The organism is Corynebacterium ureicelerivorans (genome assembly GCF_000747315.1).
GTDB lineage: Bacteria > Actinomycetota > Actinomycetes > Mycobacteriales > Mycobacteriaceae > Corynebacterium > Corynebacterium mucifaciens.
Window position 1 is genome coordinate 1,696,311 of record NZ_CP009215.1, and the last position, 56,032, is coordinate 1,752,342.

General features: G+C 67.0%; 55 protein-coding genes and 1 pseudogene (2 of these 56 only partly in view). 19 read left to right on the plus strand and 37 right to left on the minus strand.

The features are described from left to right. A protein-coding gene (locus tag CUREI_RS08360; protein ID WP_051952295.1) for an ArsR/SmtB family transcription factor crosses the window boundary here: on the plus strand, positions 1-143 show its end. Its footprint begins 340 nt before the window's first position; only the last 143 of its 483 coding nucleotides appear in the window; its start codon lies off the left edge, out of view; it ends in the stop codon at positions 141-143. Between the two features lie 15 nt (positions 144-158). Next, positions 159-599, plus strand: a complete 441-nt coding sequence (locus CUREI_RS08365; RefSeq protein ID WP_051952296.1) for a Fur family transcriptional regulator — start codon at positions 159-161, stop codon at positions 597-599. Here CUREI_RS08365 and CUREI_RS08370 read toward each other — a convergent pair whose 3' ends face one another. Genes CUREI_RS08370 through era form a run of 3 tightly spaced genes read right to left on the minus strand, consistent with a single transcriptional unit; the run spans position 600 to position 3,041 of the window. Beyond that, complete coding sequence (locus tag CUREI_RS08370; protein WP_038612669.1) at positions 600-1,325, minus strand: isoprenyl transferase; 726 nt, start codon at positions 1,323-1,325, stop codon at positions 600-602. It abuts the gene before it with no gap. An 8-nt stretch (positions 1,326-1,333) separates the two neighbouring features. After that, positions 1,334-2,059: a DNA repair protein RecO gene (recO, locus tag CUREI_RS08375; protein ID WP_038612672.1), complete on the minus strand. Its 726-nt coding sequence runs from the start codon at positions 2,057-2,059 to the stop codon at positions 1,334-1,336. Next, positions 2,049-3,041 carry a GTPase Era gene (gene era / locus CUREI_RS08380; protein ID WP_038612675.1) on the minus strand — a complete coding sequence of 331 codons (993 nt, stop codon included), beginning with the start codon at positions 3,039-3,041 and terminating at the stop codon, positions 2,049-2,051. The genes recO and era overlap by 11 nt, the downstream gene beginning before the upstream one ends. Positions 3,042-3,158: 117 nt before the next feature. Between era and CUREI_RS08385 the strand changes: the two genes are divergently transcribed. Next, entirely contained in the window at positions 3,159-4,196 is a 1,038-nt protein-coding gene (locus CUREI_RS08385) for an HNH endonuclease signature motif containing protein (protein WP_038612678.1), read from the plus strand. Positions 4,197-4,254: 58 nt separating this feature from the next. Here the strand turns inward: CUREI_RS08385 and pdxY are convergent, their stop codons facing one another. The 11 genes from pdxY to CUREI_RS08440 form a co-directional block, all read right to left on the minus strand. After that, positions 4,255-5,127 (minus strand): pyridoxal kinase PdxY, encoded by an 873-nt coding sequence (gene pdxY, locus CUREI_RS08390; protein ID WP_038612681.1) that lies wholly within the window; start codon positions 5,125-5,127, stop codon positions 4,255-4,257. A 10-nt stretch (positions 5,128-5,137) separates the two neighbouring features. Continuing rightward, positions 5,138-6,202, minus strand: coding sequence for a 2,3-butanediol dehydrogenase (locus CUREI_RS08395; protein ID WP_038612684.1), 1,065 nt, complete (start codon positions 6,200-6,202; stop codon positions 5,138-5,140). A 57-nt stretch (positions 6,203-6,259) separates the two neighbouring features. Then, on the minus strand, positions 6,260-7,567 hold the full coding sequence (locus tag CUREI_RS08400) for a hemolysin family protein (RefSeq protein ID WP_407919144.1): 1,308 nt from the start codon (positions 7,565-7,567) through the stop codon (positions 6,260-6,262). 8 nt (positions 7,568-7,575) lie between these two features. After that, on the minus strand, positions 7,576-8,160 hold the full coding sequence (gene ybeY, locus CUREI_RS08405) for an rRNA maturation RNase YbeY (protein WP_038612690.1): 585 nt from the start codon (positions 8,158-8,160) through the stop codon (positions 7,576-7,578). Further along, on the minus strand, positions 8,157-9,179 hold the full coding sequence (locus tag CUREI_RS08410) for a PhoH family protein (protein ID WP_038612693.1): 1,023 nt from the start codon (positions 9,177-9,179) through the stop codon (positions 8,157-8,159). The genes ybeY and CUREI_RS08410 overlap by 4 nt, the downstream gene beginning before the upstream one ends. Positions 9,180-9,190: 11 nt before the next feature. Next, complete coding sequence (locus CUREI_RS08415; protein ID WP_038612696.1) at positions 9,191-9,925, minus strand: 16S rRNA (uracil(1498)-N(3))-methyltransferase; 735 nt, start codon at positions 9,923-9,925, stop codon at positions 9,191-9,193. Continuing rightward, complete coding sequence (gene dnaJ / locus CUREI_RS08420) at positions 9,922-11,043, minus strand: molecular chaperone DnaJ (protein WP_038612698.1); 1,122 nt, start codon at positions 11,041-11,043, stop codon at positions 9,922-9,924. Before dnaJ ends, CUREI_RS08415 begins: the two co-directional genes overlap by 4 nt. Positions 11,044-11,053: 10 nt before the next feature. Further along, positions 11,054-12,067, minus strand: coding sequence for a heat-inducible transcriptional repressor HrcA (hrcA, locus tag CUREI_RS08425; protein WP_038612700.1), 1,014 nt, complete (start codon positions 12,065-12,067; stop codon positions 11,054-11,056). 9 nt (positions 12,068-12,076) lie between these two features. Then, positions 12,077-13,195, minus strand: coding sequence for a radical SAM family heme chaperone HemW (gene hemW, locus CUREI_RS08430; RefSeq protein WP_038612702.1), 1,119 nt, complete (start codon positions 13,193-13,195; stop codon positions 12,077-12,079). Positions 13,196-13,205: 10 nt separating this feature from the next. Further along, positions 13,206-13,874, minus strand: coding sequence for a hypothetical protein (locus tag CUREI_RS08435; protein WP_038612704.1), 669 nt, complete (start codon positions 13,872-13,874; stop codon positions 13,206-13,208). A gap of 109 nt (positions 13,875-13,983) precedes the next feature. After that, positions 13,984-15,822, minus strand: coding sequence for an AMP-dependent synthetase/ligase (locus CUREI_RS08440; RefSeq protein ID WP_038614286.1), 1,839 nt, complete (start codon positions 15,820-15,822; stop codon positions 13,984-13,986). Between the two features lie 53 nt (positions 15,823-15,875). On the opposite strand from CUREI_RS08440, the gene malQ reads away from it, so the two are divergent. Next, positions 15,876-18,011: a 4-alpha-glucanotransferase gene (malQ, locus tag CUREI_RS08445; protein WP_038612706.1), complete on the plus strand. Its 2,136-nt coding sequence runs from the start codon at positions 15,876-15,878 to the stop codon at positions 18,009-18,011. Here malQ and CUREI_RS12505 read toward each other — a convergent pair. From CUREI_RS12505 to CUREI_RS08455, 3 genes are read right to left on the minus strand one after another with little or no spacing between them, the layout of a single operon-like run. After that, a complete protein-coding gene (locus CUREI_RS12505) occupies positions 18,008-18,148 on the minus strand; it encodes a hypothetical protein (protein WP_038612708.1) in 141 nt (46 codons plus the stop codon). The genes malQ and CUREI_RS12505 overlap by 4 nt on opposite strands. Positions 18,149-18,172: 24 nt before the next feature. Continuing rightward, positions 18,173-18,310 carry a hypothetical protein gene (locus CUREI_RS12455; protein ID WP_158407455.1) on the minus strand — a complete coding sequence of 46 codons (138 nt, stop codon included), beginning with the start codon at positions 18,308-18,310 and terminating at the stop codon, positions 18,173-18,175. Beyond that, positions 18,307-20,295 (minus strand): M3 family metallopeptidase, encoded by a 1,989-nt coding sequence (locus CUREI_RS08455; RefSeq protein WP_051952297.1) that lies wholly within the window; start codon positions 20,293-20,295, stop codon positions 18,307-18,309. The genes CUREI_RS12455 and CUREI_RS08455 overlap by 4 nt, the downstream gene beginning before the upstream one ends. Before the next feature lie 31 nt (positions 20,296-20,326). Between CUREI_RS08455 and CUREI_RS08460 the strand changes: the two genes are divergently transcribed. After that, entirely contained in the window at positions 20,327-21,109 is a 783-nt protein-coding gene (locus CUREI_RS08460) for a carboxylesterase family protein (RefSeq protein WP_158407456.1), read from the plus strand. On the opposite strand, the gene CUREI_RS08465 is transcribed toward CUREI_RS08460, so the two are convergent. After that, on the minus strand, positions 21,106-21,705 hold the full coding sequence (locus CUREI_RS08465; protein WP_038612710.1) for a hypothetical protein: 600 nt from the start codon (positions 21,703-21,705) through the stop codon (positions 21,106-21,108). The genes CUREI_RS08460 and CUREI_RS08465 overlap by 4 nt on opposite strands. A gap of 72 nt (positions 21,706-21,777) precedes the next feature. On the opposite strand from CUREI_RS08465, the gene CUREI_RS08470 reads away from it, so the two are divergent. From CUREI_RS08470 to CUREI_RS08510, 9 genes are all read left to right on the plus strand, one after another. Continuing rightward, positions 21,778-23,643, plus strand: coding sequence for an ABC transporter ATP-binding protein (locus tag CUREI_RS08470; RefSeq protein WP_038612712.1), 1,866 nt, complete (start codon positions 21,778-21,780; stop codon positions 23,641-23,643). A gap of 49 nt (positions 23,644-23,692) precedes the next feature. After that, complete coding sequence (locus tag CUREI_RS08475; RefSeq protein ID WP_038612714.1) at positions 23,693-24,814, plus strand: MalY/PatB family protein; 1,122 nt, start codon at positions 23,693-23,695, stop codon at positions 24,812-24,814. 87 nt (positions 24,815-24,901) lie between these two features. After that, positions 24,902-26,347 (plus strand): branched-chain amino acid transport system II carrier protein, encoded by a 1,446-nt coding sequence (gene brnQ, locus CUREI_RS08480; RefSeq protein WP_038612716.1) that lies wholly within the window; start codon positions 24,902-24,904, stop codon positions 26,345-26,347. Between the two features lie 47 nt (positions 26,348-26,394). Continuing rightward, positions 26,395-27,378: an LLM class flavin-dependent oxidoreductase gene (locus tag CUREI_RS08485; RefSeq protein WP_038612718.1), complete on the plus strand. Its 984-nt coding sequence runs from the start codon at positions 26,395-26,397 to the stop codon at positions 27,376-27,378. 58 nt (positions 27,379-27,436) lie between these two features. After that, positions 27,437-28,864, plus strand: coding sequence for an ABC transporter substrate-binding protein (locus CUREI_RS08490; RefSeq protein WP_069202895.1), 1,428 nt, complete (start codon positions 27,437-27,439; stop codon positions 28,862-28,864). After that, positions 28,861-29,784: an ABC transporter permease gene (locus CUREI_RS08495; RefSeq protein WP_038612720.1), complete on the plus strand. Its 924-nt coding sequence runs from the start codon at positions 28,861-28,863 to the stop codon at positions 29,782-29,784. Before CUREI_RS08490 ends, CUREI_RS08495 begins: the two co-directional genes overlap by 4 nt. Next, on the plus strand, positions 29,781-30,560 hold the full coding sequence (locus CUREI_RS08500; RefSeq protein ID WP_038612722.1) for an ABC transporter permease: 780 nt from the start codon (positions 29,781-29,783) through the stop codon (positions 30,558-30,560). Before CUREI_RS08495 ends, CUREI_RS08500 begins: the two co-directional genes overlap by 4 nt. Next, entirely contained in the window at positions 30,547-31,878 is a 1,332-nt protein-coding gene (locus CUREI_RS08505) for an ATP-binding cassette domain-containing protein (protein ID WP_038612724.1), read from the plus strand. The genes CUREI_RS08500 and CUREI_RS08505 overlap by 14 nt, the downstream gene beginning before the upstream one ends. A gap of 18 nt (positions 31,879-31,896) precedes the next feature. Then, complete coding sequence (locus CUREI_RS08510; protein ID WP_038612726.1) at positions 31,897-32,793, plus strand: ribokinase; 897 nt, start codon at positions 31,897-31,899, stop codon at positions 32,791-32,793. Here CUREI_RS08510 and CUREI_RS08515 read toward each other — a convergent pair. Then, entirely contained in the window at positions 32,790-33,968 is a 1,179-nt protein-coding gene (locus CUREI_RS08515; RefSeq protein WP_051952299.1) for an alpha/beta fold hydrolase, read from the minus strand. The two genes, CUREI_RS08510 and CUREI_RS08515, sit on opposite strands and share 4 nt — an antisense overlap. A gap of 562 nt (positions 33,969-34,530) precedes the next feature. Here CUREI_RS08515 and CUREI_RS12295 point away from each other — a divergent pair. Then, positions 34,531-34,998, plus strand: a complete 468-nt coding sequence (locus CUREI_RS12295; RefSeq protein WP_144242444.1) for a hypothetical protein — start codon at positions 34,531-34,533, stop codon at positions 34,996-34,998. A 93-nt stretch (positions 34,999-35,091) separates the two neighbouring features. On the opposite strand, the gene CUREI_RS08525 is transcribed toward CUREI_RS12295, so the two are convergent. From CUREI_RS08525 to lepA, 3 genes are all read right to left on the minus strand, one after another. Beyond that, the gene (locus tag CUREI_RS08525) at positions 35,092-36,111 is read right to left on the minus strand and encodes an IS3 family transposase (RefSeq protein ID WP_236627281.1); all 1,020 of its coding nucleotides are present in this window, start codon (positions 36,109-36,111) and stop codon (positions 35,092-35,094) included. Continuing rightward, entirely contained in the window at positions 36,108-37,025 is a 918-nt protein-coding gene (locus tag CUREI_RS08530) for a hypothetical protein (RefSeq protein WP_038609203.1), read from the minus strand. Before CUREI_RS08530 ends, CUREI_RS08525 begins: the two co-directional genes overlap by 4 nt. An 89-nt stretch (positions 37,026-37,114) precedes the next feature. Beyond that, the gene (gene lepA / locus CUREI_RS08535; RefSeq protein WP_038612732.1) at positions 37,115-38,989 is read right to left on the minus strand and encodes a translation elongation factor 4; all 1,875 of its coding nucleotides are present in this window, start codon (positions 38,987-38,989) and stop codon (positions 37,115-37,117) included. Between the two features lie 45 nt (positions 38,990-39,034). Here lepA and CUREI_RS12650 point away from each other — a divergent pair, with 45 nt between their 5' ends. The 3 genes from CUREI_RS12650 to rpsT all read left to right on the plus strand — a co-directional run bounded on the left by CUREI_RS12650 (position 39,035) and on the right by rpsT (position 40,902). Further along, on the plus strand, positions 39,035-39,913 hold the full coding sequence (locus tag CUREI_RS12650; protein ID WP_038612734.1) for a CPBP family intramembrane glutamic endopeptidase: 879 nt from the start codon (positions 39,035-39,037) through the stop codon (positions 39,911-39,913). Between the two features lie 32 nt (positions 39,914-39,945). Further along, positions 39,946-40,452, plus strand: a complete 507-nt coding sequence (locus CUREI_RS12655; protein ID WP_051952301.1) for a type II toxin-antitoxin system PemK/MazF family toxin — start codon at positions 39,946-39,948, stop codon at positions 40,450-40,452. Positions 40,453-40,638: 186 nt separating this feature from the next. After that, complete coding sequence (gene rpsT, locus CUREI_RS08550; protein ID WP_038612735.1) at positions 40,639-40,902, plus strand: 30S ribosomal protein S20; 264 nt, start codon at positions 40,639-40,641, stop codon at positions 40,900-40,902. Between the two features lie 73 nt (positions 40,903-40,975). On the opposite strand, the gene CUREI_RS08555 is transcribed toward rpsT, so the two are convergent. The 11 genes from CUREI_RS08555 to proB form a co-directional block, all read right to left on the minus strand. Continuing rightward, positions 40,976-41,623 carry a LysE family translocator gene (locus CUREI_RS08555; protein WP_038612737.1) on the minus strand — a complete coding sequence of 216 codons (648 nt, stop codon included), beginning with the start codon at positions 41,621-41,623 and terminating at the stop codon, positions 40,976-40,978. Beyond that, a complete protein-coding gene (gene holA, locus CUREI_RS08560; protein ID WP_038612739.1) occupies positions 41,620-42,555 on the minus strand; it encodes a DNA polymerase III subunit delta in 936 nt (311 codons plus the stop codon). Before holA ends, CUREI_RS08555 begins: the two co-directional genes overlap by 4 nt. A 1-nt stretch (position 42,556) precedes the next feature. Then, complete coding sequence (locus CUREI_RS08565) at positions 42,557-44,128, minus strand: ComEC/Rec2 family competence protein (protein WP_038612741.1); 1,572 nt, start codon at positions 44,126-44,128, stop codon at positions 42,557-42,559. A 2-nt stretch (positions 44,129-44,130) separates the two neighbouring features. Continuing rightward, positions 44,131-44,772, minus strand: coding sequence for a ComEA family DNA-binding protein (locus CUREI_RS08570; RefSeq protein WP_038612742.1), 642 nt, complete (start codon positions 44,770-44,772; stop codon positions 44,131-44,133). Between the two features lie 102 nt (positions 44,773-44,874). Further along, on the minus strand, positions 44,875-45,675 hold the full coding sequence (locus tag CUREI_RS08575; RefSeq protein WP_038612744.1) for a DegV family protein: 801 nt from the start codon (positions 45,673-45,675) through the stop codon (positions 44,875-44,877). After that, complete coding sequence (locus CUREI_RS08580) at positions 45,676-46,308, minus strand: histidine phosphatase family protein (protein WP_038612746.1); 633 nt, start codon at positions 46,306-46,308, stop codon at positions 45,676-45,678. A gap of 9 nt (positions 46,309-46,317) precedes the next feature. Continuing rightward, complete coding sequence (rsfS, locus tag CUREI_RS08585) at positions 46,318-46,791, minus strand: ribosome silencing factor (protein ID WP_038612748.1); 474 nt, start codon at positions 46,789-46,791, stop codon at positions 46,318-46,320. A gap of 70 nt (positions 46,792-46,861) precedes the next feature. Then, entirely contained in the window at positions 46,862-47,449 is a 588-nt protein-coding gene (gene nadD / locus CUREI_RS08590; protein ID WP_038612750.1) for a nicotinate-nucleotide adenylyltransferase, read from the minus strand. Beyond that, on the minus strand, positions 47,446-48,747 hold the full coding sequence (locus CUREI_RS08595) for a glutamate-5-semialdehyde dehydrogenase (RefSeq protein WP_038612752.1): 1,302 nt from the start codon (positions 48,745-48,747) through the stop codon (positions 47,446-47,448). The genes nadD and CUREI_RS08595 overlap by 4 nt, the downstream gene beginning before the upstream one ends. Positions 48,748-48,762: 15 nt before the next feature. Beyond that, on the minus strand, positions 48,763-49,677 hold the full coding sequence (locus tag CUREI_RS08600; protein WP_038612754.1) for a D-isomer specific 2-hydroxyacid dehydrogenase family protein: 915 nt from the start codon (positions 49,675-49,677) through the stop codon (positions 48,763-48,765). Positions 49,678-49,695: 18 nt separating this feature from the next. Further along, complete coding sequence (gene proB, locus CUREI_RS08605; RefSeq protein WP_038614297.1) at positions 49,696-50,808, minus strand: glutamate 5-kinase; 1,113 nt, start codon at positions 50,806-50,808, stop codon at positions 49,696-49,698. A gap of 92 nt (positions 50,809-50,900) precedes the next feature. Here proB and CUREI_RS08610 point away from each other — a divergent pair, with 92 nt between their 5' ends. After that, the gene (locus CUREI_RS08610) at positions 50,901-51,977 is read left to right on the plus strand and encodes an HNH endonuclease signature motif containing protein (RefSeq protein ID WP_144242445.1); all 1,077 of its coding nucleotides are present in this window, start codon (positions 50,901-50,903) and stop codon (positions 51,975-51,977) included. Here CUREI_RS08610 and obgE read toward each other — a convergent pair. From obgE to CUREI_RS08630, 4 genes and pseudogenes are all read right to left on the minus strand, one after another. Further along, positions 51,974-53,479 (minus strand): GTPase ObgE, encoded by a 1,506-nt coding sequence (obgE, locus tag CUREI_RS08615; protein WP_038612756.1) that lies wholly within the window; start codon positions 53,477-53,479, stop codon positions 51,974-51,976. The two genes, CUREI_RS08610 and obgE, sit on opposite strands and share 4 nt — an antisense overlap. Before the next feature lie 190 nt (positions 53,480-53,669). Continuing rightward, positions 53,670-53,921, minus strand: a pseudogene (gene rpmA / locus CUREI_RS08620) (50S ribosomal protein L27); the annotation flags it as partial. A gap of 20 nt (positions 53,922-53,941) precedes the next feature. Continuing rightward, positions 53,942-54,247 (minus strand): 50S ribosomal protein L21, encoded by a 306-nt coding sequence (gene rplU / locus CUREI_RS08625; protein ID WP_038612760.1) that lies wholly within the window; start codon positions 54,245-54,247, stop codon positions 53,942-53,944. A 184-nt stretch (positions 54,248-54,431) separates the two neighbouring features. Beyond that, positions 54,432-56,032, minus strand: partial view of a translation initiation factor IF-2 N-terminal domain-containing protein gene (locus CUREI_RS08630; RefSeq protein WP_236627282.1) — the 3' portion only. 1,069 nt of this gene lie beyond the right edge of the window; 1,601 of the gene's 2,670 nt are visible here — the last part of the coding sequence; its start codon lies beyond the right edge, outside the window — the gene reads right to left on this strand; its stop codon occupies positions 54,432-54,434.

Genomic DNA, 56,032 nt, shown 5'->3' on the forward strand with positions numbered 1-56,032 from the left:
CGCGCCGCACCAGAAGCGCGCACACGGCGGGCGGGCCCTCAGATGGTTCCGCTGGCGCCGCGATCGTCGGACCACCCGCCGACGTTCGCCCCGCGCTAGACCCCGGCCTGCTGCCAACCACACCGAAGCCCAAGCGGGACTAGCTACACTACTCGGCCATGACGCAACCCAACCGCCGGGCGCACCAGCCGCGCCCCGTACCCAAGCTGGGCCCACGCATGACGCGCCAGCGCGCCGCCGTCGTGGAGACGCTGCGGGGACTGGACAAGTTCGCGTCCGCGAAGACAATCCACGACCAGTTGCAAGACCGCGGCGTATCCGTCGGCCTCACCACCGTCTACCGCACCCTCCAGTCACTCGCCGACGTCGACGCCGTGGACGTGCTGCACTCTCCCGACGGCGAAACCCTCTACCGCGACTGCCTATCGCACCACCACCATCACCACTTGGTGTGCACGGAGTGCGGCCGCAGCGAGGAGATCGAAGGCGGCCCCGTGGAAAAGTGGGCCGAGATCATCGCCGCGCGCTACGGCTACGAACTCGCCGGCCACGAAGCTGAGGTCTACGGCGTCTGCCGCTCCTGCCAGGCGAAGCGCTAGCTACTTCGCAAACTTGTCCACCGCGCCGCCGAAGCGCCGGTCGCGCTTGGCGTATTCCAGCACCGCGTCCCACAGGTTCTGCTTGGTGAAGTCTGGGAACAGCACGTCCTGGTACACCATCTCCGCGTACGCGGACTGCCAGAGCAGGAAGTTCGAGGTGCGCCGCTCGCCAGACGGCCGCAGAAACAGGTCCACGTCCGGCATGTCAGCGCGGTAGAGGTAGCGGGCAATGGTCGCTTCGTCGGCGACGGAAACGCCGTCGTCGATAAGCTTTTGCACCGCGTCCGCGATCTCGGCGCGCCCGCCGTAGTTCACGCACATGGCCAGCGTGAGGCCAGTGTTGTGCTTGGTCAGCTCCTCAGCCACCTCGAGTTCCTCGATCACACTGCCCCACAGCTTCGGACGGCGCCCGCACCACACCACGCGGACGTTCTTCTCGTGCAGCTCGTCGCGCTGGCGGCGCAGCACGTCGCGCGTGAAGTTCATGAGGAAGTGGACCTCGGACGGCGAGCGCTTCCAATTCTCGGTGGAAAACGCGTACGCGGAAAGCCACTGAACGCCGCCGAGCTCGATGCAGGCATCCACGGCGTCCATGAGCTTTTCCTCACCCACCTTGTGGCCCTCGGTGCGCTTCAGGCCGCGCTGCTGGGCCCAGCGGCCGTTGCCGTCCATCACCAACGCGATGTGCTTCGGGATGAACTTCGGATCAATCGTTGGAGCGCCCATGGGGACGATTATGCCTGCTCCATGATCTTCAAACTTTTCAGGCCGGTCTCCAGGTTGAACTGCAGGTGCGCGACCGTTGCGCGGTGGATCTGCGCCGAGCGCTGCGACGACACCGGGCTCCCCCGCTGCATCAGCCACATGTCGTGCAGGGTCTCGCGCTCCACGTCCAGCGAGCCCGGCGGGCGGCAGTTGTTGCACACCGCCCCGCCGACCGTGGCGTTGAACGCCTTGTGCGGGCCTGGCGCACCGCAGTTCGCGCAGTTGAACAAGGACAGTCCCCAGCCGGCGTGCTCCGTGGCCTGCAGGATGAAGGCGTCGAGCACCATGGTGGGGTGCTGATCCGTTTGTAAGTTCTCCAGCGCGCCTTCCACCAGCGCGAACAGCGCCGGGTCGGCCTCGTCGTAACTGAGCTTCTCCGCGGTTTCTAGCACTGCGCAGGCGGCGGCGTAGCGGTCGAAGTCATCGATGATCCGGGCGCCGTAGTAGGTGACGGTGTCTGCGGACGCGATCGTCGCCAGGTTTTTACCCGGGTAGATCAGCGCATCGACCTCGACGAACGGCTGCAGGCGCGAGCCGAAGCGGCTCTTCGCCTTGCGCACGCCCTTGGCCACGCCACGGACGAGGCCGTGGTGCTGCGTGAGCAGCACGACCACGCGGTCCGCCTCCCCGAAGTCGTAGGTGCGCACCACAAACGCACGGTCGCGCCAGTTTGGGCGCGGGGCCTTAGAAGCCAAGCCTGCCCAGCGCCTTCGGGTCCTGCTGCCAGTTCTTCAGTACTTTCACGCGGACGTCCAGGTAGACGTTCTGGCCGGTCAGCTCGATGATCTGCTTGCGGGCGCGGTGGACGATGCCGCTCAAGCGCCGCCCGTCCGGGCCCTCAATGATGCGTTTTTGGCCGGGGCGCTCCAGGAACAGCACCGCGTAGATCATTGTCCGTGACGGGTTGTCCGGGTCGGGGTGCATTTCGTCGATCTGGACGGCGACGGAGTGCGGCAGCTCGTCGCGAAGCCCCTGCAGCGCCTCTTCCCTAATGAGCTCTGCGATGCGGGTCTCCACGTCCTCGTCGGTGGTGTGGCCCTCCGGGTAGAAGCGCGGGCCCTCAGGCAGGTTGTCCACGATGACGTCGAGCAGGGTGTCCGTCTGCACGCCGGCGGTGGCGGAGACGGGCACGAGGTCCGCGTCTGGGCCGAGCAGCTCGTGCAGCTCCAAGAGGCGCTCGCCGACGGTGTCTTTGCCCGCCTTGTCTAGCTTGGTCACAATGCCCACGATCGGCGTGTTCGGCTTCGTCGCACGGATCTGCTCCAGGATGTAGCGGTCGCCCGGGCCGATCTTCTCGTCCGCCGGGACGGTGAAGCCGATCACGTCCACGTCCGCGAACGTGTCCTTGACCACGTCGTTGAGGCGCTCGCCCAGCAGCGTGCGGGGGCGGTGGATGCCCGGGGTGTCCACCACGATGACCTGCGCGTCGTCGCGGTTGATCACGCCGCGGATGGGATGGCGGGTGGTCTCCGGCTGGTCCGCCATGATCGCGATCTTCTCCCCCACCAGCGCATTCGTCAGCGTGGATTTGCCGGTGTTCGGGCGGCCCACGAAGCTGACAAAGCCGGACTTGAACCCCTCAGGAGTGTCGGTGAAACCGCCTGCATCGGCGCGGTCGGCATCGTTCGCGCTCGCCTCTGCGGGCAGGTCGTCCGGGAAATCGGGGAATTCGCTCATGCCTGGTCATCCTACCTGTGGATAGTTCCGCTGCGGTGTCAACTACCCGCGGCGGTTATCCACAGCTTTCGCGCGGGTGCTTTTCGACGAGCATTCGCCCGCCTAGCGTTTCAGGGCATGAACTTCACCGAGTTTGCCGAGGCGGGTGTGGGTGTGCTCGCCGACTTCTCCCGCGACACCGCGATGGCCGCGGGCCTGTCCACCACCCGCACGCGCGACCTCGCCCGGGTGCACGCCGCGTTCTACGGGCCGACGCAATACACCCGCACACAAACCGAGGCGTTGACCTTGGCGGAGGGCATGCCGATCGACCAACTCGTTTTGATCGAGAAGAAACTCACCGCCGTTGACACCGCCGCAGAACGCTGGCGCATCCGGTGTGATTTGGTGCGCCACCGCGGGTCCTACCGCAGCCTACGCAAACGCGCAGACCGGCTCATCGACCTACCCGCAAAACCGCCGACACCCGCCTGTCGGTTCACCCGCTCCCGCGCAGGCATGCGCACCATGACATGGACCTACAACGAGCGCGACCTCGCCGATGTAGAACACACCCTGCGCGGCATGATCAACCCGGATCAACCAGCCGCCGCCCAGATGGCCCACGCCCTGATCGACCTGCTGCGCACAAGCGACCGCGTGCCCGGCACCACCTTTAGGCCGATGATCCTGGTGCCGATCGCCGACCACGTCCGCATCCACTCCGGCACCGGCGATGACGTCACCCTCACACTCACCGACGGCACCACCATGACCGGGGCGGAATACCTGCAGCAGCAATTCGGTGACGTGCTGGACGTCGCCGCGTTCCACCCGCAGGACGGCCCAGTCAACCTGTACCGCGCCCAGCGCTTTGCCAACACGAAGCAGAAAACCATGTCGAAGCTGCTGTGCCCTGCGTGCGCGTTTCCCGACTGCAAACACTGCGCCGAGACCACCCAAACCCACCACATCCGCGCGTGGCGGCACGGCGGGATGACCAACATGGACAACCTCGCCCAACTGTGCCGGTTTCATAACGGGGTCAACGACGACAACCGGGAGGGCAGGTTCGGCCACATCGACAACCCCGGCGGGCGCATCCGCTGGGTCGCCCCCAACGGGGTGGTAGTGCCCATGGACACCCCCGGGGCGATGGAACTGCTCTTCGACTAACCCCCGCTCACCGAAACCCGCCCACACCGGGCGGGCGATTCGGCATGCCTGGGTATGGCTAGAGGGCCTCGACCTCGAACTGGAGCTGTGGGTTGGCGTAGTACTCCTGCGCCTGGACCAGCTGCAGCTCCGACGAGTCCGCTTCCTGGGTGACGCGCAGCAGGTCGTAGACGGAGGACGCCGTCTTGGCCAGAGCATCCTTCACGGCGTTTTCGGGGGCCGAGCCAGCGCGGCCGCGCAGCACGTGGCCGAGGAAGAGGGCTGCGGTGACGTCGCCGGACCCGTTGCGCTTGAACGGCAGGCGCGGGGTGCGCACAATCCACTTGCCGTGGTCGTCAACGGCAATCATCTCGATCGCGTCCTCCGGTGTCTCGGGGCGCTCAACCGAGGTGACCAGCACGGTGGACGGGCCCATCTCGCGGGCGGCGTCCACGGCGGCGAGGGTGGAATCCAGATCCGAGACGTCGCGCTCGGTGAGGTAACCCAGCTCGAACTGGTTCGGCGTGATGATGTCAGCGACCGGAACAATCGTGGAGCGGAACAGCGGCGGGATGGCGTCGGCCACGAAGCAGCCGGATTTCGCGGAGCCCATCACCGGGTCGCAGGCGTAGATCGCGTCCGGGTTCTCGGCCTTGATGTCGCGGACGGTGCCGACGATCACGTCGGCAATTTCCGGGGAGGCCTGATAGCCGGTGAGGATGCCGTCGATGAGCGGGAATGCCCCGCGGTCCTTCACACCGGACAGGACGGCATCGACGTCGGCGGCCGGAATGATCGGGCCACCCCATTCGCCGTAGCCGGTGTGGTTGGAGTAGTTCACGGTGTAGACGGGCCAGACCTCATGGCCGATGCGCTGCAAAGGAAAGACCGCTGCCGAGTTGCCAACATGGCCATACGCGACAGCGGACTGGATGGAGAGAATGTTGCTCATGGCAACAAGTTTAGAGCTCCGGAGACACCAGGATCTTCACTGCGGTCTCGTTGCGGTTGATGAGGGTATCGAAGCCCTCGTCGACCACGCCGTCGAAGCCGATCTTGCCGGTGATGAACGGCTTGAGGTCGACCTTGCCGTCCTCGACGAGCTTGATGGTCTGCTCGTGGTCGTGGGCGTAGCCGATGATGCCGCGGACGGTCAGCTCCTTCATCACCAGGGCGTGGATGTCAAACTGCGCCTTCTTGGACCAGATGGACTCCACAACGAGGGTACCCTTGAGCTTCAGGCAGTCGATGAGCTGGTCCAGCACCACGTTCACAGAGGTGGCCTCGAAGGCGACGTCGACGCCCTTGCCGTCGGTGAGCTTCAGGATCTCTTCCTTCAGGTCCTGCTTGGACGGGTCGATAGCGTGGTCGGCGACGCCTGCGTCGATGGCCTTCCGGCGGCGCAGCTCGGACAGCTCGGAGACGATCACGGTGCACCCGTACGCCTTCGCGACGGCAGCGGTGAGCACGCCGATCGGGCCGGCGCCGCCGATAAGGGCGACGTCGCCTTCCTTCGCCTCCGAAGCGACGAAGGCGTGGTGGGCGACGGAGAGCGGCTCGATGAGCGCAGCCTCGTCGAGGGGCACGTCGTTGTTGATCGGGTGGACCCAGCGGCGCTGGACCGCGACCTTCTCTGAGAGGCCGCCGCCACCGCCGGCGAGGCCGATGAAGTTCACGTCCGGGTGCAGGTTGTACGGGCCCGGCTCCTTCGGATCAACGTCATCCGGCAGCACGTATGGCTCGACGACGACGTGCTGGCCGACCTCGAGGTCGTCCACGCCCTCGCCGAGCGCGGCGACGACGCCGGAGAACTCGTGGCCGAGGGTGACCGGCGGTTCCTCCCCGGTGATCGGGTGCGGGTGGCCGGGTGCCGGGCAGAAGATCGGGCCCTCGAGGTATTCGTGCAGGTCGGTGCCGCAGATGCCGCACCAGGCGATGTCGATGAGCACCTCGCCTTCGCCTGCAACCGGGGCGTCGATTTCCTCGACGCGGATGTCTTTCTGGCCGTAGTAGCGCACAGCGCGCATGTGAAGCTCCTCTCGGTCGAATATCCCTGCTGACAGGTACAATTTTATCGAGAAGTGCTATTCCTCGCCCCCGAGTGGCTCTGTGTCTTCTGCCACAGAGACGAGCACCGTGCGGGTCTTGACGCGGCCGCGGCGGTCGCGGCCACCCTCCGCGGTGTAGCGCACGCCGTCACGCAGGATCGACGACCCCGGCAGCGGCACTCGCCCGAGCTCGTACGACAGCAGCCCGGCCACGGTCTCGACGTTGTCCACCACGTCCTCGGGGTACTCCAACTCGTAGTCCAGGTTGTCGGCGAGGTAATCCACGAGGTCGTCGAGCGGCAGGCGGGCCTGCACCCGGAACACGCGCGGTTCTACCTCGGTAATCGGCGCTTCCTCGTCGTCGTCGTACTCGTCGGTGATCTCGCCGACGATCTCTTCCAGCAGGTCCTCCATGGTCAAGAGGCCGGCGACGGTACCGTATTCGTCGATAAGCATGGCGATGTGCGTGTTCGCCTGCTGCATTTCCTTGAGCAGCACATCCAGCGGCTTCGAGTCCGGGATGAACAGCGGCTCGCGCATGAACGCGGTGATCGGGGTGCTGGGGTCGAGCGGGGCTCCGCGGTCGTTGAACATGTCTTTCAGGTACGCGACGCCGACGATCTCGTCGACGCTCTCCCCGATCACCGGCACGCGCGAGTGACCCGAGCGCACCATCAGTGCGGTGGCCTGGCGGGCGGTTTTCTCGCCCTCGATCCACACCATCTCTGTTCGCGGAACCATGACTTGGCGGGCGTAGTTGGACGCGAGGTCGAAGATATTCTGGATCATGCGGCCCTCGGTGGTTTCCACCACGCCCTTTTCCTGGGCGACCTCCACCATCTCGCGCAGCTCGACTTCGGTGGCGTAGGGACCGTCCCGGAAGTCCTCGCCCGGGTGGAAGAGGTTGCCCACCCAAATCAGCAGCTTTGCGACGGGCCCAAGCACCACCTGGAACGCCCCCAAGCCCTGGGCCGCTCGCAACGAGATGGTGTAGGGGTTGCGCTTGCCCGCGGTGCGGGAGAACACGCCGACGATGGAAAACTGCATGAGGGTGACCACGAGCACCGCGGCCGCGATCGCCCACCCGTCGGAATCGAACACCCCCATGGCCAGCATGGCGGCCGACACCGACGCCGTGACATCGAGCACGGTCCTGACCAGCACCAGGGTGTTGACGTGGTTCGCGCGTTGGTCCACCACGCGCAGCAGCGCCTCAGCACCGGGGGTGCCGTTATTGACCATGCCCTCGACGCGGGCGCGCGAAATCGGCGTGAGGGCCGATTCAATGGAGCCGAGGACACCGGCGAGCAGCAGCGCGACGATGGTGATGGCTGCGTAAGTCAACGTAGGCGTCACTCGGCGCCACCGTCGTTGTCGGCTTGCTTCATGCGCTTATCCAGCTCGTCGCGGTCTGCAGCGGACGGGAACGCGTGCGCGCCGGACGGCTTCGGCTGGTACGCAACGCCTCGGTGCGCGAGGTCGTCGTACCAGTCCGCCAGGATCTCGTTTTGCAGCGCGAACATCTCGCGTTCGTCCTTGGCCTCGATGTGGTCGTAGCCCAGCAGGTGCAGCACGCCGTGGACGGTGAGCAGCGCCATCTCGTGGGCGAGGTCGTGCCCCGCCATCTCCGCCTGTTTCCGGTCGTACGCCGGGCACAAGATGATGTCGCCGAGCATGGCGGGCCCGGGCATCCCGGCGTCGGGGCGCCCGCCGCCCGGGGTGAGCTCGTCCATGGGAAAACTCATCACGTCCGTGGGGCCTTCCAGGTCCATCCAACGCACATGCAGGTCGGCCATCGTGGGCTCGTCCACGAGCGTGATGGTCGCCTCCGTGTCGGGGTGGACGTCCATGGCGCGCATGGCGTATGAGGCGATGTCGATAAGCATTTGCTCGTTCACCTCGGCCTCGCCGGACTCGTTCAGAACTTCGATGCTCACTGGCCCGCCTCCGCCGCGCGCTCGGCCTCGATGGCCTGCTGGCGCTTCTCGTAGCGCAGCGCGTTCTGGGCGTCGTGGCGGTCGTAGGCCGCGACGATGCGGGAGATGAGGTGGTGGCGCACCACATCGCCGGCGCCGAGCTCCTGGAACGAAATGTCGTCGATGTCGCCGAGGATGCGGCGGGCCACGCGCAGGCCGGAAACCGTGCCGCGCGGCAGGTCCACCTGGGAGGTGTCGCCGGTGACCACCATCTTCGAGCCGAAGCCCAAACGGGTGAGGAACATCTTCATCTGCGCGCCGGTGGTGTTTTGCGCCTCATCCAGGATGACAAACGCGTCCGAGAGCGTCCGGCCGCGCATGTAGGCGAGAGGGGCGACCTCGATGATGCCGGCCTCGATGAGTTTCGGTATCGCCTCCGGGTCCATCATGTCCCGCAGCGAGTCGTACAACGGGCGCAGGTACGGGTCGATCTTGTCCGAGAGCGTGCCGGGCAGGAAACCAAGCTTCTCTCCAGCTTCCACCGCGGGGCGGGTGAGGATGATTCGCTTGACCTCTTTGTTCTGCAGCGACTGCACCGCCTTCGCCACGGCCAGGTAGGTCTTGCCGGAGCCGGCCGGGCCGATGCCGAACGTGATGGTGTTGTCGTCGATCGCGTCCACGTACGCGCGCTGGCCCACGGTCTTCGGGCGGATGACCTTGCCGCGGCGCGAGATGATCTCCTCGCCCAGGATGTCCGCGACGGACCCCGGCGCCTCGGACTCCAATATCCGCACGGCCTGGACCACGGTGTCCGGGCCCAGCGGCACCCCGCGGCGGGCCATGGATTCAAGCTCTTCCACCACGCGCAGCGCGTGCGCCGCCTGCTCCGCGTGGCCCTTGACGGTGAGCTGCGTGCCGCGGGCGTGGAAGCCTACGCCGAGCTGGTCCTCAAGGACCCGCACGTTGTCATCATTGATACCCAGAACGGACTGCGCGTACGCCGAGTCGAGCTCGACCTTGCGCGTCACCATTTCTTCCATGGGGGCCTACCCTACCAGCGGGCGGTCAACGCCCCGATGGCGCAAAGCCCGGCAAACGCCGCCGACGCGGTGCGCAGAACCTCCGGGCCCAGCTTCACGGGGTGCGCGCCGAGGACCTCCAGCTCGTCGTCCCCGATGCCGCCTTCCGGGCCGACAATGAGCCAGATGTCCTCGCCCAGCGCCGCGAAATCGACGTCCCGGATGGAGTCGGTGGCGTCCTCGTGCAGCACGAGTGCGCGACACTCATCCCCGCGGCGCTCATCCTTCGCGCCACGGAGCAGAACCGACAGCTGGTTCGTGGTCACCGGCTCGCGCACCTCGGGCACCCACGCCCGGCGCGCCTGCTTCGCGCTGGAAAGCGCCTGCGCGCGCCACTTCTCCACCTGCTTGGCCTGCTTGTTCACCGGCCACCGCGAGATCGTGCGGTGCGAGATCCAGGGCACGATCGCGTCGGCCCCGCCCTGCACCGCGAGGTCCACGGCGAGCTCCGCCCGCTCGCCCTTGGGCACTGCCTGCACCACCGTCACCCGCGGCGATGGTTGCGGCACGCGGGTCTGCTTCTCGACGACGCCGTCAACCCGGCTCGGCGTCACCGACGTCACGCGGGTGACGGCGGCGGAGCCTCGACCGTCGACAAGCATGATGTGCTCGCCCGGTTCGATCCGTTTCACGTGGGCGTGCTTGGCCTCGGCGCCGGTGAGCACGCCGCTCGCCGGGTCGTCCGCGAGGAAGTACGGCAGGCTCATCGACGGAACTTGTCGCGCATGCGGGAGAAGAAGCCGTCACCGTGAGCGTCAGATTCGACGTGGACCTCGGCATTGTCCGGGCAGCCGTCGCGCAGGTCCTCCAGGGTGGCGCGCTCGTCGTTGGACAGCGCGGTGGGGACGGTGACCTGGACGTGGGCGATCATGTCGCCGGCACCCTCGGCGCGCAGGCGCGGCATGCCCTCGCCGGGCAGGTGGATGGTGTCACCCGGCTGGGTGCCGCCGGGGACGTCGATGGTGGTGCGCTCGCCGGCAAGGTTGTCCACGCTGAGCTGGGTGCCGAGCGCGGCGTCGTACATGGGCACGGTGAGACGCAGGTGCAGGTCGTTGTTCTCGCGCACGAAGACCGGATGCGGCTCCACCTGGACCTCCACGTAGAGGTCGCCGGCAGGCCCGCCGCCGTGGCCGACCTCGCCCTGGTTGGCCATGCGGATGCGCATGCCGGAGTTGATGCCGGCGGGGATGTTCACCACGAGGTCGCGGGTGGCACGCACGCGGCCGTCGCCCGCACACTGGGTGCAGGGGTCCTGGATGACCTCACCGTAGCCGTGGCACGTAGGGCACTCCCGCGTAGTCATGACGTTGCCCAGGAAGGACTGCTGCATCTCCTGCACCTGTCCGGCGCCGCCGCAGGTGCCGCAGGTGACGGGCTTGGACTCGGTCTTGGAACCTGTGCCGTGGCACTTCTCGCACAGCACGGCGGTGTCGACGGTGACGTCCTTCTTCACGCCGGCGAATGCCTCGTCCAGCGTGATGGAGGTGCGCAGCAGCGCGTCGTTGCCCGGCTGCACGCGGGAACGGGGCTGACGCGCGCCGCTGCCACCGCCGAAGAACGCCTCGAAGATGTCGCCCAAGCCCCCGCCGAAGCCTGCGCCGCCGCCGGCCTCCATCGGGTCCCCGCCACGGTCCACGATCGCGCGCTTCTGCGGGTCCAGCAGGACCTCCTGGGCGGCCGCTATCTCCGCGAACTTCTCCGCTGCCTCCTCGGACGGGTTCACGTCCGGGTGGTACTTGCGCGCCAGCTTGCGGTACGCCTTCTTAATCTCCTGCTCGGTGGCTTCCTGGTCCACGCCGAGGATGCCGTAGTAATCGCGAGCCATAACTTCCCTTCTATTCGCCCCGCAGGATGCGGCTGATGTAGCGGGCCACGGTGGCAACCTTTTGCATGGTACCGGGGTAGTCCATGTGCGTTGGGCCGACTACCCCGAGGCCGCCGAGCGCCTCGTCGCCCGAGCCGTACGCAGTAGTAACAATCGACGCACGCGAAAATTCCTCGTCTTCGTTCTCGTGCCCAATACGCACCGACACCTGCTCCAGCTCCTGCGCACCCGCCAAAAGCTTGAGCACCACCACCTGCTGCTCCAGCGCGTCAATCACGCCCTGCAGGCCGCCCGACGGCACCACCAGGTTCGACGAGCCCGCGATGATCAACCGGTCCGGGGTGGCGTCCACCAGGGTGGTGATCAACACTTCAGCGGCGCGAGCGGCCGGGTCGGCGAGGTGCGGCGGAGCTTTCGTCGATACACGCGCGAGCGCCGCCGACGCGTCGCGCATGGTTTTGCCCACCAACACCTCGTTGAGCAGGTCGCGCAGCAGCCGCACGCCGTCTTGATCGATCGGCGCGGCCAGGTCGACATTGCGCTGGTCCACGCGCCCGGCGTCCGTTATGAGCACGAGCAACAGGCGCGTCGGCGCGAGCTCAACGACCTCGCAGTGCTTGACCCGCGACACGCTCAACGTGGGCAGCTGCACCACCGCGGCCTGGTTGCTCAGCTGCGCCAGCAACTGCACGGAGCGGCGCAGCACGTCCTCCAAGTCCACCCCGTTTTCGAGGAAATCCAAGATGGCGTGGCGCTCCGCGGACGACAGCGGCTTGACGTCGTGCAGCGCGTCGACAAACGCGCGGTAGCCCGCCTCCGTGGGAATGCGGCCGGAGGACGCGTGGGTCTGCGAGATATAGCCCTGCTGCTCGAGCACCGCCATGTCGTTGCGGATCGTCGCCGACGACACGCCCATGTTGTGCCGCTCGACCAGCGACTTCGACCCCACCGGCTCCTGGCTGGCAATGTAGTCGGCCACGATGGCGCGCAACACCGCCTGCCGCCTTTCATCCGCGGAACCCATCTCGCCTCCTTACTCGGCTGCCAGGATATCGGTGATAATGCCGTCTGCAAGCAGCCGGCCCGCGTCCGTCAGCCGCAGCCGCTCGCCGGTCTCGAGCAGTCCCGTGCGCTCATGCCTCTCGACGACTCCGCGTGCCCCCTCCCCGATCCACTCCGCCGGGATGCCTTCTTGCAGCCGCAGCCCGAGCATGACCGCCTCGGTGTGCGCCTCCTCGGCGGTGATGGTTTCGGAGTCGTGGACGGGCAACGCGCCGTCGGCAAGCAGCTGCGCATACGTCTCGGGGCGCTTGACGTTGAAGAAACGCTGCGCGCCGATAAAACTGTGCGCGCCGGGGCCCGCGCCCCACCACTGGCGGTTGTGCCAGTAGATGAGGTTGTGGCGGCACTGCCCGCCCGGTTTAGCCCAGTTGGACACCTCGTACCAGCCGTAGCCGTTGGCGTCGAGGGTGGAGGCGATGAGCTCGTAGCGGTCCGCGTAGACATCCTCCTCGGGGGCAGGAAGCTCGCCGCGGCGAATCTTGCGGGCCATGGCGGTGCCGTCCTCCACAATCAGCGAGTACGCGCTGACGTGGTCCACGTCGGTGCCCAGGATCGCGTCCAGGGTGCGGCGCACGTCGTCGTCGGTCTCGGTGGGGGTGCCGTAGATCATGTCCAGGTTCACGTGCTCGAACCCGGCGGCACGGGCCTCGCGCGCCGCGGCGACCGCGCGGCCCGGGGTGTGCTGCCGGTCCAGCACCCGTAGCACCGGCGTAGAGGCGGACTGCATGCCCAGGGACACGCGGGTGAAACCAGCGTCCAGCAGCCCCGCGAAGTACTCCGGGCTGGTGGATTCGGGGTTGGACTCGGTGGTCACCTCCGCGCCGTCTGCCAGCCCGAACGTGTTGCGCACGGCGTTGAGGATGCGCGAAAGCCCGTCCGCGCCGAGCAGGCTCGGCGTGCCGCCGCCGATGAACACGGTCTCGGCCGGCGGCAGCCCACGGGCGGCGGCGAGCTCGAGCTCGCGCTCCAGCGCGTCCAAGTACTGGGCGTGGGAGGAGTCCACCTCGGTGGGTGTGTAGGTGTTGAAGTCGCAGTACCCGCAGCGCGTCGCGCAAAACGGGACGTGGACGTACACGCCGAATGCATCCATACGGCTTAGGTTAGGCCCCGCGGCGGGAACGCTTGGCGGCGACCTTCTGCACGATGCGGTCGATCCGGGCGCGCTCCTCTAAAAACGCCGGTGGGTTGGACCCGCGCATGGTGCGCGCGAACGCGGGGTGGTCCACACAGACGGTCTCCACCCAGCCCGTCACGGCCTCCTCCACGATCTCGCCCACCCGGGCGTACAGGTGCGGCAGCGACACCACGCCGAGCTCGCGGGCGACCATGTCGGTCTGCTCCAGACAGTAGGACACCACCTCGCCCAAGTGCTGCACCACAAGGTCGGTGCGGCCGGTCAGCGCGTCCTGCATGGTTTGGACTGAAAACGGGGCCTGCAAGGGGTAGAGGTCGTTGAGGCCGGAGGCGTCGAGAAGCTCGGGCTCAGGGATGCGCTCCTCGGGCTTTACCCCGACGGAGAGGTACCCGGCGGCGCGGCCGGAGGTGAGCGCCTGGCGCAGGCCGATCAGCTCGGCGACCACGCGGCGGGCGTCCTGGCGGGCGTCGTCGACGATTTCGACGAACTCGGCGAGGCAGTCCTCGGTGAGCTCGCCGTCGTAATCCGCGATCGCCTCGGCGAGGTGCTCGGTGTACTCCGCGACCTCGTCACCGATGTTGTAGATCTCCTGAGTGAGCTCGCGGTGGCGCAGCACAGCGGCTGTTTTGTGCATCCCGAGCCCTCCTTGGAAACGCCTGTGCGGTAGTGACTAATTAGCGACAAGTTGGCATGCTAGGCCACAGCCGCAGCGGAGGAAGGAAGGCGCGCCGATCCGAGCCGCGCTAGCGCTGGTACAGCTTGTCGATGTCCTCCTGGAACCGCTGAAACACCACGTTGCGCTTGACCTTCATGGTCGGCGTCATCTCGTCGTGCTGCTCCGACAGGTCGCGGTCCAGGATGCGGAACTTCTTAATCGCCTCGGTGCGCGAGACGGTGGCGTTGGCCATGTTCACCGCATCCTGCACCTCCGCGCGAAGTGCCGGGTCCTGGGCGAGCTCGGAGACCTTCTTCGACGCCGGAATGTTGTGGTTCGCCTTCCAGCGCTTCAGCTCCTCCCCGTCCAGGGTGACCAGCACGCCCACGAACGGCTTGCCGTCGCCCACCACGAGCGCGTTGGAGATCAGCGGGTCCTGGCGGATGATCTCCTCCATCGGCCCGGGCGAGATGTTCTTGCCGCCCGCCGTGACAATAAGGTCCTTCTTGCGGCCGGTGATGGAGACGAAGCCTTCCTCGTCCACCTCGCCCAGGTCGCCGGTGTTAAACCACCCGTCGGTGACCGCCTCTTCGGTGGCGGCCTCGTTGCGCCAGTACTTGGAAAAGACGCCGGGGCCGGCGAACTCGATCTCGCCGTCGTCGTTGATGCGCACGCTGTAGCCGTTGACCGGCCGCCCCACGGTGCCGATCTTGTTGGCGTGCGCGTTGTTCACGCACGCCGCGGCGCAGGTCTCGGTCAACCCATAGCCCTCGTAAACAGGCACGCCCATGCCCCGGAAGAAGTGCGACAGATCCGCGCTCATGGCGGACCCGCCGGTAATCCCGTACCAGACGGAGCCACCCATGGCGTCCTTGAGCTTGGTGTAGACCAGCTTGTCGTAGACAGCGCGCTTCGCCTTCTGCACCCGCGACGGACCCTCCGGGGTGTCCAGCGCCTTCGAGTACTCGATCGCGGCCTTCTCGGCCTCGAGGAACATGCGCTTGCCCACGGCCGAGCCGTCGGCGGCCTTGTTGTACGCGCCCTCGCGCACCTTCTCGAACACGCGCGGCACGCCGACCACCAGGTTGGGGCGCACGCGCTGCAGCTCCACCATCAACGTCGATGTGTCGGACCAGTGCGACTGGGTCGCGCCCGAAATCGTCCACGCCAGGGACACCGCGCGCGCCAGCACGTGCGCTAGCGGCAGGAAGGTGACCATCCGCTGGCCTGGGTAGGACACTCGGCCGATCTCGTTTTCCAGCAGCGCCCAGCACTGGTACGCCCAGTTGCCGTGGGTGATCTCCACGCCTTTGGGTCGCCCGGTCGTGCCCGAGGTGTACACGATAGAGCCCAGGGTTTCGTGGCGGGTGGCGCGGACCCGCTCGTCGACACGCGACTGCTCCACGTCTCGGCCCTCAAACTTGATGGTTTCCACCCCGGCGGCGTTGAACTCGTAGATGTGCTCGAGCTTGGACGGGGAGTCCGCGAACTTCGGCTTGCCCGTCTCGTCCAGCAAAAACGGGCTCATCAGCTGCGTGTGGTCGCGCGTTTCGGTGAAGGCGATCTTCGCGCCGGAGTCCTCCAGGATCCACTGGATCTGGTGCATGGAGGACGACGGGTAGATGGGCACCGACGCGGCGCCGGCAGCCCAGATGGCGAAGTCGAGCAGCGACCACTCGTAGCGCGTGGACGACAAGATGGCCACGCGGTCCCCCGGCTCGATGCCCGCGGCGATGAGCCCCTTGGCCACGTCGTAGACCTCCTGCAGGAACTCTGCGGCGGTGACGGACACCCACTCGTAGTTGCGCGGACGGTAGTAGAGCACCAAGTGTGGGCTCTCCTCGCAGGTGCGAATCAGCCTGCTTAGGCACGTGTCCGTGTCGTTGAGCGTGAATCCGAGTTCCGTCGTGTGCGCATCTGAAGGCATGGTGGTCAACACTACCCCAGCGTGCGCTGGCCGGCTTTGGCACAATGCGTGGGGTGACCAACGTGGAACTGCTGCACGCCCTCGCCGAGTCGTACGGCTTTGGCACCTCCTACCGCGCCTCGAACGGGCTGGTCACGGAGCCGCCCGCCGAGTCATTTGTGAAGTTGCTCCGTGCGCTGGGCGTTTCGCTTAGCGACGACCCTTCGGACGAAGAACTCCACTTCCACCTCCACGCCCGCCGGGAGTTTTGGGCCACCCGGCCCCTCCCGCTGTGCGTGGTGGCCACCGAAGGGACCGAAAAACACTTCAACGTGCACGTGCACGACGGGCACTTCGCCCACAGCTGGATCCGGCTGGAAGACGGCTCCTCGCGCGACGCGTACCAGGACGAGAACTGGGCCCCGCCGTTTACCGCTTCCGATGGCGTGGTGTGGGGCGAGGCCACCTTCCACGTACCGGGCGACCTGCCCGCCGGCTACCACGAGCTGCACGTAGAGTCCGACAACTTGGACGAGGTCTGCCCGCTGATCGTGGTGCCGGCCGCGCTTTCCACCAACGCGGAGGTAGTCTGGGACCCGGTGTGGGGTGTGATGGCGCAACTGTACTCCGTGCGCTCGCTGGACTCGTGGGGCATCGGCGACTTCCACGACCTCGGGGCAATCGCCGAGGCAGTGGCGGCCGAGGGCGCCGATTACTTGTTGATCAACCCCGTGCACGCCGCCGAGCCGGTCCCGCCTATCGAGGACTCCCCGTACCTTCCCACCTCCCGCCGGTTTGTTAACCCCATCTACATCGCCGTGGAGCAGGTCCCTGAATTCGCCATGTTGGACGATAAGGACCGGGAGGACGTGGCGGAGCTCGCAGCGGAGCTCAAGGCGATGAACCACACCGCGGAGCCGCTCCAGCGCAACCGGATCTACGCCGCGAAGCTGGCGGTACTGCGCACGCTGTTTTATCTTGCTGCCGCGGACGACGCACGCACCCGGGACTTCGAGCTGTTTTGCCTTGACGAGGGCGAAGGGCTCGAGCAGTTCGCGCAGTGGTGCGCGGCGCAGGCCTCCGAGTCGGAGCACCACGGCGCACCGAAACACGCCGGCGAAGACCCCCAGGAGCTGGTGCAGTTTTACATGTGGCTGCAGTTCATCGCCGACGAGCAGCGCCGCGTGGCGCAGGAACGCGCCCTGGCGGCGGGTATGCGGCTGGGCATCATGACCGATCTGGCCGTGGGCATCCACCCCGGCGGCGCGGACGCGGCCACCCTGCACGAGGTGCTCGTGCCCGACGCATCTGTGGGCGCGCCGCCGGACCAGTACTCCCAGCAAGGCCAAGACTGGTCCCAGCCGCCGTGGAACCCGCAGCAGCTGGCGGAGGCCGGGTACGGGCCGTGGCGCGACCTGCTGCGCACCGTCTTGCGCCACTCCGGCGGCATCCGCGTGGACCATGTCCTGGGGCTGTTCCGCCTGTTTTGGCTGCCGCGCATGGACACGCCGATGCACGGCGCGTACATGAACTACGACTTCGAGGCCATGGTCGGCGTGCTCGTGCTGGAGGCGCAGCGCGCCGGCGCCGTGGTGGTCGGCGAAGACCTGGGCACGTTCGAGCCGTGGGTACAAGACGTGCTGCGGGATAAAGGCATCTTGGGCACGTCCGTGCTGTGGTTCGAATCGGTGCCGCCGGAAGTGCCGCGCCCGTCGCAGCAGTACCGCAACCTGGCACTGACGGCGGTGGGCACCCACGACCTGCCGCCGACGGCGGGATACTTAGAGGGCGCGCACAACGAGTTGCGCCACGAACTTGGCCTGGTCGCGGAGACGCTCGAGGAGCTCAACGCGTCCGACGCAGTGTGGATCTGCCAGGTGCTCGCCGCGGCCCAAGCCGAGGGCGCCTTCGACGGCACGCCGCTCGCGGAGGCGGACTTCCTCGACCGCGACCTCGGCGAATACGACGACGTGGCCACCCTGGTGGAGGGCCTGACCAGGTTCGTCGCGTCCACCCCGTCCGCGATGACCTGCACAAACTTGGTGGACATGGTGGGCGACACCCGCATCCAAAACCAGCCGGGCACCAATAGCGAGATGTACCCCAACTGGCGCATCCCGCTTTGCGACACCTCCGGCACCCCCGTGCTCATCGAAGACCTGCCCGACGAGCCGCTGTTCAGACGCATCGCCGCCGCAAGCACTCGCTAGAGAGCACCCACCACTGCAGCGACGATGACCAGCGCGATGAGCACCCACATCACCTGGGTCACCCGCGACTGCGGGTACTTGCGCTGCGGCTTAGGCAGCTTCTGGTCCTGCTTACGCAGCTCTTCGGGGTTCGCCATGGGGCACAAGCCTAGCCGGATGCGTCAACGGCGGGAAACGCGACGGGCAATCGCGTCGATGCCGCGCACCAGCGCGTAACCGGCAGCGCCGCATGCAGGGGCCGCGGCGGCGAGGATCACCAGCACCTGCAACCAGGGGCTCAACCCCATCAGCCAACTCATTGGACGGGTGAAGGCTCGTCGGTCACAGAGTCCGTCGCAGTGCCCGCCAGCCCGCGGCGCTGCAGCAGCGGGCGGGTGTCTTTGTCGCGGCCGCGGAACGCGCGGTAGGCCTCCGCGTAGTCGCGCGAGGCACCCTTGGACAGGATGGCCTCCCGGAACTTCGCGCCGGTGGCGCGGTTAATGCCCTCCTCGGCCACCAGCTGGTAGCCGTCCGCGTCCAGCGCCTCAGCCCACAGGTACGAGTAGTAGCCGGCCGAGTAGCCGCCGGCGAAGATGTGGTTGAACCAGGTGGAGCGGTAGCGCGGCTCTAACCCGTCCACGTCGAGGCCGTACTGCCGCAGCACGGATTCCTCGAAAGCCGAGATGTCCGAAGGGATCTCGTCGTCAAGCGAGTGCCACGCGAGATCGATGGCGCTCGCCGCGAGGTACTCGGCAGTGGAGAAGCCCTGCCCGAACTGGCGCGATGCCTCCAGCGCCTCCAGCAGCGGGCGCGGGATGACCTCGCCGGTGTCCACGTGGCGGGCGTAGTTGCGCGCGATTTCGGGGGCAAACGCGTAGTTCTCGTTGATCTGGGAGGGAAACTCCACCCAGTCGCGCGGCACGTTAGTGCCGGAGTGGGACGGATAGCGCACATCGGAGAGCAGCCCGTGCAGGGCGTGGCCGAACTCGTGGAAGACGGTGGTGACCTCGTCGATGGTGAGCAGGTTGGAATTGACCGACATCACGTTGACCACCACCGGCTTGGTTCCCGCAAGGTGGGACTGGTCCACGAACGAGCTCATCCACGCGCCGCCGCGCTTGGACGGGCGGGCGTTGTAGTCCGTCAGCAGCAGGCCGATGCCCGTACCGTCTTCCTCTTTCACCTCCCACACGTCCACGTCGTCGCGGTAACCGGCAAGGTCGCCGCGCTTTACCACCGTGATGCCGTAGAGCAGGTTCGCGGCGTAAAACACGCCGTCGGTGAGCACCTGCTCGAGCGGGAAGTACTTGCGCAGCTCCGCCTCGTCGATGCCGAGCTCTTCCTCGCGGCGCTTTGCCTGCCAGTACGGCCAATCTGCGCCGCCCAGCTCCTGGCCCGCGAGCTCGCCGGCGAGTTTGCGCTCCGCCTCGGCGTTGGCGGCTGCCGCGGGAGCGAGATCCGCGATGAGCTGCCGCGCGGCCGCCGCTGTGCCCGCGGTTTCTTCGGCGATGACGTAATCCGCGTGGGTGTCGAAGCCGAGCAGCTTCGCCCGCTCCTGGCGCAGCCGTACAGATTCGAGCACGATGTCGCGGTTGGATTCCCGGCCGCGGGCGCGGGATGCGTCGAAAAGCTTGTGGCGCGACGCAGACACCTCGAGCTCCGCCTGCAGGGCCTGCGTGGTCGGCAGCTCGATGGGCACGACGTAGCGTCCGTCCTGCTCGTAGGCGGCGAGCTGGTCTTCCGACAGCCCGGCGAGCTCCTCGCGCTCGAACGCCACCGCCAGCGCCTTGGTGTCAGTGAGCAGGTTGCGCCCGAAGCGCTCCGAAAGCTCGGAGAGGCGCTGGTTGATCTCCTGCAGGCGGGACTTGCCGGCCGCGTCTAGGTCGGCGCCGCGGCGGGTGAAGCGCCGCGTTAACTCGCCGTGAAGCCGCTGCGATTCCTCGTCAGCCGGCACCTGGACCGCTTTGATGCGCTGGTAGAGCTCGTCGTTTTGGTAGACCGAGTCCACGTGCGCGGAGAGCCGGGGCACGATGCGGTCGGCCACCGCGTCGAACTCCTCGGTGGCGTCGGTGCCCTGCAGGTTGAAAAACCAGGCCATCACCCGGTCCAGGTCCGCGCCCGCGAGTTCGAACGCCTCCACCGTGTTCTCCCACGTCGGCTCCGCCGCGGTGGTGATCTCCGCGATCTCGGCCGCGTGCCGCTGCAGCGCCACGTCAAAGGCGGGCTCCACGTGCTCGAGCCGGATGTTGGCGAAATCCGGCAGGTTGTACGGCAGGGTCGAGGGGGTGAGGAGCGGGTTTGTCATGGCGGACAGTGTAGGCGGTTACGCTTTGCCCATGGGCGATACCGACATCACTTGCGCGGCCGGCACGATCCGCGGCCGCACGCGCGGCGGGGTGCGCGAGTTCGCGTCCGTGCCCTACCTCGCGCCAGCCGGCGCGTTCGACGACCCCGTGCCGCTGGAGCAGGGCATGCGTATCGACGCCACCGCGCCGCACCCGAACGCCCTCTCCCTGATCACCCCGCTCGGTGCGCGACCCGGCGCGGATTGCCCGGTGGTGGTGTGGTTGACTGCCCCGGCCGGGCAGGACCTGGACACCGTCAGCTTTGTGCACGTGCACGTTCCCCACCGCACCGGGTTTGAGGGCTTCCTCCCCTTCCCCGCGGACCCCATCGCGCGCTTTCGCGGCGTAGCGGATACGGCTGTGGCCCTTTCCTGGATCCAACGCAACATCGAGGCGTTCGGCGGCGACCCCACCAACGTCACCGTGGCCGGCGCGGGCGCAGACGCTGCGGTGGCGCTTTGGCTGTGCCGGCGCGACCACTACGCCGGCGAGTTCCGCCGCGCGTGGGCGGCAGACCCGGTCTTTCCCCGCGCGCCCTACGCCAAGCGGAAGTGGGCGGTGCGCGCCCTCCTGTCCGCTCCGCTGACGCGCGCGAAGCTCAACGAGCTGGCAGAAAACACACCAGGCCGGGTGGAGCGAAGCTACCGTCGATACGCGAGCGTCTTCGGCCCGCTTGGCCCGCACCGTTGGGACGACGCCGAGCTGGCAGACCTCGTGGACATCCGCGTCGCGGATGGGTTCGACGCCCGGGAGATCGCGCGGTTTGCCCGCTAGTTGTTCAGGTTGCCCTTGAAGGTGACGTTGCCGATGGTGAACTCCGCGTCCCAGAGCTCACCGGTGGACACATCGAACGGGTACTTCGCGTTCACGGTCGCCCCCGGGCCGAGCGGGCGGTCGAGGCCCACGACGTCGACGCCGGCATCTTCGCCGTCGAGATGGAACTCCGCGTCCTTCATGTCCGGCTTGGAGCTGCTGTTGGCGTTGTAACGTAGCTTGGGCGTCAACGCGTCCGCGGGCAGGGGCGCGTCCGACTCGTTGGTGATCGCCACCACGACGATCGCGCCGCCGTCCGCCGAATAGGCCGTTCCCTGCCACTTGTAGGACAGCTCCATGGCCGGGTCCTCGACGCGCTCGCCGTTCGTCTTGTCGCTTTCCACCGGATCGACCTCTTCGACCTCGAAGGTCTTGCGCTGCACGCCGATGCGGTCGTCGGCCTGGCCCTGGGGCGCGTCCTCCGCCGCGGTGACTTGCGTGGAGCTGACCGTGTCCTGCGCCGCCTCATCGTCCGCGCACGCGGTGAGCATCAGCGTGGCGGCGATGGCTGCTGCGACAAGCGTGGCGCCTTGCGCGCGGCGGGTGCGGTGGGACATGGGTGCCTCGTTTTCTCGCGGGGTTGTTGAACGTTCTGCACCACTGTACAGCCCGGGTAGTGTGTCGAAATTATGCAGTCTTTGATGCGTGTCGCCCGCAGCGCTTCCGCCCTCTGGCCGTACTACGTCGCCGTGGTGGTGGTGTCCTCCCTGGTGGCGGCACTGGGGTTGGTGTCGCCGTTTCTGATCAGGGAAGCGACGGACACGATCGTGGCAACGCTTGGCGACGCCTCGCTGCCCGACCCGACCCGCACCGTCATCTGGCTGGCCATTGCGCTGTTCGCCGCCGAGGCGTCCGCGTCGCTGCTGCGCAACGTGTCCGGCTACTTGGGCGACGTGATGGTCGCGCGCATCCGCCAGATCCTGTCCACGCGCTACTTTGCCAAGCTGCTCGCCCTGCCGCAGCGCTACTACGACAACCAAGTCACCGGCACGATTATCGCGCGGCTGGACCGCTCAATTGCCAACGTGACGCAGTTCGTCCAGTCCTTCACCAACAACTTTTTGCCCATGCTGATCCAAGTGATTGCGATCTTGGGCATCACCGCGTACTACTACTGGCCGCTGACCGTGCTGCTCGCCTTGCTGTTTCCCCTCTACACGTGGCTGACCGCGCTGACGTCCAAGCGGTGGCAGGTATTTGAGAAGGAGAAGAACGCCAACATCGACGAAGGCAACGGGCGCTTCGCCGAGGTGGTGGGGCAGGTGAAGGTGACCAAGTCCTACGGCGCTGAGGTGCGCGAGCTGGAAAAGCTCGGCCGCCACTACACCAACACCGTGGAGATCACCCGCCCCCAGTCGCGCTGGTGGCACTCCATGGACACCGCCCGCGGCGTTGCCATGAACCTCATTTTCCTGGCCATCTACCTCATCCTGTTCACCCGCACCCTGGACGGGCACTTCACCGTCGGAGAGATGGTGATGTTGATCCAGATGGTCACCATGGCCCGCCAGCCGGTGACCATGATGAGCTGGATCGTGGACTCAGCCCAGCGCGCCATCGCCGGCTCGCGCGACTACTTCCAGGTCATGGACGAGCCTGTGGAGCCCACCGCGAACCGCCAGCTGGTGGCGGCGACGCGCGCCTCGGGCGCGCCGGAGCTCGAGCCCGCCCAGCATGCGCCGCTCGCCGTGCGCGAGCCGGTGGTCGCCTTCGACGGCGTCACCTTCGAGTACCTCCCCGGCGAGCCCGTGCTCCACAACGTCAGCTTCACGGCCCACGAAGGCGAGAAGATCGCCCTAGTCGGCGAATCCGGCGGCGGCAAGTCCACGATTGTGAACCTGCTGCTGGGCCTCTACCCCATCACGCAGGGGCAGCTGCGCGTGTGCGGCGAGGAGATCGGCGAGCTGGAGGTGGAGAAGCTGCGCGCCACCACAGGCGTGGTGTTCCAGGAGGCCGCGCTGTTTTCCGGTTCCGTGTTTGAAAACATCGCCTACGGCAAGCCGCACGCGACGCTGGAAGAGGTCGTGGAGGTGGCCAAGCGCGCCAACGCCCACGACTTCATCATGAAGTTCACCGACGGGTACGACACCGTCATCGGCGAGCGGGGCCTTCGCCTGTCCGGCGGGCAGCGCCAGCGGGTGGCCGTTGCCCGCGCGATGCTGAAGGACGCGCCGCTGCTCATCCTCGACGAGGCCACGTCCGCTCTGGACACCAAGGCCGAGCGAGCCGTGCAGGCCGGCCTGGACAAGCTGATGGTCGGGCGCACCACGATCATGATCGCGCACCGGTTGTCCACCATCGCGGGCGTGGACACGATCATCACGCTGCGCGACGGCCGCGTCGACGAAATCGGCTCGCCCGATGAGCTCGCCGTCTCCGGCGGCATCTACTCGGAGCTGTTGCGCCTGACCGCGTCGTCCTCCGCCGCAGACCGGGCGCGGCTCAAGGCATTCGGCTTCCACGTCGAGGGCGCAGAGAGTGAAGACGGCGAGTGAAGACGGCGAGGAGTAGGCATGAGCACCCCGCGTGGCTACCGTAGAAGCCATGCAATTCCCCGACCTGCCAACCCTGCAAGCCCGCGGCACGCGGAAGTGGACACAGTTCGACACTGACGTCCTGCCCCTCTTCATCGCGGAGAGCGACTTCCCCACCGCGCCTGCCGTCAAGCAAGCGATCGTGGACGCCGCCGAGCGCGAGATGTTCGGCTACACCCCCGCACCGCACGCGCACCGCTTGGGCGAGTCCGTGTCCGACTTCTACGCCGAGCGGTACGGCTGGCGCCCGGACCCGGCCAAAGTCTTCCCGGTCGCGGACGTCGTGCGCGGCGTGATGCTGGCCATCCAGTACCTCACCGAGGGCGATGTTGTGGTGCCGGTGCCCGCCTACTTCCCGTTCTTAGACGTTGCGCAGGTAGCGGGGCGGACGCGTATCGACGTCAGCTCCGCCGGGGGCCTCGATCTGGACGAGGTGGAGGCCGCATTCCAAAACGGCGCGGGCAGCATCATCGTGACCAACCCGTTCAACCCAGGCGGCTACGTGTTCACCAAGGCGCAGCTGGACGAGCTCTGCGCGCTGGCGCGCAGGTACAACGCTCGCGTCATCGCGGACGAGATCCACGCCCCGCTGGTCTACGAGGGCTCGCACGTCTGCGCGGCGGCGAACAACCCGGACGTGTGCATCACGGTCACGGCGACGTCGAAAGCCTGGAATGTGGCGGGCCTGAAGTGCGCGCAGCTGATCCTCTCCAACGACGAGGACGTGCAGGCGTGGAACGCGGTCTCCCCGGTGGCGAAGGACGGGGTGGGCACGCTCGGCATCGTGGCTGCCGAGGCCTGCTACGACCACGGCCGCGAGTTTTTAGACGAAGAGGTCGCCCAGCTGAAGGCCAACCGCGACTGGCTGGTGGAGCACCTGCCTAAGGCGGTGCCGGGCATCGAGATCGAGGTGCCGCAGGCGACCTACCTGATGTTCTTGAACTTCAAGGGCACGAAGCTCGACACCGAAAAGCCGGCCGCGTGGCTTCGCGGCCACGCGAAGGTGGCCATGAACGAGGGGGTGGATTTCGGCCCCGGCGGCGAGCACCGCGCGCGGATGAACTTCGCCACCAGCCCGGAGATCCTCGAAGAGGCGGTGCGGCGCATCGGCGACGCGGTCGAATCACTCTGACGTTTCACTTTATGAAACCTAGTTCCCATCAGGCGATAGGCTGGTTTATGCTGTAGGCCATTTCAACCTGTCAAGAGAGGTCTACCAATGGGTTCCACAGCGGTTTCACAGCCGGCGTCGCCGGGAAAGGGCGGGGGGTCGAAGCGGTCGAATAGCGCGATCATCGTCACCGCCCTCGCACTGTTTTCCATGTTCTTCGGCGCGGGCAACCTCATTTTCCCGCCCATGCTGGCCGTGGAGGCGGGCGACAACTTCTGGCCCGCGCTGATCGGCTTCCTCCTCACCGCCTCCCTGCTACCAGTGCTCGCCGTGATCGCCATCGCGCTGTCCGGCTCGAACCTGCGCGACCTGGCCCAGCGCGCCGGCACCGCATTTGGCGTGGTCTTCCCCGTCATGGCGTATCTATCCATCGGCGCGTTCTACGCCCTGCCCCGCACAGGCGCGGTGTCCTTTGAAACCGCGGTGACCCCGCTGTTCGGCCTCGACTCCTTTGGGGCATCCGCCATCTTCAACGTGCTGTTCTTCGGCATCGCGCTGGTGTTGAGCTGGAACCCGACCACCATCATGGAGAAGCTGGGCAAATTCCTCACCCCCGCCCTGCTCGTGCTGCTGGTGGCGATGATCTCGGTGGCCGCCTTCCGCTGGACCGCCGAGCCCGCAACCCCGAACGCGCCGTACGACGACGGCCCGCTAACTGCCGGCCTGCTCGAGGGCTATCTCACCATGGATTCCATCGCGGCGCTCGCGTTTTCCATCGTGGTCATCTCCACCCTGCGCCACCGCGGCTTCAACGAGGGCAAGGAACTCGTCGGCGGCACCATCGCAGCCGGCGTCGGGGCCGGCATCATGCTGGGCCTGGTCTACGTCGGGCTAGGCCTCATCGGCCGCGTCATGCCGGGCGCAGCCAACTTTGACAACGGCGCCGGCTTGCTGGCAGAGGCCGCAAACCTCACCATGGGCGGCGCCGGCCAGGCTGTCTTTTCCGCCATCGTGCTCCTGGCCTGCCTCACCACCGCGGTCGGCCTGATCACCGCAACCGCCGAGTACTTCTCCGAGCAGTTCCCCGGCGCCTACCACGTCTGGGCCGTCGTCTTCGCCGTGGCCTCCATGATCATGGCCACCCAGGGCCTGGAGTTTGTCATGACCATCGCCGCGCCCGTGATCGGCTTCCTCTACCCGCCGGCGATCACCCTGATCGCGCTCACGCTCATCGAGCCGGCCTTCCGGGCACGCACCCGCTTCAGCTGGGCGTTCTTCGTCCCGCTGTGGGTTTCCGTGGTGTGGTCCGCCATCGAGACGCTCATCTCGCTGGAATGGGGGGCGGACGCGCTCACCCCGATCGTCCAGTGGGCGCCGATGTTCGAAGACGGCCTGGGCTGGATCGTGCCGGTCGTCGTCGCGTTCCTCATCGGCCTGGTCATCGACTTTGCCCGCCCGAAGCCCGCCATGATCCCGGGCACGATGGAATCCGTGGAGGGCGAAGACCTGTCCGCCGAGGGCGACGCCGTGCCGGTTCTGCAGGCGAAGGACTGACATCGGCGAAGCGGTCGTCGCTAAGCAAACGGCGTACGGTGGGGCGCATGAACGCCCCACTTTCGCTTATCGACTTCTGCATCCGCTACCCCGACGAGACCATCGGCGAAGCGATGCAGCGCTCCGTGGCCTTCGCCCAGCAGGCGGAAGCCCTCGGGTACGAACGCATCTGGTACTCCGAGCACCACAACATGTCCACCATCGTCTCGTCCGCCCCCGCTGTGCTGATCGCGCACATTGGCGCGAAGACGAGCCGCATCCGCTTGGGCTCCGGCGGTGTCATGCTGCCCAACCACTCCCCCTACGTCATCGCCGAGCAGTTCGGCATGCTGGAGGAGCTCTACCCCGGCCGCATCGACCTCGGCCTTGGCCGCGCGCCCGGCACCGACCAGCAGACCCTCGGTCGTGCCCTGCGGCGCGACCCGCGCGCCGCCGAGAACTTCCCGCAGGACGTGCAGGAACTGCAGGCCTGGCTGTCCAACACCTCGCCCCTGCCGGGCGTGACCGCCGTGCCGGGCTTTAACACCAACGTGCCGCTGATCATCCTCGGCTCCTCCATGTTCGGCGCCTCCCTGGCCGCGCAGCTGGGCTTGCCGTACGCCTTTGCTTCGCACTTCGCGCCGCAGCACTTAGAGCAGGCCACCGCCTACTACCGGGACAACTACCAGCCGTCCGAGAACCACCCCGAGCCGTACTGCATCGCCGCGGTGAACGTGACCGCCGCGGACACCGAAGAGGACGCGAAGCGCCAGACCACCGTCGTGCACCGCAACCGCGTCCGCGCCTTCATGGGCCGCCAGGGCAAGCAGCTCAGCGACGACCAGCTGGACACCGTGGTCAACTCCTACCAGGGCCGCCAGATCACGGACATGTTGCGCTATACCGCCGAAGGCACCGGCGAGCAGGTGGCGGAGTATTTGGAGAACTTCCGCGCCACCGCCCAGGCTGACGAGCTGATGATCTCCCTGCAGGCCGGCAGCCACGAAGAGACGGGCCGCTCTATGGAGATCCTCGCCGAGGCCTGGAACTAGCCGCGGATTGCTGCCCCTCGGATTCAAGGTGGGGCCGCGCGTCCAGTAGTCTCACGGCATGCATGTCCGGACACTGGCGGCAGCTGCCGCCTTGGCCCTTCCTCTGGCCGCATGTAGTCAGACCGACGACCGCGATTCCGTCGTCGTGGCGGCGTCCGCAGCCCCCGCAGGTTTGGACTTCACCACCACCGGCGGCGCGGCCGCGCCCCAGGCGCTGGTCGGCAACGTCTACGAAACGCTGGTGCGTATCGACGCCTCCGGCACGCCCGAGCCCTTCCTCGCCCGCAGCTGGGACCGCGACGGCGGCGCCTTTACCTTCCACCTGCGCGACGACGTCACCTTCGCCAACGGCAAACCGTTCACCGCGGACGACGCCGCGTTTTCCATCCACTACGTGCAAGACGAGTGGACGAACGGGCTGAAGGCCCAGATGGCGCCCGTGAGCGGCGTGGAGGTGCTCGACGAACACACGTTGCGCGTGCGCGTTGACGGCGGGACGGCGGCCGAGGACGCGTGGCTGTGGTCCATGGGCACGCTCACCGGCGCGATGATGACGCCGGACGGCGTGGACGACCTCGCCACCGCGCCGCTGGGTACCGGCCCGTACACCGTGCAGCGCTTCGACGTGGGCGAACAGATCCAGTTCGCGGCGCGCGAGGACTACTGGGGCGGGCCCGTTGCCCGCGACGCGGCCATCCGCTACTTCGACGACCCGGTCTCCGCCGTCAACGCCCTGCGCGTCGGCGACGCAGACGTAGTGTGGGCGATGCAGGCGCCGCAGCTGATTCAGACGCTGCCTCAGGACATCCGCGTCGAGGTGGGCACCACCAACGGCGAGGTGTTGCTCTCCATGAACAACCAGCGCGCCCCGTTCGACGACCCGGACGTACGCCGCGCTGTGGCCTACGCCGTGGACCGGAAGGCTATCAACGAGGTGGTCTACAACGGGCTCGCCACGGATACCGGCGGGGTGCCGGTGCCGCCGACAGACCCGTGGTTCCCCGGCCGCGACTACTACCCCTTCGACCCGGAGAAGGCGCGCGAGTTGCTGGCGGGCCGCACGCCGGACATCACCATCACCGTGCCCAACCTGCCGTACGCGCAGGAGGCAAGTGAGTTGCTGTACTCGCAGCTTCGAGACGTCGGCTTCCGCGTGCGCCTAGAGACGGTTGAGTTCCCCGCTGTCTGGCTGAACCAGGTGCTCAAGGGCCACGACTACCAGTCCTCCCTTGTCGCCCACGTGGAGCCGCGCGACGTGCCCATGCTGTTTGCCGACCCGGACTACTACCTGGGTTACGACAACGCGGCGGTGCGCGAGCAGATTGCCGCCGGCGACATGGCCGGCGCGATCGACCAGATCATGGACGACGCGGCGGCCCTCACCCTGGTCAACGCCCCGAACATCGTGCTCTTCGCGCCCGGCGTGCACGGGCTCGACCCGAACGTGGTCACCGACTCCCTGCGGTTGAACGAGGTGGAGAAATGATCCGCACCGTGGTGAAACACCTGCTGCGCTTTGTACTGCTGCTGGCGGCGGCGAGCGTGATCATCTTCGTCCTGCTGCGCGCGGTCCCCGGCGACCCGGCGCGCGTGACACTGGGCGTTTCCGCCACCGAGGAGGCCGTCGCGGAGCTGACCGCCCGTTTGGGCCTGGACAAGCCGCTGCCGGTGCAGTACGCCGACTGGATCGGTGGGTTGCTCACCGGTGACTTCGGCATCTCGATGGCCTCCGGCAAAGACATCACGGAAACGGTGCTTGAGCGCGCAGGTGTGTCGCTGACGCTGACGCTTGTGGCCATGGCGGTGTCCCTTGCGGTGGCCGTGCCGCTGGGCGTCTACCTGGCGCTGCGCTCCCACTCCCCCGGCGGCGCGGTGGTGGGCGCGCTGTCGCAGGTGGGCATCATTGTCCCGTCGTTTCTGGTTGGTATCGCGCTGGTGGCGCTCTTCTCCGTTCGGCTGGGCTGGTTGCCGGCCAACGGCTGGGGCACGCCCGCGCACGCGGTGCTGCCGGTGGCGTCGCTGGCGCTGGTGCAGGCCTCGATCCTCACGCGCTACGTCGCCGCCGCGGTGCGCGAGGAGATGGGCAGGGATTATGTCCGCACGGGCAGGGCCTTGGGTGCGTCGATAGGCACAGTGCTGTTCTCGTCGGCGCTGCGCAACGCGGCGCTGCCGGTGATCACGGTGGCGGGCGTGCAGCTGGCGTCGCTGGTGGTGGGCGCGGTGGTGATCGAGCGGGTGTTCACCATTCCGGGCTTGGGCACCATGCTTCTCGACGCAGTGGGCAACCGCGACCTGGCCACCGTGCAGACGGTGATGATGCTCCTCGTCGCGTTCACCCTAGTGGTGAACCTCATCGTGGACCTTGCGTACGCGGTGGTGGATCCGCGGATTCGGAGGCAAGCATGAGCTGGCAGCGCACAGTTGGCGCGGCGATTGTCGCCCTCGTGGCCGTCGCGGCGCTCGTGTCCTTGGCGTGGACGCCGTGCGACCCGCTGCAGGCGGACGTCGCCGCGCGGCTGCAGGGCTCCTCGGCCGCGCACTGGATGGGCACGGACCAGTTCGGCCGCGACATCCTCTCGCGCGTGATGGACGGCGCGCGGCTGACGCTCACCGTTGCCGTGGGGGCAGTGGGGATATCCGCCCTGGTGGGCGTGCCACTGGGGATCTGGGCAGGTATGCGGCGCGGGGCCTCGCGCGTGGTGATGGCGGGGGCGGATCTGTTGCTCGCGTTCCCGGCGCTGCTGCTCGCCATCGTGTTCACCGCGGTGTTTGGCGCATCCGTCTGGATTGTGGTGCTGGCCATCGGCATCGCTGGCGTCCCCGGGTTTGTCCGCGTTGCGCGCGCGGGCGCGCTGCAGGTGATGCAGCAGGACTACATCCTCGCCGCGCGGGTGGCCAAGGTGCCCGGGCCGGTGATTGCGCGGCGCCATGTGCTGCCCAACATCTGGCCGATCGTGCTCACCCAGGTCTCAGTCGCGGTCGCGCTGGCCATCTTGGCCGAGGCGGGGCTGTCGTTTTTGGGCCTGGGCGCGCCGGCACCCTACGCGTCCTGGGGGCGCATGCTGCAGGCCTCCCAGCCATACTTAGCCACAACTCCGCACCTCGCGCTGTGGCCGGGCGCGGCGATAGCGCTGACGGTGCTGGGATTCAACTTGTTGGGACACGCTGATGATCGACGTTAAACACCTGACCATCCCCGGCATCCTGGACGACATCACGTTTGCGGTGGGCCCTGGCGAGCGCGTGGGCATCATCGGCGAATCCGGCTCGGGCAAGTCCGTCACGGCGCTTTCCATCATGGGCTTGAGCGATCTGCCGGCCACCGGCTCTATCACCGTCGACGGCACCGAGATGGTGGGCACCCCCGATCGCGTCCGCCGGCGCGTTCGCGGCAGCACGGTGGCGATGGTGTTCCAAGAACCGATGACGGCGCTGGATCCGCTGAAGAAAATCGGCCGGCTTGTGCCCCGCGACCTGCTCCGGGAGGTCGGCGTGGACCGCCCGGGCGCGTACCCGCACGAGCTATCCGGCGGGCAACGCCAGCGCGTGCTCATTGCGTTGGCACTATCGCAGAACCCGGACGTGCTCATTTGCGACGAGCCCACCACCGCGCTGGATGCCATCGTGCAGGCGGAGATCCTGGAGCTACTCGACCGGCTCGTGCGCGAGCGCGGCATGGCACTGCTGTTCATCTCCCACGACCTGGCGGTGGTGCGCCGCATGACCGACCGGGTGCTCGTGTTCCAGGGCGGGCGCATCGTCCCCGGCGACTCTGACTACGCGCTGACGCTGGCCGCTGCGGCCGAGCCAGGACCGCCCGCCGCTCCCCTGCCCCTCGGCGAACCGGTGGTGACGCTCGAGGGCGTGTCCCTGCAGCGCGGGGAGACCCTGGCCGTCGACGACGTCACCCTTACCGTCCGCGCGGGCGAGCGGCTCGCCATCGTAGGCGGGTCCGGCTCCGGCAAGACGTCGCTGCTGCACCTCATCGCCGGGCTGCGCGAGCCGACCAGCGGCGCCGTGCGCGTAGCGGGCGAGGTGCAGATGGTCTTTCAAGACCCGTACTCGTCGCTGGATCCGCGGATGGCCGTGAGGACGTCGATAGCTGAGGCCGGCGTGGATGCCGCCCGCGCCGACGAGGTGTTGGAGCTGGTGGGCCTGGCGGGCACCGGCGAGCGCACGCCGCGGCAGTTTTCCGGCGGGCAGCGCCAGCGCATCTCCATCGCGCGCGCCGCCGCCCCGCGCCCGGGCATTTTGCTTGCCGACGAGCCCGTCTCCGCCCTCGACGCCACCATTCAAGACCATGTGATGGACCTGCTGCGCGACACGGTCGGGACCAACACCTTGATCTTTGTCACCCACGACCTGCGGGTCGCGCGCGAGCTGTGCCCCACTGTGGCGGTGATGCAGCACGGGCGCATCGTCGAGCACGGTACGACCGAGGAGATTTGGGCGGCGCCGCAGCACCCGTACACACGACAGTTGCTCGAGGCTGTGCTGTAAGGCTGTAAGTTGGCGCCCATGAGTTTGTGCGTCGTCGGATCCATCAACGCCGACCTGACCGTCAATGTGGGGCGCCACCCCACCCCGGGTGAGACCCTCATGGGCTCCGGCGGCGGGATCACCGCCGGCGGCAAAGGCGCCAACCAAGCCGTCGCCGCCGCCAAGCTCGGCACCCCGGTGGTGCTGGTGGGCGCAGTCGGAGCCGACGCGAACGCCGAGCCCGCCACAGCGCTGCTGCGCGACGCCGGCGTGGACCTTGCCCACGTGGAAGACGTGGAGGACGTCACGGGCCTGGCCGTGATCACCGTGGCCGCTGGCGGCGAGAACACCGTGCTCGTGGTGCCGGGGGCGAACGCGCTGGTGGGCGCCGAGCTTGTGCAGCGGCACGCCGCGGCGATCGAGGCCGCCGAGCTGGTACTGCTGCAGGGCGAAATCCCTGCCGACGGCTTCGCTCGTGCCGTGGAGTTGGCGCGTGGCCGCGTCGTGGTCAACCTCGCACCCGTTGTCGACGTGCCGCGCGAGGCACTCCTGCGAGCCGATCCGCTGATGGCGAACGAGCACGAGGCTGGCCTCGTGCTACAGCAGCTCGGGTTGGACGGCGCAGGCACCCCGGAGGAGCTCGCCCGCCGCCTGCTGGACGCCGGGTTCGCCTCCGTTGTGCTCACGCTCGGCTCGGCCGGCGCGCTGGTCGCTTCCGGCGGCGAGCTGACCCACATCGAATCGCCCAACGTGGATGCCGTGGACACCGTCGGCGCGGGCGACGCGTTCGCCGGCGCCTTCTGCCACCGCCTCTTGGCCGGCGACTCCATGGTGGACGCCGCCCGCTTCGCCTGCCGCGTCGGCGCGTTTTCCGTCACACGGCCCGGCGCGCAGCCGTCCTACCCATCTGCGGCTGATACGCTGCCGTCGGTCTAAATCCCCGCCATGTCCAGCAGGCGGCCCAGCACCGCCTTGCCATGGCGGCGCAGCCCATCGTGCTGGAATCTGTCCGTCTCAAAGACCTGCGCGCCGATGTGCGACGCGGTCTCTAGCGACTGCTCGCGCGGAACGAAGATGTCGTCGGTGTAGACCGCCGCGTACGCGTCGTGGCCGCCGACCAAGCCCGCGTAGAGGTTTGACCAGTCGTCCTTCTGCGCCAGCGCATCGGCGGCGGCCGAAAATGGGCGCAGCGCCGGGTCTTCGGCGAATTGGAACGGGAAGATGTGCTCGCCGGTGAGGTAAAACTCCGCATCATCGGGGCTCGCGTCGGGCGCAAAGCCGTCCAGCTCGGCGGACACCCGCTCGGCCGCCCACGCCGTCGCCCCCGGCACGGTACCACCGTAGATGGACTCGTGCACCGCGGCGTACAGCGGCCCTTTGGCAAAGCTCACGCGATCCCCCACCGCCGCCAGGAAGTCTGTGCGGAGCCTGCCGTTGGTGTGGAACGGCGCCTCAAACAGCCGCGCGAGCGACGCGAAACCACCTTCGCGGCCCAGCTCGATGCCCACCGTGCGCAGCCGTTTCGCGCTGAGACGCTCGCCTGTGGGTAAGAATTCCTCTTGCGCGTCGAGATGGCGGCACACCTCGAGCACCTTTCGCTCGGCCGCGGGGTACTGCTCGTTGAACTGCAGGTGGCGGCGTTTCAGCTTCGCAAACGTCGCTCGGTACACGTCCTCGGGGCCTGTGCTTATCGACGCCAACCCTCCGGTAAACAACGCCCTGCCCACCCTCTCCGGGCGTACGGCAAGGTAGTGCAGCAAGCAGAACCCGCCGAACGACTGCCCCAGCACGTCCCACTGGTCCAGCCCCAACTCCTCGCGCACCGACTCGGCGTCGGCGACGATCTCGTCGGCACGCAGGCGGGTGAGCACATCGGTGCTGATGAGCTCCGGCGTCGCAGCATCAATCCTTGTGGAGCGGCCCGTTCCGCGCTGGTCCAGCAGCACCACCTGGTATCCGCGGGCAAGCGCCACGTTCATCCACTCGAAGCGCTCCCGCGGCGCCGGAAAGCCTGGCCCGCCTTGGAGGTACAGCAGCGCCCGGGCGTCGGGGTCGCCGACAACGCGAGCGAACACGGTGAAGCCGCCGCGGGTGATCTCAATTTCGCGCATGCGGAGATTGTAGGAACTGCAGGAGTTTTCGCTGCGTCGTATACCTATGCACGACGGAATGGAAATCGAATTTTCGCCGGTAATAGTGAACGCGTCGCAACTCGAGCGTGGACGGACCTACCTGCGGATCAGCGACGCACGGTTCGTTCATGAGTCATACGGGCGGGATCGTTGGACCGTGAATCTTGCGGCGAGGCACCACCCGCGCAGCGAACGCTACGACGTCCCGGCGGCCGTGCGGGCAGTGGTCCACGCCTACGAGCGTCCCGGAAGCGTAGTTTGCGGGTTCTCCGCGTTGGCACTCTACGGCTTACCGTTTTTGGTGGAGGGTGCAGACACGACGCTGCGCGCCCCCATAGGTCGCTGCTCGCCGGCTTCAGCGTTCGCCCCGGCAATCTCCAGGCTGAGAGCACCTCACACAGAGACATGGACGCTCACACACCGGGGCGTTCCCATCCGTGTGGCCACGCCCGCGCGGGCTACAGCCCAGGCACTGCAGCAGATACGCCGGGGCGAACACTCCTGGCAAACAGAGCCGGTGCCGGGCGTGCAAGCTGAGGTCGTGAGAGCGGTGCAGCTGGTCGACTGTGTGCGACGATACCTGAACCTGCAGGTAACTGAGGTGAACAACGCGACAACGGGCCAGCTGAACCAACGATGGATGACAAAGGTTATACAACTGTCCCGCGCGACCGCAGACTCCCCGAAAGAGACAGAGCTGCGTCTCCTCCTTCAGCCGGTAGCGAAGAAGTACGGCGTGCTGCTGGTGGAGCAATATCCCCTGGTGGTGGGCGGGAGGGTGGTCACCACGTTCGATTTCGCTATTCCAGACCTGAAGCTGGGAATCATGTTCGACGGCCGCCACCATTGGGAGCACGAACAACGCCAGCTAGACACCACGATCAATCTCACGTCGATGCTTCACGGCTGGGCGGTACCGCGCGCGGGGTCGAAGAGTATGCAGATGTGCGTCCAGGTAGTCGAGTCGGAGCTGCGCAAGCGATTGGGAGTGCCGGATGACCGGCGATGACGGATGTTGCATGTGCTCCAGTCACCACCTGGGCAAAATGACAGATGTTACATCGCCCGCTTTGTGTCAAGTGGTTGTGAACGGGTTTGGGTGTTAGATCGTGATGGGTTGTGGGGGTGGGGCGGTTTGGGTGGTGGTGCGGATGATGCTGACTTCTGTTGGAAGGCTTGTGCTGGCTTTGGTGTCCGGTAGTTGTGTGATGGCGCCTTGGCTCAGTGCGGTTCGCATCGCTTCTTCACGTTTGTGCTGCAGTTGTATCCAGGTGCCGTCGAGGACTGCTTGTGGTGGGTAGTAGTTGATCCCGCTGTGCGGGGTGGCGTTGTAGACCGGCACCCAAGCGCTGACCCAGGCGTTGGCTTCGCTCAGCGTGGTAAAGGTTTTCGGATAGTAAGTCCTGGTCTTTAGGGTGTGAAACACCGACTCGGCGTGCGGGTTGTCGTTGCTGGTGTGCGGCCGGTTCAACGAGCGGGCCACACCGTGTTCGGCGAACAGTTTGCCGAGTCGTTTGCTGGTCATCGCAGCACCGTTGTCGGAGTGCACGGTGTGCACATCGGGAAAACGAGTGAAGATGTCGGCGAACATCGCTGCTGCAAGTTGGCTGTTTTCTCGTTCGGCGACGACGAACCCGACGATGGCACGCGAGTACAGATCGATCACCATGTGCAACGCGAAGGTTTGCCCGTAGTACTGGCCAGGCAAAAACGTAATGTCCCAGCACAACACCTGTCCGGGGGCGGTGGCGTGCACATGCGGCGGCGCGGCGGTGTGGCGGCGTGTAGCTTGTCTGGCTTTGGTGTTGTGGCGTTGGTGCAACAGTTTGCCATGGGCTTTGGCCACTCGGTAAAAGCTGCGCAGACTCGCCAGATAGATCCCGTTGTTCAACGCGGCGTAAAACACCTGGTCCACCCCGCAATGCGGATTGCCATCTAGTATTTCTACGATGCGTTTCACAGTGGCATCCGGCAACCGGTTGATCCGGCGTTGGTGATGCGGAATCGGGTTGTCGGTGCGTGGGCGCGGATTGGTTTCGTAGAAGACCCGGCTGCGCGACACGCCGATAATGCCCATTGCTTTCGTTTTGGAGTAACCGACGGAAACAAGCTGGTTGATCAGCGTTTCTTCCGCTTGCCGTCCTTGCTCGTAGAGGCGTTGTTGGGCGTCGGTGAGGACTTTTCCTCCGCGTCTGAGTCCACGCCAGGTGCTCCTGGCATGGACGCTAAAGCTTTTCCCAACACGTCAGTGGCCAACTCAGCCCGCTCTGCCCTTTCCGTCGCCTTATCCAGGGCACGCTGCATTGCTTCTTCCCGGCGTTTCGCGTCGAGTTCCAGCTTGCGCTTGTCCTGCGTTAGCGCGGAAATTTCCTTGCGCAGCTGCTGAATTTCAGCGCATTCATCCATCGTCAACGTTCCAACCCTCCTTGGCCTTGTGCGTGTCGGCAGATCACCGTCCGCCACCATTGCTGTCCAGCGTCGCACGGTGTGAGAGCCAAGTCCATGCGCAACCAACCACGCTTCTTTCTGGCCATGTGGTACTAACCCGTACTCGACAACCACCTCACGGATGTATTCCGCACTAGGTTTGCCCAGGTAGGCAGCATCCGCCAAGTGTTTGGCACGCTCGGCACCGCCAAGGCCGTCATCAGTGGTTTTCGATTTCTGCAATGCGCGGGCCCAACGCTTGATATTGAGGTATTGGATTCCCTGCCGAGCACACCACAGGCCCTTCGTCCCATAGGGCAACACGTTGTAAATCGTGATCATCTGCCGCTGCTGTGCTGGATGAAACCAACTACCGGAACCGGTCGTGCGGTACGGGGAGAACACGAACGCCACCGACTCAGGCGACGCTAACGTCTCATCATCGAGCACTTCCCCCACCGCCAGCACACGCGGCGGCATCGCCAAGATCTCCTCGACTTCCTCACGCGACGTCTTAGGCTTGACCTTCCGGGCAACCACCGGGACCTCAACAGCCGGAGCCGACGTCAACACCGACGGCACCAACTGAGGCAACTGCGAATCGGTCATGAACAAAACCTCCTACGGTTCGTCGTTCACAACCACCCTGGCACTAAGGGGCCGATGCAGCATCCGTCATTGGGGAGCGGGAGAAGGACCTACTCCTCGCCGTCGGTGGACAGGGCCGCCACGAACGCTTCCTGCGGCACGGTGACCGAGCCGATGTTCTTCATGCGCTTCTTACCGGCCTTCTGCTTCTCCAGCAGCTTGCGTTTGCGGGAGATGTCGCCGCCGTAACACTTGGACAGCACGTCCTTGCGCAACGCCCGGATGTTTTCACGCGCGATGATCTTCGAGCCGATCGCGGCCTGGACCGGCACCTCGAACTGCTGGCGCGGAATGAGCTCCTTGAGCTTTTTGGTCATCTTGTTGCCGTACCACTGCGCGGAGTCCCGGTGCACGATGGCGGAGAACGCGTCCACCGGCTCGCCCTGCAGCAGGATGTCCACCTTGACCAGATCCGCGAGCTGCTCGCCGGCCTCCTCGTAGTTCAACGAGGCGTAGCCCTTGGTGCGGGACTTCAGCATGTCGAAGAAGTCGAAGATGATCTCGCCCAGCGGCATGATGTAGCGCAGCTCCACGCGGTCCTCGGAGAGGTACTCCATATTCTTCATCTGGCCGCGCTTGGACTGGCACAGCTCCATCGTTGCGCCCACAAACTCCTGGGGCACGATGATGGTCATGTTCACAATCGGCTCGTAGACCTCGGGGATCTTGCCGCCGGGCCAGTCCGACGGGTTGTGCACGATCTGCTCAGAGCCGTCTTCGGCCACTACGCGGTAAGTCACGGAAGGCGCGGTGGAGATGAGGTCCAGGTCGAACTCGCGCTCCAGGCGGGTGCGGGTGATCTCCATGTGCAGCAGCCCCAAAAAGCCGCAGCGGAACCCAAACCCGAGGGCGACGGAGGTTTCCGGTTCCCAGGTCAGTGATGCGTCGTTAAGCTGCAGCTTTTCCAGGCTTTCGCGCAGCGCCGGGAAGTCTTCCTGCGAGACCGGGAACAGGCCCGAGTAGACCATGGGCTTGACCTCTTCAAAACCTTCCAAGGGTTGCGTAGCACCCTTAGAAGCCCAGGTGACGGTGTCGCCGACGCGGGTGTCGCGCACGTCCTTGACGCCGGTGATGAGGTAGCCCACCTCGCCGGGGCCCAGGCCCTTCGTCTTCTTCATCGTGGGCGAGACCACGCCGATTTCCAAGATTTCGAGCGTCTTGCCCGTGTTCATCATCAGCACTTTTTGGTTCGGCTCGAGCTTGCCGTCCATCATGCGCACGTAGGTGACCACGCCGCGGTAGGTGTCGTAGACCGAGTCGAAAATCAGCGCCCGCGCCGGGGCATCCGCGTCGGTCGCTGACGCGCCCGACGGGGAGGATGGAGAAGGAATCAGGTCCACCACGCGGTCCAGGAGCTCCGGCACGCCCTCGCCCGTCTTGCCGGAAACGCGCAGCACGTCCTCCGGCTCGCAGCCGATGATGTTGGCAATCTCAAGCGCGTACTTCTCCGGGTCCGCCGCCGGCAGGTCGATCTTGTTCAGCACCGGGATGATCTCGAGGTCGTTGTCGATGGCCATGTAGAGGTTGGCCAGGGTTTGGGCCTCGATGCCTTGGGCTGCGTCAACAAGCAGAATCGCCCCTTCGCACGCGTCCAAGCTGCGCGCGACTTCGTAGGAGAAGTCCACGTGGCCTGGGGTGTCGATCATTTGCAGCACCATTTGCTCGCCCACGTGGTCGCCGGTTTTCGGCACCCACGGCAGGCGCACGTTCTGCGCCTTGATGGTGATGCCACGCTCGCGCTCGATGTCCATGTTGTCCAGGTACTGGTCGCGCATCTCGCGCTCGTCGACCACGTTGGACAGCTGCAGGATGCGGTCTGCCAGTGTGGACTTGCCGTGGTCGATGTGCGCGATGATGCAGAAGTTACGGATCCGCTGCGGGTCCGTGAACGTGTCCTCTGCAAAGTTTGTCGGTTTGGCGGCCATAATTGCCACATTCTACTTCGCGTGCGCCGCGCTACGGTATGCAGCATGCCGTACTACCGCCTCGGACTCGCCCACCGCTACCGCGCGAACGCGTGGTGGCGCCCGCTTATCGAATTTGTGGCGTTGGCCGTCCTAGCGACGGTGCTCAGCGTCGTCATCTTCATCCCGCTCGGCTTCGCCGCTGAGCTTTCCGGGGTGGACATGGCGGAAAATTCCGCCGACCCGCTGATGCCGCTGATCGAGGTACTCGCCATTGCGGCGATACTGCCGGCGCCCTTTATCGCCGCCCGCATCGCGGGCCGCAACCCGCGCGCGCTCATCTCCCGGGCGTTGCGGTGGCGGTGGGGCGTCTTCGCCCGTGCACTTGGGGTGGTCGGGGCAGTCTACGGGGTGCAGGTGCTTATCGACGTCCTCACGGCCTCCCCCGAGCCAATCTTCAACCCGTTCCGGGCCAAGCTACTCCTCGCGCTGCTGATTGCGGTGCCGTTGCAGTCCGCGGCCGAGGAGTTTGTCTTTCGCGGCGCGCTGCCCCAAATCCTGGGCCAGTGGCGCTGGCCCGCGTGGTTGGCGTACCTGGTGCCGGGCGCATTGTTTGTGGCCAGCCACGTCTACAACTGGGTGGGGCTGGTTGACATTGCCATCTTCGCGCTATGCACCTCCCTGCTGGCGTGGCGCACCGGTGGCCTAGAGGCGCCGATTGTGCTGCACGCCGTGGGCAACCTGATGGTGTTCGGCTACGGGGCGCTGGCACTGTCAGACCCCACCGAGACGGAAATCCTGCCCGCGGACACCATCATGTCCTCGCTGGTGACGGTTGGCACGACCGCGCTGTTGCTGTGGGCGCTGCGGGATGTCAGCCCCGAACGCGAAGAAGTTTCAACTGGGCAACAGAAACCCCTTGTACCGGCAGGCTCGACGGCTTAAGGTTGCCCGTAACTGCAACCGGAGGTGCACACGTGGCGTTCGAGCGATTCAGGCGCAAAGGTGGGCGGCCGCACACGGCCTCGCTCGACCAAGGTTTGGCGCTGTTGCATGAGCGCGTGACCAACCAGATCGAGCACCGTCGCAACCACGCCTCGCGCGTGAACGTGCGCCCGACTGGTGCCGTGCCCCGCAACGTCTACTACGCCCCGGACATGGACGGCGGCGCGGAGCCCGGCGAGGTTGTGTGGGTGACCGTGCCGTCGCAGCCACCGCGGGAGCGCTCCATGCTGGTGGTGGGCAGGGAGTACCGGGATGTGCTGGGCCTGCTCATCTCCCCGGAGGAGCAACACGCGGACGACGACCGCTGGTTTGAAATCGGCCCCGGTGACTGGGACGCGTCGGGAAGCCCGTGTTGGGTCCGGCTGGACAAAACGCTCGTGGTGCCGGAAGCCGACGTGCACCGGCGAGGCACCACCGTGCCCCAGCGCCGCTTCGAGCGGGTGGCCAACACCCTGCGTGAGCGCTTCCAGTGGTCGTAGACGGTTTGGCCTGGTAAGAGCCGGCTGGTATTCTGCTCAAGTTGCCCGTTGCCGGCCGTTGACGGGTGTGCGCAGCTACGCGGACAGGACCTTGGGTCCGCGTTCATAACCAAAGCCGCGCACGCAATGCCCTGGCCGGGACGACGACATCCATGTTCGATTGAGAAACCAAGAGGTATTGCACAGATGGCAAACATCAAGCAGCAGAAGAAGCGCGTCCTCACCAACGAGAAGCGCCGCATGCGCAACAAGTCCGTCCGCTCCGCCACCCGCACCGAGATCCGCAAGTTCCGTGAGGCTGTGGAGTCCGGCGACAAGGCTGCTGCCGAGGCGCAGCTGCGCGTGGCTTCCCGCAAGCTGGACAAGGCCGTGACCAAGGGCGTGTTCCACCGCAACTCCGCGGCGAATAAGAAGTCCAACATGGCTCGCGCCCTGAACAAGATGGACTAGGTTCCGCTTCGCTTCCGCCCCGCCCGTCGGCATTTTCGTCGCCGAGCGGGGCGTTTTGCGTTCGCGGGTTGCTCTAGATGGCCTCGCACAGCCCACGCGCCGCGAGCAGGGTGCCGACCACCATGAAGAACGCGCCGGCGGCGATGTCGATGTAGGGTCCGGCGCGCAGTAAGGAGCGCCGCACGCGTTCCGTGGAGGTGACGTGCACGACCGCGCCGAACAGCGCGAAGGAGCTGAGCCACAGCGACGCCAGCACAATAAGTGCAGTGGCCAGGGAGGGGTTCGGAGGCAACAACGGCGCGATCATCGCCGTCAGCGCCACCACGATCTTCGGGTTTGCCAAGTTGGTCATCAGCCCGCGGGTGTAGGCAGAGCGAACGGATCCTAGGCGCTGCACGGCTTCGTCGAGGTCAGCGGGCGGGTTGTGGCGGTCGCGCAGACCCCCGCGCAGGTTACGCTGCCCCATCCAAACAAGCACGGCACCGCCGACGATCTGGATGGCGGTGACGGCCTGGGGCACCGCGTTGAGCAGCGCTGCCGCCCCGAAAATCGTAAGGGCGAACCACAACGCGGCACCGGTGTGGATGCCCAGGTTCGCGGCCCACGCGTGCTGCCGTGAGCGGGTGGCGGTGCGCATGAGCAGCACCAAATCCGGGCCTGGCGCGGCCGCACCAACCAGGTTGAGCCCGACGATGACGGCGAGATCCCCCGGCGCGATCATGCGAGTTCGGCGATGCGCCGCACCGCGTTTTCCAGGGCAAACTGCGGGTCGCCGCCCTGTCCCTTCACCTCTGCGTCTAGGTCGGCGACGATGATGACCGCGTGCGAGACGGCGTCGCCGCTCCACTGGCGGGCAACCTGCATGGTCTTCTTGGCTACATAGGGGTGCATGCCGACCGTACGGGCAAGCTGGTCCGGGTTGCCGCGCACGCCGTGCAGCTTCGCAATGTCGCCCACCTTGCGGGCGAGCGCAGCCGAGATAGAGACGGGGCTCGTGCCCAGCTGTAGCGCGCGGCGCGTCGAAGCCAGGGCACGGTCGGCGCGTCCTGCCACTGCCTGATCCGCGATGTCGAATCCGGCGACCTCCGCAACACCCACGTAGTAGTCGCGCACGGACTCGACGGTGAGCTCGCCTTCCGTGTCGCTGACCAGCTGACTCACAGCGGAGGCAAGCTCGCGCAGGTCGGAGCCCACGGACTCCAGTACCGCTGCCGCCACGTCCGGGGTGGGGCGGACGCCGTGGCGGCGGAACTCCTCCATGAGCCAGGAGCGCCGCTCGTTGTCTTTGAGCGGATCCGCCTTGTGCACCTCGGCGGCTTTGGAGAACTTCGCAACCATCGCCTTTTGCCGCCCGCCGCCGGTGTGCTCGATGACTAGCGTGATACCGGGCGCCGGGTCCACGCACGCCTTGAGCAGAATCTCGGTGGGTTCTTTGCCCGCAAGCTCAGCGTGCTTGACCACGACCACCCGGTCCTCGGCGAACAGCGACGGGCTGGTCGCCATGGCGATCTCGCCCTCGGAGACGTCACCGGCGCGCAGGGTGGTCACCTCGACGCCCTCGCCGGCGGCTGCGACGATAGCTTTGGTCGCGCGCTCGGCAAGGAAATCGTCCTCGCCGAGCACGAGGTGCACGGGGTTGAGCATGCGCGCCATCTTACGGCTCCCGGTTTGGAAAGATCACGGGGATCCCCTCCCTCGTCGCTACCGGGCGTGTGCGGGCCGGGCCGCCCTCGAGGACGACGACAAGCTCGGCCCCCGCCGGCACTGGCTCCACTTCCTCGACGGTGTCTACGACGTGGGCGCGCTTCCCCGCGGGGTCGATCGACGTGGGCTGGGCGGGTGCAGCGAACATTGCCACGCACGCGACCGTGGCGCAGAGCGTCACCCGTGGCCGGCCAGCGAGCACGCCCGCGACGACCCACCCGTAGACCACAAGCGCCACAAGCGGGGTGGCAGCGACGGTTGCGCCCGGTATCCCCGCCCCAGTTCGGGCGACCGTGTGCACCCACCAGGCCATTGGTTCCACGCACCACAGCACCGGCGTTTCCAGCCCGCCTGGCACCAGCGAAAGCACGGCGACCGCAAGCCCCAGCACCGTCACCGGGCCGACCACGGGAGCGACCACGACGTTTGCCCCGACCGAGACCAGCGAAACCTTCCCCGCCATCATGGCCACGATGGGCATCGTGGCCACGTCCGCTGCTACCGCGACCGCAAGCGCCCGAACGAGGATGTCGGGCCATCGCGTCACCGCGAATGCCTGGTACAAGAGCGGATACACCGCGACGATCCCCGCCGTAGCGGCCACGGACAACGCGAACCCGTAATGCACAGCCAGATCCGAATCCACCAGCACAAGCCCGATCACGGACAGGCACAACGCGTGGATCGGCTCCGACTGCCGCGAGGAGAGCACCGCCACCAACCCCACCAGCCCGGAGACCGAGGCCCGCAGTACGCTCGGCTCCGGCCCCACCAGTCCCGCGTAGACTAACAGCGCCGCTGCGGACGCCGCGATCTTGCCTCGCAGCCCCGCCCCGGCCGCAGCCGCCACGACCGCGGCGGCGGTGGACACGATCGCGATATTCGCACCCGAGACCGCCGAAAGGTGCGACAGCCCGGTGTCGATGTACATCTGCTGCTCTGCCGGCGACTGCAGGCTCACGTCCCCCAGCACCATACCCGGGATGAGCCCCTGCGAGGCCGGCCCCACCTTCGCCTCCACTGCCGCCGCAAACGTCGAGCGCACGTGGAGCGCGAATGCCGCCAACCCCTCCGGCGGACCGAGCACCTCCACCCGCCCGTTGAGTACGAACGGGTTCACCCCTGGCACCGAAGATTCTTTGGCCACCCCGCGCGCCACCACGTGCGCGCCATTGACGGCGCCGGACGGAAGCTCCTGCGTGAAAACCGGCGTTGTCGAGGGCCTCCCCGGCACCCGCACCCGCACAAGGAAGGCCCCAGATGATGTCTGCTTCGGTGCCCCGCTGATCGTGCCCACCACTTCGGACGCCGCAGCCGACATCCCCTTGCGCACCGCCGCCGTCACCGTCGCAGCCGCGCCTAACCCAGCTGTCAGCAGCGCCTGACCCGGTTGGCGCAGCAGCACACAGCCCACGGCCAGCACCGCGATCACCGCCGCGGCAGCCCACGCACCGAACAGGATGCAGCACGCCGCCGCAGCCCACACCGCCAGCGCCGCCGGGACCAGCCGCAGCTCCGACACGGCTACAACCCCACCTGCGCGCGCATGGCCTCGAACTTGGCGGGGCCGATGCCGCGCACGTCCATCAGCTGCTCCACCGTCGTGAACGGGCCGTTGGCCTCGCGGTGGGCCACAATTGCCGCCGCGGTCGCCTCCCCCACGCCCGGCAGCGTCGTCAGCTCGTCGGCGGTGGCCGAATTCAGCGACACCACCCCCGCGCCCCCACTGTCCGAGGTCGCAGCCGCGGGTGGCGCAGCGCCAACAGCCTGGACAACGATTTGCTGGCCGTCCACGAGCAGCTGCGCCTGATTGTGCGCAAGCAGGTCCGCATGCGGGAGGGGCTGGGCTATTTGGAGGGCGTCGGCGATGCGGGAGCCCTCGTTCAACGTCATCAGCCCCGGATTGGCCACCTCCCCCACCACGGCCACGACCACAACCCCGCCCACCTCAGTGGGCGGAGCAACCTGCTCCCACTCCACCTCCTCGCCTGCGTCCCCGCCGCCGCGGGTGGCCGCCCACGCTCCAACCGCCACGAGCAGTGCCACCACCACCGCCGCTGCCGGTTTGACCGGCACCGACAGCCGCGGCTTCGGGTAACGCACGGCCATGAGGTCTTCTTCACCGGTGGGCCGGGTGAGCTCCTGCAGGCGGTCGATAGCGGTCATGCACCGGACATTAGGCACCGCCACAGACAAGCGGTAGACTCGTTACGCGGGACTGTGGATAACTTCGTTGCGGCGTCACCAACTGCCGCAGGTTATCCACATTTACTGGGTCGGCTCCTGCGAGGAGAAGACAACGGACAGGCCTATCGCGCCGGGGCCGGTGTGGACCGCGAGGACGTCGACAAGCGGCTCAAGCATCACCCGGGACCCGGGCGGCAGCCCCTCCTCCAGCATGGCCCCGAGCTGTCCGGCCGCCTCCGCGGCGTCCGCGTGCTGGATGGCCGCGAAGACCGGCTCTCTCGCCGCACGCTCCACCACCAGCTCGGTCAACTTGGCAAACGCCTTCGACTGCGTGCGGGTCTTGCCAGCGAGCTCCAACTTGCCGTCGTGCATGCGCAGGATCGGCTTATTAGCCAGCAGCGCCGCGGACAGCACAGCGGTGCCGGTGGGTAGGCGCCCGGACTTGCGCAGATCGTCCAGTTGGTGCAGGTAGATCCACGTCTCCGCGCGTGCGAGCGTGGACTTCGCCATCGCCTCGCACGCGGCGAGGTCGCCGCCTTCCCGCGCCACCGTGGCGGCGGCCATCGCCGCGGCGCCGACGCTCATGCCAGCGGCATTGGTCTCGACCACCCGCACCGTGCCGGGGAAGACCGCGGACGCCGCAACGGCCGCAGACCACGTCGACGACAGCGCCTTGGACAGGTGCAGCGCCACCACGCCGTCGTCGCCGCCGCGCTCCAATTGGCGCGCGTAGCAGGCTGCGAGCTCCAGCGAGGACAGGCCCGAAGTGCCCTTTTCCTCCCCCGCCCCCACCACGTGCATGTCGGCGACGGTGATGTCCAGCTCGCGCACCACCTCTGCCGGCAGTCCGGCGGAAGAATCCACCACCACGCGCACTGTCATTTAGTTCAGCCCCCGGTTCCAGGCCTCGAGGTACCAGCGGGTCGCCGAAGGGTCGTCGAGACGCGGCATCGCCACAAGCCTCGCGGTGTTCGCGTTACCCAAGCCCTTCAGCGCCGGGTACTGCGCGACCACAAAGCCCAGCAGCGACGCGGTGAGCGCCGCGATCGTGCCGCCGTGCGCGACCAGCAGCACCGCAGAATCGTCCCACTGCCGGTAGTCGCGCATCAGCTCGTCCACCACCTCGCGCGCGCGCGCCGCCACCTCGAGGCGGCTCTCCCCGCTCGGCGGCGCCCACGAGGCATCCGTGCGCCACACCGCACGCGCACCGTCGTGCTCGTTGTCCACCTCGCTGTGCGTTTTGCCCTGCCAGTCACCCAGGTGGGTTTCGCGCAGCCGCGTATCGACGCCTACGGGCAGCCCCAAATCCGCCCCCACCACGTCAGCAGTGTGTTTTGCGCGCATGAGGTCCGAGGAGACAATCTTGGAAATGCCAAGGCCGCGCAGCTCTTTCGCGGCTGCGTGGGCCTGCGCCACGCCGCGGTCCGAGAGCACTGTGTCCAGTTGTCCCTGCATGCGGGACGTGGCGTTGTACTCCGTCTCGCCGTGGCGCAGCAGGATCAAACGACGTTGCATCGCCGCGGCCTAGTACTCGTCGTCGGCCGCGGCCGGGCCCTCACCCGCCAGCGGCAGGTCCTCGAGGTTTGTCGCCTCGCGCAGCTTGGATTCGTCGCCGAAGGCGGCCGGGCGCTCGTACGGCTCCAGCCCCTCAACCTCGATGGCGGGGCAGTCTGCGTAGAGGCGGTCCAGACCGTAGAAATCGCGCTCCGCGTCGCGCTGGATGTGGACGACAAAGTTGCCGTAATCCAGCAGCACCCAGCGGTTTTCGCGGTTGCCTTCGCGGCGCTTCGGCTCCACGCCCTGCTCCGTCAGGTCGTCTTCAACTTCCTGGACGATGGCGGCCACCTGGCGCTCGTTGTCCGCCGAAACGATCACGAACACGTCGGTGATGGCCATGACGCCTGAGACGTCGATGACGGCAATGTTCTTGCCAAGCTTCTCGTCGGCTGCCTTGGCGGCGACCTTGGCCCGGTCGATGGAGATCTGCGGAGCGGTCAAGTGGGAAACCCTTCGTTGGTGAAACGGACAGACCCGCTTATTGTCCCACGACACGCCCCGGTAGTGCTAGTTAGCCGTAGAGGCTGTTCTTCGAGATGTACTGCACCACCCCGTCCGGTACCAGGTACCAGACCGGGCGGCCCTCAGCGGCGCGGGTGCGGCAGTCTGTGGAGGAAATCGCCATCGCGGGAATTTCCACCAAATGCACCCGCTCCTGGATATCCGCCGGCAGCATGTCCTCGCGCAGTTCGTAGCCCGGGCGGGTCACGCCGACGAACTCCGCAAGCTGGAACATTTCTTCCCAGTCGTGCCAGGACATGATGGAAGACAAGGCATCCGCGCCGGTGATGAAGTACAGCGCTTCGTCCGGGTACTGCTCGCGCAGATCCCGCAGGGTGTCGATGGTGTAGGTCGGCCCGCCGCGGTCGATGTCTACGCGGGAGACGGAAAAGCGCGGATTCGCGGCGGTTGCGATCACCGTCATGAGGTAGCGGTCCTCTGCCGCACTAATGGTCTTGCCCTCTTTTTGCCACGGCTGGCCGGTGGGCACGAAGATGACCTCGTCCAGGTGAAACCGGTCCGCGACCTCGCTCGCCGCCACCAGGTGCCCGTGGTGGATGGGGTCGAAGGTGCCGCCCATGACTCCGATGCGGTTCATTGCCGTACCTGCCCGCTGCCCTGCAGGACCCACTTCGTAGTGGTCAGCTCCGGCAACGCCATGGGGCCGCGGGCGTGGAGTTTCTGGGTGGAAATGCCGATCTCCGCGCCCATGCCGTACTGCTCCCCGTCCGTGAAGGCGGTCGAGGCGTTGAGGACGACGGCGGCGGCGTCGACGGCGTCAGCGAACCGTCGCAAAGCATCAGCATCCTGGGCCGCGATCGCCTCCGTGTGGCCGCTGGAGTAGCGCGCGATGTGGGCGATCGCCCCGTCGACGCCGTCCACGACCGCGCTCGCGATGTCCATGCTGAGGTATTCCTCGGCAAAGTCGGCCTCGGTCGCGGGCGTCACATCGGCCCCGAACGCAGCGTGCCTATCGACGTCGCCGTGCACCTCAACCCCCGCCTCCTGCAAAGCGGCGATCACTGCCCGCTTGTCCTCGTCGGGCAGCGCGGCGTCAATGAGCACCGTCTCGGTCGCGTTGCAGACGCTGACCCGGCGCGTCTTGCCGTTGATGAGCATGGCGATCGCCTTGCCCATGTCGGCGGATGCGTCGATGTAGAAGTGGCAGTTGCCCGTGCCCGTCTCGATGGTGGGCACGGTCGCGCCGGTGACCACGGCCTCGATCAGCCGCGCGCTGCCGCGGGGGATCACCACATCCACCAAGCCGCGGGCCGTGATGAGATCCTGCACGGAGTCGTGGCTGTCGCACGGCAGCAACTGCACCGCCTCGCGGGGCACACCATGCGCGGCGAGGACGTCCTGGAGCACCGCGACGAGCGCGGCATTGGAGTGGCGCGCCGTCTTGGAGCCGCGCAACAGCGCCGCGTTGCCGGATTTGAGCGCCAGCCCAAACGCGTCCACGGTGACGTTCGGGCGGGCCTCGTAAACCATGCCCATTACCCCCAGCGGGACGCGGACCTTCCTCATCTGGATGCCGTTCGGAAGCGTACGGCCAGTGAGCACCTCCCCCACCGGGTCCTGCAACCCAGCCACCTGGCGTAGGCCGCCGGCGATGCCCTCAATGCGCGACTCGTCGAGGGCGAGGCGGTCCAGCACTGACTCCGCCAGCCCGTTCGCCCGCCCGTCTGCGAGGTCTCGCGCGTTGGCCTCGAGGATCTCGGGCGCGCGCTGTACAAGGGCGGCCGCCGCGTCGCGCAGCACCGCGTCCTTCGCTGGGGTGGGCAGCACCGCAAGCCGCGGGGCGACGTCCTTAGCGAGGCGTGCCTGAGCGAGCACTTCCGCGCGCTCGGCCTGTCGTTGCTGCTCAGTCTGCTGCCCAGTCTGCTGCTCACTCATGCGGCAATCGTAGCGTTAGTACCCGGCGTCGATGTCCACCTCGGTGGACATCTTCTCTCCGGCTTCGAAGAGCTCCCAGTTTTTCGCGGCCAGCCCGCCGATGCGCCGTTCCATGAACCGAGGAATGTTCGCCACATGCGGGGTGATCACGCAGTTGTCCAGCCCCCACAGTTCGTGGTCTGCAGGCAGGGGCTCGGGCTCGGTGACATCGAGGCCGGCGCCGCGGAGCGAGCCGTCGCGAAGCGCCTGCGTGAGCGCGGGCGTATCCACGAGCGGTCCGCGACCCACGTTGACAATCACCGCGCTGTCCTGCATCTTGCCGATCGTCTCGGCATTGACCATGTGCCGCGTTTCCTCGGTGAGCGGGGTGAGCAGCACGAAGTAGTCGTGATCGGCCCACACATCGTCGGTTAGCGCGGACGTGCGGTCGGCGCCGTCGACCGGGTTACCGGAGCGGTTCACCGCGGTGATGTCCATGCCGAACGGCTCGAGGAAGCGGATGAGCGTTGTGCCGATGCCGCCTGCACCGATGAGCGCGAGCTTCTTGCCGTCGAAGAGGTATTCCTTCTCTTTGAACAGCTGCGTGTTGTTCCACTCGGGGCTGACGGCCTTGATCCGGTGCTCCACAGCGAGCAGCAGGGCGAGGGCGGATTCGGCGACCGTGTCGTCGTAGAGCCCGCCAGCGTTGGCGAAGCGGACCCCGTTCGCGGCATGTTTGGCCAGGATGCCGGCCTCCAGCAGCGCCTCAATCCCGGCGTACTGGATCTGGACGACCTTGACCGACTCGGAGAGCTCGTCCGGGAAGTCCTTCGGCCCGCCGCCGAAGACCACCAGGTCCGGATTGTCGTCGAGCGAGACATGGGTGTGTCCCTGCGCTTCAAGGTGCGCGATGGGCTCATCTTTCGGCTTGGGCAGGTACGCGAATTTCATGCCCGCCCAGGGTAGCGGCTACAGCCGCGAGGCGTAATTGGACAAGTAATCGGCGTGCACAACGGCGCGGCGCTGGTGCTCCGGCAACTCGTCTGACTGGCACCCGAGCATGGTGGCAAGCTCCGCGGCGTCGTAGGCCACCTCGCCGCGGCCCACCGCCTGCGAGTCCGGGCCCAGAATCTCCACGATGTCGCCGGCGTGGAACTCGCCCTCGATGCCGGTAATGCCCACGGCAAGCAGGCTGGTGCCGCCGCGGGTGACGGCGTCGACGGCGCCTTGGTCTAGGCGCAGCACGCCTTCCGCGTCGGCGGCGTACAGGGCCCAGAATTTCCAGGCGTTGAGCTTGCTGCCCGGACGGGTGTAGAACACGGTGCCCACCTGCGCCGTCTCCAGCGCCGCGTCGATCTTTTCGGTGGCGGTGAGCAGCACCGGCACGCCGCCGCGGGTGGCCAAGCGAGCGGCCGAGACCTTCGCCGCCATGCCGCCGGTGCCGAAGACTCCCCCATCTCCCGCCTGGATGCCTGCGAGGTCGTTGCCGGAACGGACTTCGTCGATAAGCATGGCGCCGGGGTCCGCGGGGTTGGTGGTGTAGAGGCCGTCCACATCGGACAGCAGCACGAGCGCATCCGCGGAGATGAGCGTGGCCACGATGGCGGAGAGCCGGTCGTTGTCGCCGAAGCGCATCTCGGAGGTGGCGACGGTGTCGTTTTCGTTGACAATCGGCACCGCGCCCATTTGGCGCAGGCGGTCGATGGTGCGCTGCGCGTTGCGGGCGCGCTCGCGCGACCCGGCGTCGGATTGGGTGAGCAGGACCTGCCCGATCGTGCGGCCGTAGCGCGCGAACGACGCGCCCCAAACCTGCGCCAGGTGGATCTGCCCCACCGACGCGGCCGCCTGCTTGGTGGCCAGATCGCGCGGGCGGGCCTTCAAACCGAGCGGTGCCATGCCTGCGGCGATCGCGCCGGAGGAGACCACGATGACGTCGGAACCGCGCGCGATGCGGCTTTCGATAGCGTCAACGATGCGGTCGATCTTCGCCGGGTCAAGCTCGCCCGAGGCGTTGACCAGGGAACTTGTGCCCAACTTGACCACAATGCGGCGGGCGGAGGCGATCTCTTCGCGGAGGGACATCATGGGGAGACAGTCTATCGCCTGTGGATAACGCCCGAACGCTATCCACAGGTTTCGTATGCGGATTTATTATTTCGTCTAGGCTGCGCCCCGTGAACGCATTCGATGCAACAATGAACGCCTGCGCCGTCGACTTCCTCGAGCACTTTGACCGGCAGCAGTTGCTGGACGCCGGCTTCAGCCCCCGCCGCGTCGGTGAGTGGCGGAAGGTCCACACCATCCTCTTCGGCGCCACCAAGTGGACCGCGAAGCAACGTGAGGCGGTGGCCCGGGCGCGCACGTCCGGGCTGAGCCTGGACCAGCTGGTGCTGATAGAGAAGAAGCTGCATCACATCGCAGACGCGGCGCTTAAGTGGGCATTGCGCCTCGAGCTGCTTGCCTTCCGCGGCACCTACGAGGAGTTGCGCCGCCGGGCGAAAGAGATCGTGCCGGCACCGCCGCCGAAAACGCCGCGCGCGAAGGTGGTCTTTTCCGCGCCGCGGATGGGCATGCGCTCCATGATGGTCACCGGCACCGAGCGCGACATCACCGACATCGAAACGTCCCTGCGCACCGACCTCGACCCCACGCTCCCCGAGTCGGAGCAGATGCTCGGCCCGCTTCTCGACGTCCTCCGGTCCGACACCACCGGCATCCCCCGTGCCGCTCCGCGTCCCATCGTCCTCGTGCCGATGGAGGAGCACGTGAAGATCCTCGCCGGCGACGGCGACGAGGTGCTGCTCGGGCTTACCGACGGCACCACCATGACCGGCGCCGAATACCTGCAGCGCACCCACGGCGAGGCGCTAGAAGTCGCGCTGTTCCACCCCGAGGAGGGGCCGATAAACCTGTACCGCAGCGCGCGGTTTGCCAACCAGAAACAGCGCGACCTGCTGCGGGTGGCCCAGCCGGTGTGCTCAGCCCCAGATTGTCGCCGCGCTGCAGACCACTGCGAGTTCCACCACATCGTGCCCTGGGCGCGCGGCGGCCACACCAACCTGGCCAACCTTGCGCCGCTGTGCCGCTACCACAACCGGGTCAACGACGACGTACCCGGACTATCCCGACGCGGCCGCATCGTGCGGAGGCAGGGCCGGATCTACTGGCGCTCCCCGCGCGGGTATCCGGTGTCCAACGCGCGCGGCCACCGCAGCGCGATGGACCTGCTGTTCGGCAAGCGGCGGCCCTAGCCCTGCCAGCGCTCGCGGTCGGCCTCTTCGCCGGTGCCGTAGTCGTACTCGTCGATGAGCCCGCGGCGCGCCTGCGAGGCGCGCTTGCGCTCGGCCGCAGAGGTGCGGTCGGTACCTCCAAGTCGGGCGTCCTGGCCGCGGCCCGCAAGTGTCGGGTCGCCACCGATGGACGGCTCCCAGTCGAACGAGATCTCGCCGATGGTGACGGTGTCGCCCTCCTGCGCACCTTGCTTGCGCAGCAGTTCTTCCACGCCGGCCTTGTTCAGACGGTCGGAGAGGTAGCCGACGGCTTCGTCGTTTTCAAAGTCCGTCTGGCGCACCCAGCGCTCCACCTTCTCACCGGTGACCAGCCAGCCCTCCGGGTAGATCGGATCGCGCGTGACCTCGATGCCGGCGTCGTCGTGGCGGCGGCCGACAAATGCTGGGCGGATAACCTGCGGTTCCGCGACGGGCTGCTCCTTGCGTTTTGCGCGGGCGCGCTTGACGATGTCCCACATCGCCCACTTCAGCTCATCCAAGCCCTCGCGGGTAGCGGTGGAGATCAGATACACCGGCCACCCGAACTTCTCCTCGATGTCCGCCCGCAGGAACTCAGCGAGCTCTTTTGCCTCCGGGATGTCCATCTTGTTCAACACCACCAGGCGCGGGCGCTCGCGCAGGTCGCCGAGGCCGGAATCCATATCCAGCGCACCGGCGTAGGTATCCAGCTCATGCTCGAGGGCTTCGATGTCGGACAGGGGGTCGCGCCCAGGCTCCATCGTCGCCACATCCACGATGTGGGCCAGCACCGCGGTGCGCTCAATGTGGCGCAGGAAATCCAGGCCCAGCCCCTTCCCCTCGCTCGCACCCGGGATCAGGCCGGGCACGTCAGCGATGGTGAAGGTGTCGTGGCCGACGTTCACCACACCCAAGTTCGGCGCAAGGGTGGTAAACGGGTAGTCCGCGATCTTCGGTTTAGCCGCAGACAGCACCGAGATGAGCGAGGACTTGCCTGCCGACGGGAACCCCACCAGGCCCACATCCGCCATCGACTTCAGCTCTAGGGTGAGGTCGTGCGCCTCGCCCGGTTCGCCTTTGAGCGCAAAGCCCGGTGCCTTGCGCTTCGCCGTCGCCAAGGCTGCGTTGCCCAAGCCGCCGAAGCCTCCCTCAGCCGCGATGAAGCGAGTGCCCGGCACCGTGAGGTCCGCGAGCACCTCCCCGTCCTCGTCCCGCACGACGGTGCCAACCGGGACCTCGAGCACGAGGTCCTCCCCGCGCGCGCCGTTGCGCCAATCGCCGGCGCCGTTCGCGCCGCGCTGCGCTTTCAGGTGCGGGCGGTACTGGAAGTCAAGCAGGGTGTGCACCTGCGTCGACACCTCAAGGACGATGTCGCCGCCGTGCCCGCCGTTGCCGCCGTCGGGGCCTCCGAGGGGCTTGAACTTTTCGCGGTGGACGGACGCGCAGCCATGGCCGCCGTCGCCCGCTTGGAGGTGCAGGGTTGCGCGATCAACAAATTGGGCCATGGTGAGTCCCGCCTTTCTTCTGGCCTTGCGATACGGACGATGATATGCAAAAAGCGCCACCGGCCCGAACGGACCAGCGGCGCCGATTCACTAGCGCTTACGCGGTGGCAGTTGCCTCAGCGGCGGTGCCTTCCTCAACAACACCTGCTGCCTCGGCCTGCTCGAGAACCTCGGAAGCAACGCCCTGGCCGTCAGCCGGGACGATGTTGACGATGCGGCGCTTGCGCTTGATGCCGAACTGGACGGAGCCGTCAGCCAGAGCGAACAGCGTGTCGTCGCCGCCGCGGCCAACGTTGTCGCCCGGGTGGAACTTGGTGCCACGCTGGCGAACGATGATTTCCCCGGCCTTGACCTGCTGGCCACCGAAGCGCTTCACACCGAGGCGCTTGGACTCAGAGTCACGACCGTTCGAGGAGCTGGATGCACCCTTCTTGTGTGCCATAGTTCAAACTCTCCTAGTAGTTACTTGATGCCGGTGATCTTGACGGTGGTCTGCTGCTGGCGGTGACCCTGGCGGACCTTGTAGCCGGTCTTGTTCTTGTACTTCAGAATGTCGACCTTCTTGCCCTTGCCGTGCTCGACGATCTCCGCGGTCACGTTGACCTTGGACAGGGCGTCGGTGCCGGAGGTGACGTCTGCGCCATCAACGAGAAGGATCGGGGTGAGTTCGACCTTGTCGCCTGCTTCACCCTCAAGCTTCTCGACCTTGACGAGGTCGCCTTCGGCAACCTTGTACTGCTTGCCGCCGGTCTTGACGATCGCGTACATAGAGGGTTACCCCTTATCTCTACTCGCCCGCCCCCGGCATGCACAAGGACGGAATGGAACAGTTCAAGCGTTTCGGGGCCGGTAACGAGCCAGCCGTGCCCGCATGCGTAGGCAACGAGGCAGCACGCCCCGAAACAGCGACTTGGCAAGACTACACCGGCAGCTTGCGCTTTACCAAACCGCGCTAGCTGGTCCGCCGCGTGGCGCGCCGACGTCCGCGCCGCGGGGAAGCGCCTGCTTCTCGACGCCCTTCGGCGCCGCCCGTCTGCTTTGTGCCCGCGGGCTTGCCATCGCGTGCAGTGTCCTGCCCCACTTGGGCGCTGCCGCTTGCCGACGCGTTGGACTTGCGCACCGCCCGTCGACGCCCGCGGCGACCGGCCGAAGGCTTCGACTCCGCGGTCAGGGTCTCTTGCTCCGGCGCCTCCTGGGGCTGGGCGTCATCTCGCTGGAAGTCTTCCCGGCGCGGGCGGTGGTCGGAGCGCGAGTTGCCGCGTGTGCGGCGCTTGCGCCGCGGCGAGCGCTCGAACTCGTCGACCGCCTCCTCGTAGCTCTGCCCGGCCCCTTGCTCGGCAGCTCCCTGCGTCTCCGGAGTCTCCGGCTGCTTGCCGCGCCCGCGGTTGCCGCCCCGCCGGCCGCGGCGGCGAGGAGCACGGCGGTGGCCGTCGGACTCGTCGTCCCGGTCGTTGGCCTGAGGCGTCTCGTCGTTATCGTCGCTGAAGATGGAGTTGAGTAGGTCGTCCATCTCGTCGTCGTTAAGGTGCTTCCGCTTCGGGCGGCGCTCGTTGCGGGGCTGCGCCTCCTCGCCGCCGTCGCGGTCGTTGCCGCGCGGGCGGTCGGAGCGGCGCTCGTCGTCACGCTGCTTGCGCTTCGGCCGCTCGTCTCGGCCCCGCTCCGAGTACGGGTCGTGCTCGACGGGGTCGTCGGAGACGATGATGCCGCGACCGCCACAGCACTCGCATTCAGTGGAGAAGGTTTCCAGCAGCCCGTTGCCCAGGCGCTTGCGTGTCATCTGCACAAGCCCCAGCGACGTCACCTCGGAAACCTGGTGACGCGTGCGGTCGCGGCCCAGCGCCTCGTTGAGGCGGCGCAGCACGAGTTCCTGGTTCTCGGGCAGGATCATGTCGATAAAGTCGATGATGATCATGCCGCCGATATCGCGCAGGCGGACTTGGCGCACGATTTCCTCGGCCGCCTCCAAGTTGTTGGAGGTCACGGTCTCCTCCAGCGAGCCGCCGGAGCCTGTGAACTTGCCGGTGTTGACGTCGATGACGGTCATGGCCTCAGTGCGGTCGATCACCAGCGTGCCGCCGGACGGCAGCCACACCGTCCGCGAAAGCGCCTTCTGCAGTTGCTCGTCGATGCGGTAGGCCTCGAACGCGTCCTTGCCGTCGTGGGCGCCGCGGTCGAACTTTTCCAACCGGTCCAACAGATCCGGCGCGACCGACTGCACGTACGCGTGGACCGTGTTCCACGGCTTGCGCCCGTCCACGATGAGCGACGTGAAGTCCTCGTTGAACAGGTCGCGGACGACCTTGACCAGGATGTTCGGCTCCTCGTAGAGCGTCACAGGCTTCGCGCCCTTGGACGCCTTTTCCTTTTCGGCCTGCTCTTGGATCGCAGTCCACTGGTTGTGCAGGCGGTTCACATCCGCCGCAATGGCCTCTTCCGGCACGTTCTCCGCCGCGGTGCGGATGATCGCCCCACCCTTGCCGGGCACGACGTTGTTCAGGATCTCCTTCAGCCGCTTGCGCTCGGGCGCGGGCAGCTTCCGCGAAATCCCGGCGC

What these genes read in the sequence shown, in the direction of transcription:
- CUREI_RS08365 (WP_051952296.1), top strand. Translation starts at nt 159, where the DNA reads ATGACGCAACCCAACCGCCGGGCGCACCAGCCGCGCCCCGTACCCAAG.
- CUREI_RS08370 (WP_038612669.1), bottom strand. Translation starts at nt 1,325, where the DNA reads ATGGGCGCTCCAACGATTGATCCGAAGTTCATCCCGAAGCACATCGCG.
- era (WP_038612675.1), bottom strand. Translation starts at nt 3,041, where the DNA reads ATGAGCGAATTCCCCGATTTCCCGGACGACCTGCCCGCAGAGGCGAGC.
- CUREI_RS08385 (WP_038612678.1), top strand. Translation starts at nt 3,159, where the DNA reads ATGAACTTCACCGAGTTTGCCGAGGCGGGTGTGGGTGTGCTCGCCGAC.
- pdxY (WP_038612681.1), bottom strand. Translation starts at nt 5,127, where the DNA reads ATGAGCAACATTCTCTCCATCCAGTCCGCTGTCGCGTATGGCCATGTT.
- CUREI_RS08395 (WP_038612684.1), bottom strand. Translation starts at nt 6,202, where the DNA reads ATGCGCGCTGTGCGCTACTACGGCCAGAAAGACATCCGCGTCGAGGAA.
- CUREI_RS08410 (WP_038612693.1), bottom strand. Translation starts at nt 9,179, where the DNA reads ATGGAAGAAATGGTGACGCGCAAGGTCGAGCTCGACTCGGCGTACGCG.
- CUREI_RS08415 (WP_038612696.1), bottom strand. Translation starts at nt 9,925, where the DNA reads ATGAGCCTGCCGTACTTCCTCGCGGACGACCCGGCGAGCGGCGTGCTC.
- dnaJ (WP_038612698.1), bottom strand. Translation starts at nt 11,043, where the DNA reads ATGGCTCGCGATTACTACGGCATCCTCGGCGTGGACCAGGAAGCCACC.
- hrcA (WP_038612700.1), bottom strand. Translation starts at nt 12,067, where the DNA reads ATGGGTTCCGCGGATGAAAGGCGGCAGGCGGTGTTGCGCGCCATCGTG.
- hemW (WP_038612702.1), bottom strand. Translation starts at nt 13,195, where the DNA reads ATGGATGCATTCGGCGTGTACGTCCACGTCCCGTTTTGCGCGACGCGC.
- CUREI_RS08435 (WP_038612704.1), bottom strand. Translation starts at nt 13,874, where the DNA reads ATGCACAAAACAGCCGCTGTGCTGCGCCACCGCGAGCTCACTCAGGAG.
- CUREI_RS08440 (WP_038614286.1), bottom strand. Translation starts at nt 15,822, where the DNA reads ATGCCTTCAGATGCGCACACGACGGAACTCGGATTCACGCTCAACGAC.
- CUREI_RS12505 (WP_038612708.1), bottom strand. Translation starts at nt 18,148, where the DNA reads ATGGCGAACCCCGAAGAGCTGCGTAAGCAGGACCAGAAGCTGCCTAAG.
- CUREI_RS12455 (WP_158407455.1), bottom strand. Translation starts at nt 18,310, where the DNA reads ATGAGTTGGCTGATGGGGTTGAGCCCCTGGTTGCAGGTGCTGGTGATC.
- CUREI_RS08455 (WP_051952297.1), bottom strand. Translation starts at nt 20,295, where the DNA reads ATGACAAACCCGCTCCTCACCCCCTCGACCCTGCCGTACAACCTGCCG.
- CUREI_RS08460 (WP_158407456.1), top strand. Translation starts at nt 20,327, where the DNA reads ATGGGCGATACCGACATCACTTGCGCGGCCGGCACGATCCGCGGCCGC.
- CUREI_RS08465 (WP_038612710.1), bottom strand. Translation starts at nt 21,705, where the DNA reads ATGTCCCACCGCACCCGCCGCGCGCAAGGCGCCACGCTTGTCGCAGCA.
- CUREI_RS08470 (WP_038612712.1), top strand. Translation starts at nt 21,778, where the DNA reads ATGCAGTCTTTGATGCGTGTCGCCCGCAGCGCTTCCGCCCTCTGGCCG.
- CUREI_RS08475 (WP_038612714.1), top strand. Translation starts at nt 23,693, where the DNA reads ATGCAATTCCCCGACCTGCCAACCCTGCAAGCCCGCGGCACGCGGAAG.
- brnQ (WP_038612716.1), top strand. Translation starts at nt 24,902, where the DNA reads ATGGGTTCCACAGCGGTTTCACAGCCGGCGTCGCCGGGAAAGGGCGGG.
- CUREI_RS08485 (WP_038612718.1), top strand. Translation starts at nt 26,395, where the DNA reads ATGAACGCCCCACTTTCGCTTATCGACTTCTGCATCCGCTACCCCGAC.
- CUREI_RS08490 (WP_069202895.1), top strand. Translation starts at nt 27,437, where the DNA reads ATGCATGTCCGGACACTGGCGGCAGCTGCCGCCTTGGCCCTTCCTCTG.
- CUREI_RS08495 (WP_038612720.1), top strand. Translation starts at nt 28,861, where the DNA reads ATGATCCGCACCGTGGTGAAACACCTGCTGCGCTTTGTACTGCTGCTG.
- CUREI_RS08500 (WP_038612722.1), top strand. Translation starts at nt 29,781, where the DNA reads ATGAGCTGGCAGCGCACAGTTGGCGCGGCGATTGTCGCCCTCGTGGCC.
- CUREI_RS08505 (WP_038612724.1), top strand. Translation starts at nt 30,547, where the DNA reads ATGATCGACGTTAAACACCTGACCATCCCCGGCATCCTGGACGACATC.
- CUREI_RS08510 (WP_038612726.1), top strand. Translation starts at nt 31,897, where the DNA reads ATGAGTTTGTGCGTCGTCGGATCCATCAACGCCGACCTGACCGTCAAT.
- CUREI_RS08515 (WP_051952299.1), bottom strand. Translation starts at nt 33,968, where the DNA reads ATGCGCGAAATTGAGATCACCCGCGGCGGCTTCACCGTGTTCGCTCGC.
- CUREI_RS08530 (WP_038609203.1), bottom strand. Translation starts at nt 37,025, where the DNA reads ATGACCGATTCGCAGTTGCCTCAGTTGGTGCCGTCGGTGTTGACGTCG.
- lepA (WP_038612732.1), bottom strand. Translation starts at nt 38,989, where the DNA reads ATGGCCGCCAAACCGACAAACTTTGCAGAGGACACGTTCACGGACCCG.
- CUREI_RS12650 (WP_038612734.1), top strand. Translation starts at nt 39,035, where the DNA reads ATGCCGTACTACCGCCTCGGACTCGCCCACCGCTACCGCGCGAACGCG.
- rpsT (WP_038612735.1), top strand. Translation starts at nt 40,639, where the DNA reads ATGGCAAACATCAAGCAGCAGAAGAAGCGCGTCCTCACCAACGAGAAG.
- CUREI_RS08555 (WP_038612737.1), bottom strand. Translation starts at nt 41,623, where the DNA reads ATGATCGCGCCGGGGGATCTCGCCGTCATCGTCGGGCTCAACCTGGTT.
- holA (WP_038612739.1), bottom strand. Translation starts at nt 42,555, where the DNA reads ATGGCGCGCATGCTCAACCCCGTGCACCTCGTGCTCGGCGAGGACGAT.
- CUREI_RS08570 (WP_038612742.1), bottom strand. Translation starts at nt 44,772, where the DNA reads ATGACCGCTATCGACCGCCTGCAGGAGCTCACCCGGCCCACCGGTGAA.
- CUREI_RS08575 (WP_038612744.1), bottom strand. Translation starts at nt 45,675, where the DNA reads ATGACAGTGCGCGTGGTGGTGGATTCTTCCGCCGGACTGCCGGCAGAG.
- CUREI_RS08580 (WP_038612746.1), bottom strand. Translation starts at nt 46,308, where the DNA reads ATGCAACGTCGTTTGATCCTGCTGCGCCACGGCGAGACGGAGTACAAC.
- nadD (WP_038612750.1), bottom strand. Translation starts at nt 47,449, where the DNA reads ATGAACCGCATCGGAGTCATGGGCGGCACCTTCGACCCCATCCACCAC.
- CUREI_RS08595 (WP_038612752.1), bottom strand. Translation starts at nt 48,747, where the DNA reads ATGAGTGAGCAGCAGACTGGGCAGCAGACTGAGCAGCAACGACAGGCC.
- CUREI_RS08600 (WP_038612754.1), bottom strand. Translation starts at nt 49,677, where the DNA reads ATGAAATTCGCGTACCTGCCCAAGCCGAAAGATGAGCCCATCGCGCAC.
- proB (WP_038614297.1), bottom strand. Translation starts at nt 50,808, where the DNA reads ATGTCCCTCCGCGAAGAGATCGCCTCCGCCCGCCGCATTGTGGTCAAG.
- obgE (WP_038612756.1), bottom strand. Translation starts at nt 53,479, where the DNA reads ATGGCCCAATTTGTTGATCGCGCAACCCTGCACCTCCAAGCGGGCGAC.
- rplU (WP_038612760.1), bottom strand. Translation starts at nt 54,247, where the DNA reads ATGTACGCGATCGTCAAGACCGGCGGCAAGCAGTACAAGGTTGCCGAA.